Origin of the sequence: Brucella tritici (genome assembly GCF_008932285.1) — a bacterium.
Taxonomy (GTDB): domain Bacteria; phylum Pseudomonadota; class Alphaproteobacteria; order Rhizobiales; family Rhizobiaceae; genus Brucella; species Brucella tritici.
The window spans coordinates 796,361-853,300 of the sequence record NZ_WBVY01000004.1 but is presented as its reverse complement, the minus strand read 5'-3'; the positions used below and the strand labels follow the sequence as shown (position 1 = coordinate 853,300).

Below are 56,940 nucleotides of genomic sequence, written 5' to 3'. Positions count from 1 at the left end.
TACTTCGCGCAGCCATGCCTCCAATCTGACTTTCTGTTCAGCCGATATCTTCAACCTGATCGAGATATTGGCCGTATCCCTCTGCTTCCATCCGGTCTTTCGGAACGAAACGGAGCGATGCCGAATTGATGCAGTAACGAAGACCGCCGCGATCAACCGGTCCGTCCGGGAAGACATGCCCAAGATGGCTGTCGCCATGCGCCGAGCGCACCTCCGTCCGCATCATGCCATGCGAAACATCGTTCAGTTCCGCAACATTTGCGGGTTCGATCGGCTTGGTGAAGCTGGGCCATCCGCAGTGGGACTCATACTTGTCGGCAGAGGCAAACAACGGCTCGCCGGAAACGATATCGACGTAGATCCCCGGCTCCTTGTTATAGAGATATTCGCCGGTTCCGGGGCGCTCGGTGCCGCTTTCCTGCGTGACACGGTATTGCTCCGGCGTGAGCTTCGCAATCGCTTCCGGGTTCTTGCTGTAGGTCATGATGTGCGCTCCCTTGATATGTGCCCTGAATCTAGTGGTCTGATTCCGACATTTGTCTCCCTCTGATACAGGCGCCGAGCAAATGTCGGAATCACAAAGACCACTAGTAACTTTATGTATCTAGTGGATTTTTCAAATTTGACGTTTGAAACAGCGTCTCAGTCAGTCGGGATTCAAACGTCAAATTCAATCCACTAGGATGAAGGGAGCAACTATTCCAGTCCATCGCAAATGACGAACTGTTGAAGAATGGATTTGCGTGCGAAGAAGATGTCTTCGCACGCAAAGCGCTGAGATCAGTCGACGGCAATCATGACGTCGGATGCCTTAACCACTGCATAGGCGGTGCCGCCTGCCTTCAGGCCAAGTTCGTCAACAGCCTCGTTGGTGATGGACGAAGTGACGATCACACCATTGCCGATATCAACCCGAACGTGGGATGTGGTTGCACCTTTGGTGACTTCGACGATGGTTCCTTTCAGTCGATTGCGGGCGCTTATCCTCATCATGCTATCCTTTCGAGTTTTGGGTTCCGTTGGTGAAGATAGTGCGATTTCATCAAATTGCGACGGAGAAAAAGACGCCGAAGCGAGGCTTCTGTTTCAATATTTTCTCGAAAATCGGTGGTGGAGCACCAACTACTCACCGGCTGATCCGAACACGCGGGAAGATTTCCATTGTCAGATAGTGCTCATCGAAGCTTGAAATATGAACGAGGGCGGAGCGGTTCAGAAACTCGACCTCATTGTTGCGGAAAACCAGCAGGTCGTCTTCGCGAAGTTCGCGCAACATGCGGTTGATATGGATCGGCGTAAGCCCCAGCGCATCGGCAAGCTCGCTCTGGGTCAAGGGACAGATGAAGCTGTTCTCGTCACCCGTTCCGTTGATCCGCGCCCTGTGGCCCAGTTCGAGCAGCAGATGTGCGATGCGCACAAGCGCGCTGCGGCGACCGATGCTGATGAGATGCTCGATCAGAATGGCGCGCTGGCGAGCCATCAGTTCCATGAATGTCATGGCAAGGCGAGGAGATTTGAGCAGGCTTTCGGTGAGATGATCCAGAGAGATCTCGAGAACGGAAAGCTCCGTTACCGAAATCAGCGTATAATAATTGAAGCCGAGTCCGGTTCGAAAACCTAGAAAATCACCTTTCATGGGGAAGTCGAGAATCTGGCGATCACCGTCGGGCAGATCGCGATAGATGCAGCCCCACCCGCTCTTGATGATATGGACGGAGTTGGCCCAGTCTCCCTGGCTACTGACGATCGTGTGCGCGGCATAGTTTTTTGACGTCATGGGCAAGGCGCCGAGCACGCTGAGATCGCTTTCATCGAAAACCGCGCCAATGGGTGCGCTTTCCAGAAAATGGCGCAGCGTTCTTGCTTCGTCGGCATTTACCACCATAGAGCCTACCTGCCGTTTCGCCCAGCACAGGAGAAGAGAAGTTTTAAGTCTGGCGCTCCCCGCGATTCGTTTTCCCGCCTCTGCCCAAGAAGCCGGTCCTCAAATGAGTTTCAGCGAGGGCATTTGTTTTGGCAAGGTAGTAATTTCTACCACTAATTGGGTATATATCCGCGCTTCACCTAAACCATATTTTGCGAAACCCCTTAATCTAGGTTAATGACACCCAAAGAATTTTCGGGCAGTCTTTTCATCAAAATAAGAACAAAAACAAGAATTGCTTTCGGGGTTCTATCTAGATCTCAAGAAGAAAAACAAAACAGGCAACCAATGCGCTTCCGTGATTGTGATGTGCAAACAATGGGGTCGTGCGCATAAGTTGATTTAGAGGGCGAACAAATGAACATTTCTCCACAATTCAGTAGCAGGACGAGTGAATTAAAAAATAATGGCTTTGGGGCAGCAAAAGATAGTTCTTTTAAACCTGAACAGCCTAATGAAAGCATGTTGCCGCTACTGGTCATCATAGACAACCGTGCGTTGGATCGTGAATGCCTCGCACATGGACTGACAAACCACAGCATCGAAATGTCGATAGCCACATTCAGCTCATTCGAGCAGTGGCAGCATCAGCGGCGCGGCCGCACGGCGGGCGCGGTGCTTTTCAACATCGGCGGCCAGAAGGTTTCGGACCCGGCTGTCGGAAATTATCTCAACCGCATCGTTACTGATTGCGCTCCGGCGCCTGTCATTCTTCTGGCTGACAAGGAAGAAATCTCGCAGGTTCTCAAGGCGCTCGATCACGGTGTGAAGGGTTATATTCCAACATCGGTGAATGTGAATGTCTGCGTTGAGGCATTAAGGCTCGCCATGGCAGGTGGAACTTTCGTTCCGGCCAGCAGCGTGCTGGCTCTGCGTCACGCCACCGATCCGAATTCGCAGCGGCTGCAGCCTCTTGGCGGAATGTTCACCCAGCGTCAGGCCGAAGTGGTCAATGCGCTGCGCCGGGGCAAGGCGAACAAGATCATCGCCTATGAGCTGAAGCTGCGGGAAAGCACGGTGAAGGTTCATATCCGCAACATCATGAAGAAGCTGAAGGCGTCCAACCGTACCGAGGTGGCTTGCATCATCAACGAGCTGTTTCCGTCGGAGACTTCGTTTTCCGATCTGCAATAGGTCGGAAACTGGACCAGTGGGCGTTCGGCAGCCTGCGGATTGAATTATTCCGTGAAGGAGAATTTTGGTGATTATCTCCGACGTTTCATCAGGAAACGGGCGGCAGCCGGTGGCTGATCTGCTCGATATTATAAAACGTAGAAGAATGATGCTTGTCGTGCCGGTGCTTGCGGGCATCGGCGTCGGCTTTGCGGGCTATCTTACAGCACCGGTCAGTTATGTGTCGGAGTCGGTACTGGTGCTGGATATGCGGCGATTGCAGGCACTGCCCAGTGAAAGCGCAATCACGCCGCTACCGCAGGACAGTCCGGTTCTGCGGTCCGAACTCGACATCATCAATTCGCGCATGATGGCGCGGAAAGTCATCGACATCCTGCAAGCGGAGAACATTGTCGTGCCGACGGAGTTCCGTTCGCGCACGGTGCTGTCGTCTGCTTCGGATACGGGCTCGCAAGCGAAAGGTGCGCGTGATGTCGATCCGGTGATGCGCGAACGCCAGCAGATCGACCTTCTTCTCTCGCGGTTGCGGGTTACCAATGACGGTCGGTCCTACACGATTTTCATTTCCTATCGTGCGTCCGATCGGGTTTATGCGGCGCAGGTCGCCAATGCCTTTGCGACGGCCTATCTCAACCACCAGATCGATGTGCAGCAATCGGCCACGCGGCGTATCAGCGATTGGCTTGGCGATAAGCTGGGCAATTTGCGCAGCGATCTTGAAAATGCAGAACGCGCGGCGGAAGAGTTCCGCCAGAAATCCCGGCTTGCAGGCGAGCAGGGGCAGATCAGCTTTCAGGCCCAGCGCGTTGCGGCGCTGAACAGCGAGATTGTCGCGGCAACGGGGGCGGTCTCGCTTGCCGAGGCGCGGTTGCGCACGGCCCAGGAGTTGAAGAACAACAATGAAGCGCCTGCGCTCGCCGAAGTGCTGGCATCGCCAGCGATCCAGAGCCTGCGCAATGAGGAGGCGCGTGTCGAGCGTCAGCTTGGCGAGTTACAGTCGAATGGAGCGCTGAAAAGTGCCGAAATTCCGGTGTTGAAGGCCGAACAGGAAGCGCTGAAGCAGCAGATTTCGAACCAGGTCGGCGAAATCATCAAGAGTCTCGGCAATGAAATCCAGATCGCACGGCAGAGGCGCAGCGGATTGGAAGATGCGCTGACGAAAGCAGAAGCCGATCTTGCCGAAGCCAATCAGGCACAAGTCAAGGCCGGACAGCTCGACCGCGAAGCCAATGCCAGCCGCACGGTCTATGAAAGTTATCTCACACGCTACAAGCAGCTGATCGAGCAGGACGGCATTGCCGCGCCGGAAGCGCAGATGATCTCGCCTGCCGAACCGGCCATGGCCAAGGCCAGCCCGAACTTCGCCAATTGGCTGCTGCTGGGGCTGGGGCTGGGCGGGCTCGTCGCGCTTGTTGGCACCATGCTGAAGGAAACATTCGACAAGATCAGGCCTGCGCAAACGGCATCTCTGGTGCTGCCCGGCATTCCGGCAGCGACGCTGCTGCCGGTTTCGCCGCGGCTGACTGTGCCGCTTCTCGTCAATCGCGGTCTCGATCCGGCCAGCCCGTTCGGTCGCGCCATCAAGTCGGTCCATGACCGTCTTCGGGTCCTGACACGCGGTCGGGATTCGCTGGCGCTGTCCGTCGTTTCACTGTCTGACGGCGAGGGAAAGACGCTGCTGATAACCGCACTTGCACAACAGATAGCGGCGACGGGCCTGACGGTTGCGGTCATCGACGCGACGAACAAGCGAGCGGGCCTGTCGGAGGCCTTCGGGCTTCCGCACAGCGATTACGGTGGCGTGTCGACCGGACGTTTGCTCACTGGCGCAACACTTGTGCATGATCACGGTTCAGGGATCGATATTATCAAGCCGAACAGGCAGATGCGCGAGGGTGACTGGCTGGCCGATCTGATTGCCCAGTTGCGCGCCGATCACAAGATTATCCTCGTGGATTTACCGGCGGTTATGGAAGACAAGCGTTCGGTCCTCCTGTCGCGGGCGACGGATACGGCGCTTCTCGTCGTGCCGTCCGACCGCCAGGATCAACACGCAACCAATGCGCTCATCCAGACGATGGCGTCTTTCGGGCGTAAGCCTGCGCTTGCGGTCGTGAACCACAATTCCTCGTCCTATCGAAGCTGGATAACGGTACCTGTCGTGCTTTGCGGGCTGGGTCTGCAGAAGGCAAAGCGGAGCGTGAGCGCCATGTTCTCGCGACGGCGCAAGCCAGCCACAGATGGCGTTCAGGAACAGGCGTGAGGGGCAAACCATGTCACACAAGATCATCAAAAACCGCATCGGCATGCATCTCCAGGCCACTGTGCTTTCCGGGCTCCTGCTTTTGGGCGGCAGTTTCGGAGCGCTTGCCGATGGGCAGGCCTATCGCGTCGGCCCCGACGATGTGCTTCAGGTTACCGTCTACGGGCAGCCGTCGCTTACAGGGCTTTATCCTGTCGATGTGGACGGCAATATCGGCTATCCGGTGGTAGGCAATATTTCAGTCACCGGACTGACCACCAATGAGATCAGCGAGAAGATTGCGGGATCGCTTTCTCAGCACATTCCGGGGCTGACGGTCACTGCAACAATCAATCAATATGCGCCGGTATTCGTCGTCGGCGATGTCAAGGCGCCAGGAAAGTACCAGTTCCGGCCCGGCATGGCGGTGCTTGAGCTGATGGCATTGGGGGGAGGAGCCGGCAAAACTGAATCTCAGGCTTTGACCGCCGGTATGCAGCTCATTTCCGCACAGCAGGAATATGCCGATCTGCAGATGCAACTCAGCGCCATGGCGATCCGGAGGGCTCGCTTGCAAGCGGAACTGGACGGTACGGAATTCGCCTACACTTTGTCGGATCAGACGCTTGCAAACAAGGAGACGGCTTCCCTGCAGCAACAGATGCTGGAGGGCGAAAAGACATTGTTCAATGTCCGTCGCAACAACCTTGCCGCGGAGCGAAAGGCGCTCGAAGCGCAAGCGGCGAGCTATGGTGATGAAATCCAGACCTTGCAGCAGAGCATCAAGCTGCACGACACCGAAATCCAGCTATTGCAGGAGAATGTCGATTCCAGCAAATCGCTCGTGGATCGTGGTCTTGCAGCCAAGTCCAACCTTCGCGACATGGAGCGCGATCTGTCGGCTACACGGCGCGCTGCGCTGGAGCTGGAATCCTTTCTCGCGCGGGCAAGGCAGAACCAGCTCGCCATGGAACAGCGCATCGCCAATCTGGAAGAAACCCGCAGAAGCGAGGCGGCCACCAATTTGCAGGACATTGACCTCAATGTTGCCCGCATGGAGCGCCGCAGCAATTCACAACTCCAGGCCATGGCTGAGATTGCCAAGTCTTCCGGCAATATTTCTGCATCGACCCTGCGCCAGAAACTGGTCTTTTCGATCAGCCGTAACGTCAATGGCAGTTTCCAGGATATCGTTGCAAACGAGAACACTGAAATCAAACCAGGTGACATCCTGCGCGTCGAGCTGGACATGAGCAGGATCGGCGGCGGCTCGCCCTCATAGGGCGAGCTTTTTTCCTCAACCAAATTTGCAGACGACGCTGCGCGTCTCCCCAGCATGAGGGATGCTGGGGAGACCTGTCCAGGATTGATAATGTCGGAGAGAACGTCGCGGCTTGATCGGGAAAGCGGATTTTGCTTTCCCGGGGCTTCAAGCGGCGACAGGATCGGCGGTTTCCTCCAACCAATCACGATAGACTTCACGCAGGCCGTCCTCCAGACGAATTTGCGGCTTCCAGCCGAGCGTCCGCATCCGCGAGGTGTCGAGGAGTTTGCGCGGCGTCCCATCGGGCTTGCTGAGATCATGTTCAAAGCGGCCTTCATAACCGACGACGCGCGCGACGGTCATCGCCAGATCCTTGATTGAAATCTCTTCACCCGTACCGATGTTCATCGGCTCAGTGCCGTCGTAGAAACGCAGCATGTGCAGGCAGGCATCGGCAAGGTCATCCACATGCAGGAACTCCCGCAAGGGCTTGCCGGTGCCCCAGAGGGTGACATGGTCGATGCCTCGCAGCTTGGCCTCGTGAATCCGCCGGATGAGTGCCGGCAGGACATGCGAGGTGTTGGGATCAAAATTGTCGTTTGGACCGTAAAGATTGGTCGGCATCGCCGTCATGAAGTGATTGCCATATTGCCGTGCGCAGGCGCGGGCATATTCAAGCCCTGCGATCTTGGCGACGGCATAAGCTTCGTTGGTCGCTTCCAGCGGGCCTGTCATCAGGGCATCCTCGGTGAGAGGCTGCACCGCGTCGCGCGGATAGATGCAGCTTGAACCGAGCCACAACAGGCGCTCGACGCCGTTTTGCTGGGCGGCGCGGATAAGGTTCATCCCGATGGCGAGGTTATCGTAAAGAAAGTCTGCCGGATATTGCGAATTGGCAAGAATGCCGCCGACACGAGCGGCTGCGATGATGATGACATCCGGCTTGCGTCCGCTGACAAAATTTTCCGTCAGTCCCTGCCGGGTCAGATCGAGGGTGTTGTGCGTGGCGGTGATGATGTCACAGTCCATGCCTTGCAGGCGGCGCAGGATGGCCGAACCGACCATTCCTGTGTGCCCGGCAATGAATACCTTCTTGCCTTCGAGCGAATAGAGCGGGGCGGGGATTTCAGCCGTAGAAGTCATTGCGTCCAACCTCCCGCATGATATTGCGCAAATCCCAGTCGACCATCTCGGTGACGAGATGGTCAAAGCCGGTCGTATGTTGCCAGCCGAGGCGATTCTTCGCCTTGGAGGCATCGCCGAGCAGGAAGTCGACCTCGTTCGGGCGGAAATAGCGCGGATCGATCTCGATCAGGCAATTGCCAGACTTTCGGTCGCGGCCGATTTCTTCCACACCGTCGCCCTGCCATTCGATCTCCTTGTCGACGGCCTTGAAGGCATGTTCGACAAATTCGCGCACGGTGTGCGTTTCGCCGGTTGCCAGCACATAGTCGTCGGCAGTGTCTTCCTGCAGGATGCGCCACATGCCTTCGACATAGTCACGGGCATGGCCCCAGTCACGGCGGGCATCGAGATTGCCGAGCCGCAGCCTGTCCTGAAGGCCGCGTTCTATCGCCGCGACGGCTCTTGTGATCTTGCGGGTGACGAAGGTTTCGCCGCGAAGCGGGCTTTCGTGATTGAACAGAATGCCGTTGGAGGCATGGAAGCCATAGGCATCGCGATAATTCACCGTCGTCCAGTATGCATAGAGCTTTGCCGTCGCATAAGGACTGCGCGGGGCGAAAGGCGTCTGTTCGTTCTGTGCCTGGGGCGAACTGTTGCCGAAGAGTTCCGATGTGGATGCCTGGTAAAAGCGGCATGTCTTGCCGAGCCCCAGAATCCGCATGGATTCAAGCAGGCGCAGCGTGCCAAGCGCATCGGCATTCGCCGTATATTCCGGCGTTTCGAAACTGACCTGGACATGGCTTTGCGCGCCGAGATTGTAAATCTCGTCGGGCCGCACTTCCTGAATGACACGGCATAGATTGGTTGCGTCCGTCAGGTCGCCAAAATGCAGGCGGAAGCGAATGTCTTCCTCGTGCGGGTCCTGATAGAGATGATCGATACGCGCCGTGTTGAACGAGGAAGACCGCCGTTTCAGACCATGCACGCGATAGCCTTTATTGAGCAGAAGCTCGCTTAGATAGGCGCCGTCCTGTCCGGTCACACCGACGATGAGAGCTGTTTTCTCCTGCAAGGACTTCCCTCCGATCAGAAACTTGATGAAACCATGTTAGCGATTTCCTGCGCGGGCAGAACGGCTCCAAAACGGCAATCGCGGGCCGCGGCCTCCCTCTTCGGATGAGGCTGGAAGCGCGTCCGGTATGGTCGGTTTCACCCAAAGAGGTAGGCGGTTCGCCCGGTGTCGGTGCTGGCCATGCCTTTGTGTTCCTTGCGGTATCTGCCGCGCTGTTGCGATCCTTCTGCTTAACCGGATCGAGCAATAGGAAGCGAAATCATGCGTGTGGTGCTTGCCAATCGTTACTTCTACCCGGACCAGTCGGCGACCAGCCGCATGGTGACGAGTCTCGCCCATACGCTGGTGCGTGAAGGCATCGAGACGACGGTGCTTGCAAGCCGCAGCTATCACGACAAGCGGAAGGACGTTCTGCCCGCGCGCGAAACGATCAACGGCATAGAAGTGCATCGCATATGGACCTCGGGTTTCGGTCGGGGAAAGCTTGTCGGGCGAGCGGTCGATTATGCGACATTCCATCTGTCCGCCGCCACATGGTTTGCATCGAATACGCAGAAGGACGATGTTTGCGTCGTCTGCACCGATCCGCCGCTTCTTTCCGTTTCGGCTGCATTGCCGGTCCGTATGCGCCGGGCGAAACTCGTCAACTGGGTGATGGACCTTTTCCCCGAAACGGCGATGGAACTCGGCCTCATCAGGTCCGATACTGTTTCCGGCAAGCTCGCCCTGATCCTGCGCAATTGGTCGATGCGGCAGTCGGCACTGACCATCTGCCCGATAGAGCGCATGGCGCATTATCTTTCAACACGCGACATTCCGGCGGAAAGCCTCAGCGTGGTTCACCACTGGGCCGACCGCAATGAGATCGTGCCGGTGGAACCGGCGCAAAACCCCTTGCGCCGCGCATGGGGGCTCGGTCGGAAATTCGTCATCGGCTATTCGGGCAACTTCGGACGCGCGCACGAATTCAAGACAGTTCTCGATGCTGCCGAACGGCTTCGGCATATGAAGAGCATCGTCTTCCTGATGATAGGCGAGGGACAGCAGCGCGGTTTCGTTGAAAGCGAGGTCAAACGACGCGGCTTGACCAATGTGATGATGAAACCGTTCCAACCCGTTGATAAACTTTCCGAAAGTCTTGGCGCGGCCAATGTGCATCTGGTTTCCCTGAAGCCGGAGCTGGAACATTGCATCGTGCCCAGCAAGTTCTATGGCGTGCTTGCGGCCGCGCGCCCGACAATCTTCATCGGCGATACGGAAGGCGAGATCGGCACGATTGTCCGTGATTTTCAGTGCGGCATGGCGCTGCGGCCCGGCGATGTCGATGCGCTGGTCAAAGCGATCCTTCATTTGCGTCATTCGCCGGTCGGGCGCATGTCGATGGGCAACAATGCTCGCTATCTGATGGAAACGGCCTATTCGCGCGAGTATGGCGCTGCGGTCTGGCAGTCCGCCATCTCGCGGCTCGAGGAAAAGGTGGTGCCACAAGCCATGCCGGTTCTCGACCGGCAATTCCAGCCGAGGGAGCTATGATGGACGGGTCTGTTGTCGTCAGCCAGCTTGGCGCGCGCATGCATTATGCAGTCCCGCGCATTTTCGCAAGCCGGGAAAAGCTTGCGCATTTCTATACGGATATATGCGCGCTTCAGGGATGGCCACGATTGCTGAACAGCCTGCCGCCGTCAATGTTGCCCGCATCGGTGCGGCGACTGGTGGGGCGTACACCGCAAGGAATTCCGCAAGACCGAATGACTACATTTCCTGCCTTTGGCCTACACTCTGCCGTGCGCAGGCTTTCCAATCAGGCACGCCCGAAGTCAACTGCCAATGCCATATGGGCAGGGGAAACCTTCGGCAAGCTGGTTGCCGGAAGCGGCTTCCACGGTGCGAGTGGCGTTTACGCCTTCAGCGGAGAAGCGCTGGAATTGCTGACGGTCGCCAAACAGCAGGGCTTGTGGACGGCTGTGGAGCAAATGATCGCCCCACGAACCATCGTCGATCAGTTGTCGTATGAGGAAGAGGTACTTAATCCTGGCTGGCAGCTTCCTGTCGCAAACGACGTCCATGCCGATATTTTTGCCGCACGCGAACAAGCGGAATGGCAGATCGCCGATGCCGTCGTCTGTCCATCCGATTTTGTGGCGCGTCATGTGATCGAGGCAGGCTGCAATCCGGAAAAGGTCGTCGTGGTGCCTTACGGTGTGGACTCTCGCTTTCTGCTTGATCCCTGTCCGCGTCTGCCCGGACCGCTACGGGTTCTCACTGTCGGCGCGGTCGGGCTTCGCAAGGGCTCGCCCTATGTTGGCGCGGTGGCGCGGGAGCTTGGAGACATGGCGCAATTCCGCATGGTTGGACCAATTACCGTAGAGCCGGAAGCACGTGCAAAACTCGCCGCAACGGTCGAGCTGACAGGACCGATACCGCGCAGCGAAATGCGCGCCCAGTTCGAATGGGCAGACGTGTTTCTGTTGCCGTCGCTCTGCGAGGGATCGGCCACGGCGGTCTATGAGGCACTTGCTGCCGGTCTGCCGGTCATTTGTACGGACAATACTGGCAGCGTCGTACGACATGGTATCGATGGTTATATCGTCCCGATCCGTGATGTGAGCGAGACGGCAGGGATTTTGCGGCAGTTTGCTGGAACTCCCGCAACACTTGCCCGGATGAGCGACAGCGCACGAGAGAGGGCCAGTGATTTTACCGTTTCACGCTATGGCGAGCGGCTGGTGGCAGCACTGGCACAATATTCCAGGGTGTATGCTTCATGAGGATCGTTCACGTCATCGGTTCCTACGATCCCGCGAAGGGTGGTCCACAGGCTGTTGTGGTGCGGCTGGCAGCGGCGCAAGCCTCGCTCGGTCATGAGGTGACAATCGTAAGCTATTGCGATGATGAGGTGAGCAGTCGCGCAGCCAAGGCTGCCCTGACGATCCCCGGCTTTGACAAGGTGAGCACGTTACTGCTGGCGATGCCCGACCTGCGGGAAACCCTGTTTGGGGGAGCCGCCGCGAAAGCCATGGAGGCACTGGTACGCCTGGCAGATTTCGTGCATCTGCATGGCATATGGGAAACCAATCTGTTGCGGGCTTCAATTCTCTGCCGTCGTTTTGGTGTGCCTTACTGCGTTCGCTGCTGCGGTATGCTTGATATCTGGAGTATGCGGCAGAGTGCATGGAAAAAGAAAATCGCGTTGAAGCTCGGCTTTCGCGGTATGCTCGATGGAGCGGCTTTCATTCAGGCCCTGAATGCGGACGAAATAGAACTGATGCAGCCTCTCGGCCTGAAGCCGCCATTGATAATGATCCCGAACGGTATTTTCCTCAACGAGGTTGAGGGTGACAGGGATATCGTCGTGTCCGAATTGCCGGAGCGGCCTTATGTGCTGTTTCTGTCTCGGCTTCATTACAAGAAAGGCCTCGATATTCTTGCCGATGCCTTTCGTCGGGTCGCTCTCCTGTTCCCGGATGTGGATCTGGTGGTCGCCGGTCCTGATGGCGGGGCGGAAGACGAATTCCGCGATCTTATTCGTCAATATGGGCTGGAGGCTCGTGTTCATATGACTGGCGGGCTTTATGGCTCGGCCAAGATTGCCGCCCTGAAGCAATCGGCCTGCTTCTGCTTGCCGAGCCGTCAGGAAGGCTTCAGCGTTGCCATAACCGAAGCGCTTGCCTGCGGTGTGCCCGTGGCGATTACCGATGCGTGCCATTTTCCAGAGGTTGCCGAAGCCGGTGCAGGTGTGGTTTGCGCGCTTGATCCGATGGCGGTGGCCGCAGCGCTAGAGCGGATTCTGGAAGACCCCGACGGGGCAAAGCGGATGGGCGCAGCCGGTGCAAGGCTCGTGCGTGCCAATTACACCTGGCCGCGCATCGCGCTCCAGACGATTGCGGCCTATCAGAGCTTCCAGTCGCTAAAGAGCGATGCCGTTGCGGGACGCAGGCGTCTTCGATCCGTTCCCGCCGCCTGATAGTCAAGGCTTTCGCCTTGGCCGCACAGGCTTGGCCGGATTGCCAGCATAGACCATCCACGGGTCCATATCACGGAAGCAGACCCCTCGCGCACCCAGAACAGCGCCTTCACCGATGGTTACGCCCGGCCCGACGAAAGCTTCCGCCGCAACCCAGCCATAAGGCTCGATGCGAATGGGCGCTGCCGTGAGCGGAAAATCAGCCTGGTCAATATTGTGTCCCGCAGTGCAAAGATGTGCGCGCTGCGAGACGATGGCGAAGGGCGCAAGCGTGACATGCGCGACGTTATAGCAAAGTGCGCCCGGCCCGAGCGATGAATGAGCGCCCATGGTCAGATTGGCTGGCCACCAGATGCGCGCGCTGCCGCGTACGATGGCAGTCTTGTGAATCCTGGCACCGAAGGCACGCAGTACGGCGCCGCGCCAGCGCCACAGGAAGGACGGCGTCCATGCTGCCAGCACCAGCCAGCTTGCCTGCCAGATTAAACGTCGGACACGATGTCCGAGAGTGAAGGTTGCGCCGCCTTCCATGGGGCGTGACGAAGTCTTTCGACCGCTGATCGGGATGGGTGAATTTTGCTGCGATGCGACGGACATTGCGATCATCCTTTACGAAAATTGCGGCAGGCCTCCGCTTCGTTGCGGCGGTATGGGCAGGTAAACGGAGCTGTTACGGATGCGACAGAACGTCAGGACAGGGATCAGGAAAAGCGCCATATGCAGCCAGACTGTGATGACCCAGTCTGTCTGGTGGGAAATGGCGTGCATGGCGGGCACGATCGACAGCATATAGACGAGTTGCCCCAGCATCTCCCCCGCCATTGCCGTCTCCCAGAGCCGCCGCATGGCCCAGGCGAGTACAAAGAATTTCAGCGCTCCGAAATACCAGAACGACGAAAAGGCATCGACAAGGCCGGTCTCGGTTGTTCCGGTGACGGGATTGTAGTCGCGGCTTGGCTCGGGCGTATCCAGGCGCAGGGCTTCCTTGACATCGGCTCCTACCAGCTGCGCGGGTACGAAAGTGAACACGATGCGGTTCCAGTGGAATTTGCCGTAGTCGAATTCCAGCCGCCGGTCCACCTCATCGATAAGCTGCACGGCATTGCGCATTTCCAGTCCACCGCGTTCCAGCGTCTTGTTGAAATTGGCGGCGTAGTCGATTTCCATGATGTCGTCGAGAACGAAGCCGGAAGCCGCGCGTGTAATCTGACGATAGTCGCCCATGCTGGTCATCAGAAATGTGCCTGCAAAAATACCGACAAACATTATGATACGAGGCACGACCATGCGGCGATAGAACCAAACCGCCAGCAATATCATCAGGAAAAGCTGGATTGCTTCAGCGCGTTTTCCGGTCACCAGAATACGGTCCAGATAGAAAACCAGATCGAACAGGATGATCGCCAGCGCGAACCAGGACGGGCGTCGTACAAAGCATAAAAGCGCGATGCCCAACCCATAAGGCATAAGCTGCGCAAAAAAGAGGTAGACTACCGGCATGCCGGTCATCTGCACACCGATGGAGACTTCTCCGGGAAGGCGGCTCAGGAGAAAGTAGAAAACAGAGCCGAAAGCAGACAGGCCGGCTGCGGCCCACATCAATCGCCGCTCGCTGAAACTCATGCTGAGGAATTTGATGGGGCGCTTTGCCATGCGCCAGCCGAGGACCAGCATCGCAAGCGACAGAACGCCCATTATCATTGTCTTGGCGTAAGCCCCGGACGGCAGAAACTGGTCATACACAAGAGCGGGGAGCTGCGGCAGCAGGAAGCCGAAAGTCATCACTCCTGCAAGGAACGGAAACTGGTACATGCGTTCCGGACGCGAGAGGAGGCCTCCAGCCAGAAGACAGAGGACGAAACCGACGAAAATCCAGGTGAGCGAGAGGTTCATTGTGTCACTCCCACTCCACCGCATACGTCTGAAAGATCGGGCGCCGGTTCAACCGACGAAAGATCCTGCGGAAAGATGCGACCCGAAAGCAGGTACCAGCCAAGCTTCACATACTCCTTGATGACTAGTTCCATGTCCGCTGGGGTCGTCGGAAACCCGGCGCGACCGCCATCGCCGCCTATGGGGGACGAGATGAAGCGCATCTGGGGGCAAGCGGCGCGAAAGCTCGCTATGGCGCGGCGCGAATGATACCAGTTGGTCACGATCACGGCGCTTCTGGCCTGAATTTCACGCATGACGGGCGCGGAAAACCGCGCATTCTGCCATGTGCTGCCGGACTGGCATTCCACGACGATCGCAGACGGCTTGACGCCGTTGCGCACCATGATCCTCTTGTTTGACAGACAGTCACCGTCGCCTGTGACAAGGATCACCGGCGAACGGCCTTCCTTCCAGAGGCGGGCGGCCTCCACGGCGCGGGGCGGTCCATCTCCGCCGGGCACCACGATCACATCGGCTTTGCCGCCGTCATCCTGCAAGGTCAGAACCGGCTCGGAAAAGAACATCGCCGCAAGCCCCATCAAAACGGCGCAGGGCAGAATAACGAGAAGCATCATACCATACGCCGTTCTGGTGCTTCGGTTTTCAACGGGGGCATGACCGCTGGAGCGTCCGCGACGAGCGCCGACTGGCGCTGGCGCTGTTCTTCCATCTTGACAACGATCATGAACTCGTATGCTGACAGCAGGCGGCAATAGAGATAGCCGGGTTTGCCGTCGAGAAAACCGCCGCGCAGCACATACATGTAGAAGAAACGCAAGGTGGGCCGACAAGGCAGATTGTAGGACAAGGATTTTAGTGCCCGCCGTCGCCGTTCCGGATTACCTGACAGGAGGCCGCCCCAGTCGATGCGTCGCTCCAGAAGCCGTGCTGCCGACAGATCCGCCTCGACGGAGGAATAGAGATTGTGTTTATCGTACCAGGCGGCCAGTCCCTTGTTGAAGCTGTAATGAATGAAGTGCGCCTGCAATTGGCCGCTGGGACCTCCGGTGGCGCGCGCATGGATGGAGCGCTCGAAGCGCACGCGATCGCGGCGAACCAGCCGGGTTATCCATGTCGGATAGAGGCTGGCATGGCGTATCCAGCGCCCCATGAACATATTCTTGTAGCGGAGCCGGAAAAACACTTCGGGCCGGTCCGGATCGGCAGTGACCGCCAGTATTTCGTCGCGCAGGTCAGGCGGGGTGATTTCGTCCGCATCAGGCGTATAGATCCAAAGATGCTTGAATTCGATTTCCGTCAGCCCATACATGCGCTGGCGGTCCTCAGTGTCATAGGTGCGCTGGTAGACGCGCGCGCCTGCTGCCTTGGCGATTTCCACGGTACGGTCGGTGCTGAAGGAATCGAGCACCACGATGTCGTCGCACCAGTCGAGTGAGGCGAGGCAGGCTGGCAGATTGACTTCCTCGTTGAGCGTTCTGATGAGGACGGATACGGTCATGAAGTTGCCCCTGGATAAGTGATATTCGGTTTGGTGTTCGGATTGGCCTCGGCCATTGAGGCCGCAACGATCGGACGAGCGCCTCTGGTCATGCGCAGTACGAAGAGCGTGTGAGCTGCGGCCGGGATCGCCAGTGCCAGCAGCATTGGCCAGACGGGTATGTCGAGCCGCACGGCGATGTAGGCGATGGCGCCCGCGATCAGGTTGAGTGTCATAATCGCGACGGTTGTTTGCCCGCAGGAAAGCCCCGCATCCATCAGCAGATGATGCAGGTGCTGCCGGTCCGGCGAAAACGGGCTCCTGCGTGCGGACATGCGGCGCACGATCAGGCTCAACGTATCGATGACGGGTACGATGACGATCCAGATCAGGATAGGAAAGGCGACAGCGGCGGGTCCGCTCGCAAGAATGAGGATAAATCCGGCAAGGGCCGCACCAAGCAAGGTGCTGCCGCCATCGCCGAGGAAAAGGCTGGCCTTCGCGCGCCAGCGATGCCGTATGTTGAAAACGAGAAAACCGAGGCACGCGGCGGCAAGAGCGAGCGCCTGCAGCCCCAGGCGATGTTCGCCGATACCGAAGCCGATGACAGCCAGCCAGAAAAAGGCTGCGGCACTTGCCGATCCGGCAAGTCCGTCCACGCCGTCACTCATATTGACCGCATTGACGAGCCCCACAATGAAAGCGAGCGCAATAATGAGAAAAAGCGGTCCGGTCAGAATCTGGATCAGCATGTAGGGAGCTGGCGTGGCGGCGGTTTCGATGCCGTCGGAAGCAAGCCCGAGATAGGTCTGCCGTATCCCGGCGATGGCGATAATCAGGAAGGCTGCGAACAACTGGATTGCAAGGCGCGGGGCGACAGGCAGGTTGAAACGGTCATCAAGAACGCCGGTGACAAGGATCAGCACAAGTCCCGGCAGCAGGGCTACGGCATTTGCATGGCCCGAAACGCCGGATGCCAGAAATGCAGCTACGAAGAAGGAGAGAAAAATGGCGATGCCCCCGCAAAGCGGGACGTTTCCATCGTGTCTTTTGCGGGTGTCGGGAATGTCGATGAGATACCATTCACGTGCCAGTCCACGAAAACCGAGGCAGAAAGCAACGGAAAGAGCGAAGGCCAGAAGCGTGATCCAGGAAAGACTCGTCATGTCTCCTCCGAGGCGCGTGCAAAAATCAAACTCTGGAAATTTTTACGCACTGACGCCGTGGTTCACGACTTGGCTTTAGAGCGTGCTGCATACTCCTTTCAGGTCAGGTGTTAACACCAAGGGCGACATTTCGTGCTTGCGGCAAAGCGTTATCCTTGGGGAAGGCAAGAAAGGCCAGAAGGCCGTCTTTCCGAATGTTCCGGCAAAAAGTTCCGGGGGGGCAAAGCATCGTGAAATCGAATCTACAAAACGCATCCAGTCTCCCTTTGAGGAGCGAAACATGAACGGCAGTCGCAGGGGCATACTCATGGCGGCTCTGGAGCAGTATGCCGCGCTGATCTTCAATTTCCTGACGGTCGTCATCATCTCCCGTGTTCTCAACCCAGCCGAAACAGGTATGGGCGTCATCGGCATCAGCATTTCGGCGATAGTTTTTTCGCTGCGGGAGTTTGCGAGCGCTGAATTTCTCATCAAGCTTGACCGAGTCGAGGACAAGGATCTTCAGACCTCACTGACCTATCTGATGAGTGTCACACTGGTGCTTGCAGCCACGCTCTATGCGCTGCGCGGTTTCTTCGCCGCTTCCTATCAGGATCCGATGCTCGGTTTCTTTCTCGACATTACAATCGCTGCCGCCCTTGTCGAAACCCTGTCCATGCCAATCATTGCGCTGCTACGGCGAGAGATGGCTTTCGGCGTGCTCGCCCGTATCAGGACCGTCGGTTCGGGCCTTGGTGCACTGGCTACAATCGTTTCCGCCTATATGGGGTTCGGCTATCTTTGTTTCGCGATCGGCTTGCTTGCATCGGCCGTGGCAACGACTTCACTTGCCATTACAATCCATCCGTTGCGTCGGCTTTTGCGACCGACATTCGCCAGCATTGATGCAGCATGGCGCTTCGGTATCTATCTTGGCGCAAATTCCAGCCTTGGCAAAATCTGCGAGACGTTTCCTTCGCTCATCCTGGGCCGGTTCATGCCCATTTCGCAGGTCGGTATCTATAACCGCGCAGGCACCGTCAGCGGATTGCCTGACCGGGTCATCCTCTCTGCGATTTTCGCGGTCGCGTTTCCCATGTTGTCGGCGCAGGTACGCGAAGGTGTGGATATCCGCCAGTCCTATATCCGCGCGCTGTCCTATATCAGTGTGGTCTATTGGCCGGCGCAGGTTGTGCTGGCATTTCTGGCCTATCCTGCGGTGCGGATCATTCTGGGTAGTGGCTGGCACGAAGCCGTCCCTATTGTCGCCATATCGTGTACCGCGAACATGTTCTGGTGCCCGGTTCTGCTGACCTATCCACTGCTGATGGCGCTTGGCCACAACCGGGATGCCTTCGTGTTCAGCCTGATTTCACGTTCTGTCGTGGCACCCGTATTGTGCGTGGCGGCCTTCTTTGGTCTGTTTGCGGTGGCGCTTAGCCAATTCATCACGTCGCCTTTCCAGATGGTCGTTTCGATCCTCTATGTGAAAAAATATGTTTCCTTTTCGCAGCGCGAGCTTTTCGGAGCGTTCGCGCATAGCGCTCTGGTGACCGCACTCACCCTCATTTTGCCATTTGCCGCGTTGGTGGCTAACGGATTCTCGTTCGACTTTTCGCCGCTTTTGGGTGTTGGCATCGGACTTGTTGCTGCCGTGAGCTGGATAGTCGCGGTCTTGGTCACCCGGCATCCATTTGGTGAGGAACTGAATCATGTCTTCATTACATTTGCCAATATGAGCGCCTTCAATCGCCGTATCTTCCGGCGTTGGCGGCATGGGCTCATATCTTCGACTCCGGCTGAATAGACGATTATTGTGAGGGAATGCGAATGCACAGCGTCGATATTGCCATCCCGAACTATAATTACGGGAGTTTTCTGCGCGAATGCGTCGAAAGCGTATTGTCACAGCACGGCGTTGATGTTCGTGTGCTGATTATTGACAATGCATCGACCGACGACAGTGCTGCAATCGCGCGCGAACTTGCGACGGAAGACAGCCGGGTGGAACTGCGCCTGCGGGAGCGAAATCTCGGGCCCCATGCTTCGTTCAACGAGGGGGTGGACTGGGCAAGCGCTGAGTATTTTCTGATCCTATGCTCCGACGATCTGCTCGCGCCGGGCGTGCTGGCAAATGCCGCCGCATTTCTCGATGAGCACCGCGATGTGAATCTCGTTTATGGGCGTATGTCGATGATCGCAGCCGGTACCCGTCGGTCAGAGATAGAATTACCGGAGCCGGGTAAGGCTGGCGGGTGGAAGGTTCGATCGGGACCGGATTATATAGCAACCTGTTGTCGCAATGCGATCAGCCTTGTCGACGGCCCATTGGCGATTGTGCGTACCGCAGTGCAGAAAAAGGTAGGTCATTATCGCACAAGTCTGGCTCATACGGACGATATGGAGATGTGGCTACGCTTTGCCACGCATGGCGCCGTTGCAGAAACCGAAAGCATTCAGGCTTTTATTCGCACGCATCCGCAGAGCCGTTCCTCCAATATTGCAGGAATATTGCAATGGAACCGGGAGGTTGAAGAAGCTTTCGTTTCCTTTTTCGATCATGAAGGGCGTGACCTGCCCAATGCCCGGCAGCTTATGGCGGAGGTGAGGGACTGCCTTTCGAAACGGGCCTACTGGTCTGCCGTATCCAATGTGTTGCGTCGCGAGAAGGGGGCGGCGGCGCTTCTCGCCGCTGCATTGAAACGAAAGCCTTTGATGGCGCTTGTTCCGCCCTTCGATTACCTTCTGCATCGAAGCGAGCGGCGTAAGCATCTGAAAGCTATGAGTTAGTGCGCTCTGTTGCGTCGTGTGTCTAAGCCGTTCTTGTGTTTCAGAAGTTTCTGGTGAAGGTTCTGCTCCTGCCATTCGAGGCGCAGCCGGTACTGATCAGTGCCCGCCCGCACGGCTTGTTCCAGTTCAGGACGACGAAGTAGCATATCGTCTATCTGCCGGATCAGAGTTGGCGGGTCGAAGCTTTCCACATGGTGGCAGAATTCGCTCAGGCCATTATCTGCGAGAAGCACATCGTTCTTTCGCGCATAACTCAGCGAGATTGTGGGCCGTCCCATATGGAGCGCGCAGATCACATTGTGATAGCGGCTCGCCAGGACGATATCCGTCTGTGCAATCTGCTTCATCAGATCATGCAGCGAGGTGACCGGCTCATAAATGAGTTGCTGGTTGTGGTCGGTCGGAGGCAGAAGCGCCATCAGGTCGTCGATAGCTGCACGGTCGATATTGTCGCCGGTCAGAAGACGCACGGTACGGCCCTGCTGAAGCTGCGACTGGATCACGATGGACATTTTTTTGAGGTAGTTGCTGTAGATGGAGTTGCCATTTCCGTCGCGTCGCTTCCAGCCGCGATAAGCCATCATGCCGATGCCTATTCGTTCGATACGCTGCCGGCGATCATTGTGTGGAAGGATCGTTTCGGCAGCCTTTGGCAACAAGAAGGCGAGGTCGGCACTAACACTGTCGCTGTCCTGTTGAACTCCCAACGTCTTCATGAATTCATGCGAGATCGCATCACGGTATGATCTGAATGTGGCCATAAGAGCAGATTGCCTCATGAACCAGCGGCTGAGCGGATGATTGATCGGGCCAGCACCAATCGAGACCATGAGAAGTTCTGCACCGCTCAATCTGGCGGCGAGCGACCAGCGCAGTATTGCGAAAGGCCAGCCGAAGGCATCGGCACTGAAGTCATCGAGAAAGCCGGTGCCCGGCACGATGAGAAAATCGAGCTCGCGGCTCAGAGCCATGGAATTGGCAAAATTCCAGATGCGGTGCGGAATCTGCATCAAAAACCGGTCGGCAGTGCGCAGGATGCGATTGGCGGGCGTGTAGCCTCCGATAGGAACTGTCTCTATTCCGTATGCGTGTTTGATAACCTCTGGTCCGGAACATATGCATACGACCTCGATCTGCGGGTCGGTTCGCTGCAGCTGGCGCAGCATTGCCTCCAGCGAACCGTCATTGCCGGTATTACCAGAACCAAACTGCCCGAAAAGTCCTATTCTCATGCGCGTGTCTCCCGCTGCATCTAGAAGCTAATGCGGGACGCGTCGTGGGGAAAACTGGCAGAAGGGTGAACACCCTCCTCTATTGTAGGAGGGGGTGTACCCCTCATAGCCGAAATGCGCAGCAAAGCAATTTCGATACACTAACGAGCGGTATATCCATTGCCCCCCGATATACCGGAGTAAGGCTTCGAGGGAATTGTTCCCTCGAAGTCTTCTCTCCCTTGAAATGTCACTCCCGAAATATCGCCGGGGCAACAAGGTTCTGACCATGAAATGTGCTTACTTTGTCCGTCCTCACATAGGCGGAACCTATTCGGTTTTCACACGCCTGCGCTCGTCGCTCGGTCAGTCGGGCATAGAACTTCGCTGGCTTGCCGCGGGCGCTGCGGGGGATACGGTCAACGTGCCGACAGGGCAGGGGCTGGAGGACGCACTTCGCAAGGGCGATGCTATCGACCGGATGGGTGTGCTGGATGAAGAAACCCGCGCCAGGCACATGATCGGTTTTCTGCGCGATAACCATTTCGACGCTGTTTTCGTCAATGTTCTCTCGAACCGTTTTGAAACCAATCTGGTACGCTATCTGCCAGCCGATATTCTGCGCATCATGATCGTCCACAACATCACGCCTGGCACATACGCTGCGGCAAAGACGATACGCGATCATGTTCACGCTACGGTCGGCGTTTCAAAACGCTGCCGCGACGATCTCGTGCGCCAGCATGGTTTCAATGCTGCGCGCACGCTGGTCATCCCGCATGGGTTGAACCGGGACATACATCTCTCGCGTCATGTTCCGGAGAAGGACGAGCGCAGCCCGCTACGGCTGCTCTATCTGGGGCGCATAGAAGATAATTCGAAGGGCGTGTTCTGGTTGCCTAATATCCTGCGCGAGCTCCACTATCCGTATCATCTGACTGTTGCCGGCGATGGTCCCGATCTGGCGGAGTTGCGGCATCGTCTTGCGCCCTTTGGCGACAAGGTCAGTTTCAGCGGTTGGGTTGCGCCATCCGATGTGCCCTGGCTGGTGAGCCAGCATGACGTCATGGTCATGCCGTCGCGCTTTGAAGGTTTCGGCCTGACGCTTATCGAGGCGATGAGCCAGGGTTGCCCGGCAGTGGTGTCGAAAATTGCCGGTGTAACCGATACGATCGTTACCGATGGCGAGGACGGGCTTTTGTTTCCAGTCGGTGACTTCCGCCAGGCGGCGCGACATATAGACAGGCTTGCGCGCGATCGCGAATTGCTTGCGGGCATGGCAGGTGCTGCCCAGCAGAAGGTGGAAACGGTCTTCGATAACGATACAGCCGGGCGTGCCTATGCAGGACTCCTCGAACATCTGGCGGAGGATCGCCCCGCTGTTGCGCCGCCGCTGGCGCTTTCTCAATGGTCGATGCCGAATGCACTTCATTCCAGTTTGCGCAGCCGCCTGCCGAAGCCGGTGAAGAACTGGCTCCGCCAGATGCGCGAACGTCTGCATACGAGATGGTCGGCAGCATGATCTGTGAATAAGAAAGGAGAAGGGGCATGAACCTTTTCACATCGCAGTTCCGCAATTCCCAATTGCTTGCCAGCAAGGCGCACACGCTTATTCCGGGCGGCTGTCACACCTATGCCAAGGGCGACGACCAGTATCCGGTTCTGGCGCCGGGCTTCATCCTGCGCGGTTCCGGCTCGCATGTCTTCGATGTCGACGGCCACGAATATATCGAATACGGCATGGGCAATCGTGCCGTCGGGCTCGGCCATGCCTATCCGCCTGTCGTTCGCGCCGTGCGCGATGCCTTGCAGGATGGATGCAATTTTACGCGCCCAAGCGCCATCGAAATCGAATGCGCGGAAAGCTTTCTGGAGCTGATAGACAGCGCCGAAATGGTGAAGTTCTGCAAGGACGGTTCGGACGCTACCTCCGGCGCGGTGCGACTGGCGCGGGCCTATACGGGACGTGACATGATTGCCTGTTGCGCCGATCATCCATTCTTTTCGACCGACGACTGGTTTATCGGAACGACGAAAATGAATGCGGGCATTCCGGCATCGGTTTCAGCTTTGACGGCCACGTTCCGTTACAACGACATTGCAAGCGTAGAAGCGCTGTTTGAGGATTATCCGGGGCGTATAGCGGCTATTATTCTCGAACCCGCAAAGGCTGAGGAGCCGCAAAACAACTTCCTGCACGAAGCAAAGCGTATCGCCCATGAAAACGGGGCCTTGTTCATTCTGGACGAGATGATTACCGGCTTTCGCTGGCATCTGCGCGGCGCGCAGAAGCTCTATGATGTCGAGCCGGACCTGTCCTGTTTCGGTAAGGCGCTGGGCAACGGTTTCGCAATTTCGGCGCTGGCAGGCAAAGCTGAATATATGCAGCTTGGCGGTCTGACCCAGACTGAGCATCCTCGCGTTTTTCTGCTTTCAACCACGCACGGCGCTGAAACCCATGCCATGGCTGCGGCGATTGCCACGATGACGATCTATCGTGACGAGCCGGTGATCGAAAGGCTTTATGAGCAGGGGTCCAAACTGGCAGAGGGTGTGAATGCTGCGATTGCCAGTCATGGCTTGCAGAACCATGTTCGCCTGTTCGGGCGTCCGTGCTGCCTGGCCTATGGAACGCTTGACGAGAAAGGTCAGTCCTCGCAGGCTTTTCGCACGCTGTTTCTTCAGGAGACGATCCGGCGTGGCGTGCTGACGCCGTCGCTGGTCGTGAGCTATACCCACAGCGACACAGACATTGCCCGCACGGTGGATGCTATCGACGGTGCGCTTGGCATCTATGTCAGGGCGTTAAATGACGGGGTGAGTTCTTATCTGACCGGGCGTCCTTCGCAAGTGGTCTATCGCCGCTTCAACGAAGCACCGACCTATTCGCCGACAATGCGATGAAGAACTTCACAGCTATCGTCCTTGCCGTATCTCTGCTGTCGATGACGGCAGGATCATCACACGCAACTGATCCGTTTCCGATCAAGGTTGGTCAGGACCGGCGTATATTCGAGGATGCAACAGGCAAGCCGTTTCTGTTGCATGGCGATACCGCCTGGTCGCTGATTGCGGAGTTGAAGCGCGAGGATGTCGAGGACTACCTGCAGGATCGCAGGAAGCGCGGCTTCAATGCCATTCTGGTCAATCTGGTCGAACACCAGTTCTCCCGCCATCCGCCCGCCAACGCTTATGGCGAGAAGCCCTTCAACGGCGAAGCTTTCGTCGATCTCAACCCGAAATATTTCGACCATGCCGCATGGGTGATCGAACGGGCGCAACAACTGGGCTTGGTGGTTCTTCTCGCGCCAGCCTATCTTGGGGTGAGCGGCGGTAATCAGGGCTGGTTCCGGGATATAAAGGCCGCGGGGCCGGAAAAAATGCATCTCTACGGCCAAAAAGTGGCCGAGCGTTTCCGGCAATATCCCAATATTGTCTGGATCATGGGAGGGGATTTTAACACACCGGACGAAAGACTGGTTTCCAGTATGGCTGAGGCGATCATGAAGATCAGTCCGACGTCACTGAAGACGGTTCATCCGAGTCCTGAAACCGATACGGCTGAACGTTGGAGCAAGAATGACTGGTTCACTTTCGATGCTTTCTACAGCTACAAGGATGTTCATGCGGGGATGTTGAAGCGCACGGCGGAAGCCGCAATGCCGGTCGTTTTGCTGGAAACATTCTATGAGAGTGAACGGGTGACCACGGCGCAAACCATCCGGCGAAACGCCTATGGTGCACTGCTTGCCGGAGCCGCCGGGCAGCTCTTTGGAAATAATCCTATCTGGCATTTCAGCAGTTCCGGCCTGGCTGCCTATCACGGCACATGGCGCGACGCTCTGAATAGTCCCGGCGCACAGTCAATGACGGCGTTGAAGACACTCTTTGACAAACTGCCATGGTCGCAATTGCAGCCAGATCGCGAAAGACGCATTGCTGTGAACCCGGAAAGCTATGCCTCATTTCTTTCTGATGGCACCTTGTCGGTGATTTATGGTGATGCCAACGGATTTGCGGTTCAGAAGGATGCCGTGAAGAACGGTCAAAAGGTGCTCTGGTATGATCCTTTTTCCGGCACGTTTGCCGGTGCAGGCGGGCCGAAGATTGAGGGTGCGATTGCGACCTACATGCCGAAGCAGGCTAAAAATGCTGGTGACGGAACCGACTGGCTTCTGCTGATCGGCAGCGACGAGCGTCTGCGCCCCATCCAAAAGAGGTAGGCGATACGCCCTTTCACGCTTTTCATAAACGCTTGTCCTAACCGGACATGCCTTCGGTCAAGTCGTCGCTCCTGTCCTCTCTGGCTAACATGCATTTATCAAAGCTTGAGGAGTCGGACATGAAAGTACTGGTTACGGGCAATCAGGGCTATATCGGGTCGGTCATGGTGCCGGTCCTCACAAATGCGGGGCATGAAGTGTCCGGCTATGACATTGGCCTCTACGAACATTGTCTTTTTGAAGAGGGCGGCGCGGTTATGAATGTGCCGACCATCCGAAAGGACGTGCGCGATGTATCCCCGCGCGACCTGGAAGGGTTTGATGCAGTCATTCATCTTGCCGCGCTCTCCAATGATCCGTTGGGCAATCTGAATGAGGAGTTGACCTATGACATTAATCACCGGGCGAGCGTTGCGATGGCGAGGGCCGCCAAGCTCGCCGGAGTCGGGCGTTTTCTGTTTGCTTCGTCCTGCAGCAATTACGGTATCAGCGATGCCGATCTGATCGATGAAACCGGCGAATTGAAGCCGGTAACGGCCTATGGCCGGTCCAAGGTGCGGGCCGAACAGGAAATTCGGGAACTGGCGGATGCAAGCTTCTGCCCTGTCTATCTGCGGCCTGCCACGGCTTACGGCGTTTCGCCGTTCCTGCGTTTCGATATCGTTCTCAATAATCTCGTGGCATGGGCGGTGACGAAAGGGCTGATCTATCTCAAGTCCGATGGCACGCCATGGAGACCCATCGTGCATATTCGCGATATTTCCTGCGCCTTCATGGCGGCTATGGAAGCACCGCGCGAAAAAGTCTGGAACGAAGCCTTCAATGTTGGTTCGACGGAACACAACTACCGCATCCGCGATATCGCGGGCATCGTTGCCGAGAATGTTCCCGATTGCCGTATCGAATATGCGGACGATGCCGGGCCGGATACGCGTTCCTATCGCGTCAGTTTTGAAAAGCTGGCACGGGTGTTGCCGGAAGCGAAGCCGGAATGGGACGCCGTTGCCGGTACGCGCGAACTGCTTGCCGCCTATAGCCGCTCAACGCTGACACTTGAGGAGTTTGAAGGCCCGCGCTTTCAGCGTATTGCCCATATCCGCAAGCTGATTGCGGAAGGGGTCTTGGATGCCGATCTGCGGCGCGCTGACGAGGAACCGCAACCGCTTCGGGCAATGGCGTGATGGATACGGGGGCCGGGCACAGAGGCGTTGAAATTGTCATTCCGTCATTGTCGAACGGGATGGCCATCTACGATCTTGCTGCTCGGCTTTATCCAGTTTGCCGCAGTCTCGCCGGTGATGGCGTGCGCGAAACGCTTGCCATCATCGGGGAACATTTACCGCTGGCGGTCCATCAGGTTCCGACCGGTACGCCGCTCTACGACTGGAAAGCGCCGCAGGAGTGGATCATTCGTGAGGCCTATATCGCAGACATGAACGGCGATCGTGTCGTCGATTTTACCCGGCACAATCTGCATGTGGTGAATTTCAGCGTGCCTGTTCGGGCGCGAATGCCGCTCAGCGCGCTGAAAGAGCATATTCATACGCTGCCCGATCAGCCGGACCTCATTCCCTATCGCACCTGCTACCATGCGGAAGCGTGGGGCTTCTGCATGACACATAACGAGTTTCTGTCGATGCAGGACGGCGATTATGACGTCGTGATCGATGCGGAGCGCCGCGACGGTTTTCTGACCTTTGGTGAGTTCATTCACCGGGGAGAAACCGACGAGACGTTCATCCTGTCTGCCCATCTCTGCCATCCGTCGCTGGCCAATGACAATTGTTCCGGACTGGCGCTGCTGGCGCGTCTTGGCGAAGTGCTGCAATCACGACGCACGCGCCTGACCTATCGGCTGCTTTTCGGCCCGGCGACTTTCGGCGCTCTCGCCTGGTTACAGCAGAACGAGGTGAATCTGGGGCTGGTCCGGCACGGGCTGGTCCTGTCCTGCGTTGGCGATGCTGGCGGGCCGAACTACAAGCGCAGCCGTCGCGGTGGCGCGGAGATTGATCGGATCATGGGCCTTGTACTCGGTGAGCGCACCGATGCGACGACGCATGATTTCTGGCCCTACGGCTATGACGAGCGCCAGTTCTGTTCGCCGGGATTCAATCTGCCGGTCGGTATGTTCCAGCGCAGTCTCTATGGCACCTTTCCAGAATATCATACATCGGCCGATAATCTCGATTTCATCAAGCCGGACTATCTGGAGCAATCGTTCAACATGGTCTTGCAGGCTATTGAAATTGCGGAACGAAACTGGAGTCCGCTGAACACGTCGCCAAAGGGAGAACCGCAGCTCGGGCGGCGCGGTCTTTATGGAAATATGGGCGGCGCCAACCGCTCGGCACAAAACGCAATGGCATTGTTATGGGTGCTTAATCTGGCAGATGGCGAGCATTCCATCCTCGATATGGTTGAACGGGCGAAACTGCCCTTCGCAACCCTTGCCGATGCCGCTGACCGGCTTCGCGAGGCAGGGTTACTGGTCGCAAGCTAGAGCAGCGGCCAGGCCAGATCCTTGTCGGAAATGACGCTCGGCCTGTTTGGCCAGGGTATGCCGAGCGACGGATCATCATAGCGTAAACCCGTTGCATATTCAGGCGCATAGGGCTTCGAGATCATGTAGCGCACGAGGACGTCAGGCGTCAGGGTCTGGAAGCCGTGTGCGCAGCCTTCGGGGATGTAGAGCTGGACGCCGTTTTCGGCGGATAGTTCCACGCCAGTCCAGCGTCGATAGGTCGGCGAATGCGGGCGCAGATCGACCAGAACATCCCAGATGACGCCCTGCAGGCAGGTGACGAGTTTGGTCTCCGAATGTGGCTCGTTCTGGTAGTGAAGGCCGCGCAATGTTCCTTCTTCGCGTGAGAAAGACAGGCTGTGCTGCGGAAAATGCGTTTCCATCTGTCGCTCCGCGAAGGCTGCTTCGCAATAGACCCGCGCGAACCAGCCGCGTTCGTCTTCAAGCCTTTCAGGCTCGATAGACCAGGCGCCGTCGATATTGAGCGAAGTGAAACGCATGTTTTGCCCCGTTTGCCATACATGCGCATTCTGACAGCGGGAATATCGGGCGATAGAACCTTCTTCGAAGCATCTGAATAGCCTTCCGGATGATGCCAACCCGTCCGAATGAGGTAGGCACCTACACCCTCGCCGCCATTGGGTGAAGATTGGGTACCTACTCCTCATAGGTCATCCGGTGAATGTTGCGCCCGATCGTATGTACGGCTCGCTCCCGATGACAGTCTCGGCAATTTTTAGGCCGCTTAGTAGTTTTGGTTATCCGACGCGGATCGGAGTTCAACTCTATCAACCCATAACGGACCTGCCCAAAAGGTTCGATGAGGCGAGGAATGACGTATGACCATCCAGACGGCGGATATTTCGCGGAGCACGAGCATGGCGCAAGAGCAGACCGGCTGTCGCCTGTGCGGTAAACTACTCAAACATACTTTCGTTGATCTTGGGATGTCGCCGCCTTGCGAGAGCTTTATCACGGCGGATCGCCTCGACCGGATGGAGCCCTATTATCCGCTCTATGCGCTCGTTTGCGACCATTGTTATCTGGTGCAGTTGAAGGAGTACTTCTCACCGGCTGAGATTTTCACCGAATATGCCTATTTCTCGTCCTTCGCTACGAGCTGGGTCAGCCATGCGAAGACCTATTGCGACGAGATAGCCGAGCGGCTGGGGTTGAATGAAAACAGTTTCGTGGTCGAGATCGCCAGCAATGACGGCTACCTGTTGCAGCATTTCCTGCCGAAGGGCATCCCGATCCTCGGCATCGAACCGGCAGCCAATGTGGCCGAGACTGCAATTGCCAAGGGCGTGCCGACGCGGGTGGATTTCTTCGGCTCAACGCTTGCCGCCGAACTGGTCGGCGCAGGACGCAAGGCCGACCTCCTGATCGGCAACAACGTTCTGGCGCAAGTTCCTGATCTCAATGACTTTGTGCGCGGCCTGCAATTGCTGTTGAAGCCGGAGGGCGTCATCACGCTGGAGTTTCCGCATCTCGCCAATCTGATCGAGCAGAACCAGTTCGACACGATCTATCACGAGCATTTCTCGTATTTCTCGTTGCTGACGATCCGGTATATGGCGCATCGCCATCACCTCAAGGTCATCGACGTGGAGGAACTGCCAACCCATGGCGGGTCGCTCCGGGTGTATCTTGCGCATAACAGCAGCAAGCGGAAGGCGGGGCCGCGTGTGGCAGCGCTTCTGAAGCGCGAAGAGAGTTTCGGCCTCAACGAGATTTCAACCTATGAGCAGTTCGCCGAAAAGACGCGGCGCACCAAGCGCGATCTTCTGTCCTTCCTGATTGCGGCCAAGAATGCGGGAAAACGCATTTGCGGTTACGGCGCGCCGGGCAAGGGCAATACGCTTTTGAACTATTGCGGCATCGGCACGGATTTTCTGGATTTCACGGTCGATCGCAATCCTTACAAGCACGGGCGTTTCACGCCGGGCATGCACATTCCGATCTACGATGTGTCGGCAATCGACAAATACCGGCCCGACTACATCCTCATTCTGCCGTGGAACTTCAAGGACGAGATCATCCGGCAGATGCAGCACGTGGTCGAATGGGGTGCAAAGTTCATCATTCCGATCCCACACGTCACGTTGATTGACCCGGCACTACTCACAGAGGAGCGGTAAGTCATGAAAGTCGTTCTGTTCTGCGGCGGTCTTGGAACCAGAATCCGCGAATATTCGGAGAACATCCCGAAGCCGATGATTCCGCTCGGCCATCAGCCGATCCTGCATCACGTTATGGAATATTACAGCGACTACGGGCACAATGAGTTCGTTCTGTGCCTGGGCTACAAGGCCAATGTCGTGAAGGATTTCTTCCTGACGATCCGCCCGCAGACCTTCGCGGACTGTGTGGTTTCGGATGGCGGACGCAATGTGCAATTGCTTGAGGAAGTGGATCGTGACTGGAGCGTGACGCTGCTCGATACGGGGATCTGGCGCAATATCGGCGAGAGGCTCTGGAGTGCGCGGTCGCATGTAGCGAATGAGGATATGTTCCTTGCCAATTACAGTGATGGTCTCAGCGATGTCGACCTCGACGACATGACGGAACGTTTCCGTGCCAGCGGCAAGATTGCCTGTTTCCTCGCCGTCCGCCCGCCGCTGACCTATCACCTCGCAGATATTGCCGAAGGCGGCGACGTGCGGGCTTTCCGGACCTCGAACACCTCCGATATCTGGATCAATGGCGGCTACTTCCTCTTCCGCAAGGAAATCTTCGACTATATGCGCGAAGGCGAGGAACTGGTGCTTGAGCCCTTTGGGCGATTGATCGCCGAAAACCAGCTCATGGCCTATAAATATGAGGGCTTCTGGCGCTCCATGGATACGCTGCGCGACTGGCAGACGCTTGAGGATATGGTGGAGAAGGGCGACATGCCCTGGAAGAAGCACAAGGCGGAAGAGGCCGAACGACGCGCTACCAATGTCGCGATAGCGCTATGATCGATCTGCGCTCGCTGGCAAATCAGACCCGCCCGCTGCAACTGCTTTGTCTGGGCGCGCATTCCGACGATATCGAAATCGGTTGCGGTGGCACGCTTCTCAGCCTGATCGAGAGCGGCACGCCGCTGCATGTCGAATGGTGTGTTCTGTCAGGAAACGAGACAAGGCGCGCGGAGGCAGAGGCTTCCGCACGCGATTTTCTGCGCGGGATAGACAGTTTCAACATCCATCTTGCCTCTTTCGAGGATAGCTATTTCCCGGCGCAAAGCCGCGAGATCAAGCAATGGCTGATCGAACAGCGCGGACGCGGGCAGCCGGATATGGTCTTCACCCATCGCCACGGTGATGCCCATCAGGATCACCGCACCGTCAACGAACTGACATGGAACCTGTTTCGCGATCAGGTGATCCTTGAATATGAAATTCCGAAATGGGATGGCGATCTGGGCCAGCCCAACGCCTATTCGGCGCTACCGGCTACGATTATGGATCGCAAGATCGAACTGTTGATGAAGCACTTCGGCACGCAGCGCTCGAAGGACTGGTTTGATCCGGAAACCTTTCGCGGGCTCGCCCGGCTACGCGGCATGGAATGCCGCGCGCCTGAAACCTACGCCGAAGCTTTTCACGCCCGTAAGCTGCGACTGTTCTAGTTTGCAACGGGCTCTGCATTGGTGTCGACACGGACGACGACTGACATGCCGGGCGCCAGATGTGCCGCATCCGGCTGATCTTCATCGATGGCGATGCGAACGGAAAGGCGTTGCGTGATCTTGGTGAAGTTGCCGGTCGCGTTGTCGGATTTGATGACGCTGAATTCAGAACCGGCAGCAGGCGCGAAGGCTTCGATGTGCCCCTTCAGCTTGGCATGACGCAGCGCATCGACGGTGAAGGTGACCGGCTGGCCGACCTTCATGCCGTAAAGCTGTGTTTCCTTGAAATTCGCCATTACCCATTTGGTCTTTGGCACGACGGAGACGAGCTGCGTTCCCGCTGTTACATATTGACCGAGACGCACGCCCACTTCGCCGAGTGTGCCGTCACGCGGGGCGATGATATGAGTGTTCTGCAAGTCGATCCGCGCCAGTTCAACGGTTGCTTCCGCATTGGCGATATCGGCATTGAGACTGTCGCGATTGACGATGATGGATTGCAGGTCCTGTTGTGCGACGGCAAGTGCGGCTTGCGCTTCCTCGACGGAGGCCTGTGCCTGAAGCAGCGTGCCATGTGCGGTATCGGCAGAACTTTGCGTGGTCACGCCACGCGGCAGCAATGCCTCGACGCGCTTCGCACTGGCTTCGGCAACATCAAGTGCTGCCTTGGCGCCGGAAATCTGCGCCTGCCGTGACTGGATCGTCGCTTCAGCCGAACGCTGGCTCTGTTCTGAATTGGCCAGAGCTGCCTTCTTGCTGTTGAGGGCGGCCAGCGCCTGATCCAGCTTTTGTTGATAGCTGCGGCTGTCGATCTCAAACAGGAGGTCGCCCTGCTTTACTGTTTGAAAGTCGTTGGCATTGACCTTCGTGACATAGCCGGCGACCTGCGGGCTGATAACTGTCACCTGTCCACGAACATAGGCGTTGTCTGTGGTCTCGACGCTATGTTTGAAAGGCGGCAACTGCCACGCCCATAACACCATCAGAACGCCTGCAAGGCCGATGATGAGGGCGAGACCACCGCGAATATACTGTTTTCCAACTGACATTTTCAAATACTCGTCGATTTAACCAGCCATCGTCGCACTATGGCGGCGGGCGTGCATGTTTTCATAGAGGCGATAGGCGATCAGGCAGGCAAGCGAGAGGACCGCAATGACGGAGATAGCGAGAAAAGCATCGTTATAGGACAGCACTGTCGCTTCCTTGGTGACCTGTTGTCCAAGAAGCGCCAGCCCTTCTGCCTTTGTTAGTCCCTGGTCAGCCAGAACCTTTGCGTAGGTGCCGGATAGCGCCTGAACGCGCTGGGCGACCACAGGATTGGACATGACCAGTTGTTCCACCAGATAGGCTGAATGGTATTTTTCCCGGATCGCGATGAATGTGCTGAACACGGCCGAGCCGATAAGACCGCCAATGTTCTGTGTGAACAGGAAGATGACGATGAAACTCGTCATGTAGGTCGGCCCTTGTTTCAGCGCCTTGGTGATGCCTGCAAGCATGGCAGGGGGCAGGAACAGAGCGCCGCCAAAGGCAATCAGGCCCTGACTGAGATAGGCGTTGTGCGGACGGGTCAGGTTTGTCGCATGACTGTCGAGAAAGGCCCCTACGGCTATGAAGATCAGTGCCAGCCCGAAGATGAACGATACACGTTCAAGCTTCATCCACATGCCGCAGGCAATGCCGCCTGCCAGCGAAGCGGCAAGGATGACGAGATAAAGGCCTCGGCTCTGGCCATCCTGCAGGCCGAATGCCTGAAAGAGGCCGACCGCACCGGTCGTCTGCTCGGCAAGCACGATGCGGAAGATGAAAAGGATCAGCGTGAAACGCAGGATTTCCGGAGAGAACAGCCAGTGCAGGTTCATCAGCGGCTGTTCGCGATTGAGTTCGATGGCGGCGGCGCAGGCGAGGACCGCGATTGAGATCGCAAGGCATACGCCGATCCAGGGGGCTTCGAACCACCAGTAGTTCTTTCCCTGAACCAGAACCACCGCGAGAAGCCCAAAGCCGATGGCAATCAGGCCGTAAGCGACGAAATCCAGCCAGTGCAGCACTTTTGCGCGCGGTGCCTGCGTCATTGGCAAAATATAGACCACGGCGAAGGCGGCGAGCGACAGGCCGATCTCGACCATATAGAGCTGCTGCCATTGGCCGATATCGAACAGCAACGGCGAGATGACGCGGGCGAGCGGCCCGGCGGCAGCCGAACAGGTCAGCGCAAGGCTGAGACCCCACGTCATTTTCTTGGCAGGCGGAAAGGCTTCGAGCATGTAAAGGAAGCCGATGGTGGAGACCGGTGCGGCAGCAGCGCCAGCAATAAAGCGGATCGGGATCGCCGACCAGATGTCGTAGACAAGCAGATGCAGCAGAGAAGAAATCAGGAACACGGCGATTGCGATTTCCGCAAAACGGCGCAGGCCGAACTGCGTGCGGATTTTGACGAGAAGGATCGTCAGGCTGGCATAGGGGGCCATATAGGCCGCGATCAGCCATGAAGTTTCCGTCAGCGTTGCGCCAAGTGACCCCTGTATCTGCTGCGTATTGGCCGAGATGAAATACATGCTGAGGCCACGCGTCGACCACATGAGGACAGATGCGGCGATATAGATGGCCGACATGTAAACCGGCATATGCTGCGCCGCTGGCGTTGCCGCCTGCGCCGGCGCCTGCTGCTGGCCTGCCTGGGAAGTCTCCTGTCCCTGCCGATCTTTATCTTCTTCCGACATGGTTCTAGCGGTCTTTCCCCGCGAGCGTCGTTTCTACCGTCTGGCTGATTTCCTGAAGAACAGTTAGGGCAGTTTCGAGCGACTTCTGATCAAATTTCTGCAAAAGCTCTGCACGGATGTCGCGGGTGATTTCCTGCAACTCACGCACCTGTGCCTGTGCTTCATCCGTCAGTTCGATACGTTTTGCGCGGCGGTCGGTTTCAACCGCAGCACGATAGATCAAGCCTTGCTTTTCAAGGCCATCCAGAAGGCGAACCACGGAAGGGTGCTCGATTTCCAGAGCATCTGCCAGCTCGCGCTGGTTCCAGTCGCGCGGCTGGGCGAGAAGCAGGAGCACACGGGCACGCGCCAGCGTTAGTCCGCGTTCCCGGACGCGGGAATCGAACAGGTTGCGCATTTTGCGTGCGGCTGTGGAAAGCTCCATTGTGAAAGCCGCTTCGAGATCATGTTTTGACTGAGACATTGTATAGCTATCTATTATGTGTGTAGCTATACATATATTATTTTCTTTCTGCTAATCAATGGGATTTGAGCACCTCAAAGGCAGAAACGGTAAAATATTTCCGGCTTCGGGAATAAATCGCGGTCGCCGATTGTCTTACCTCCATATCGCATGTCGCGATTGGAACTCCCGTGAGGCAGATCATGAAAACGTTTGGTTTTATGTCCGTACTGACAGTTGCAGCCGTGGCGGCGTCAGCCGCGCTGGCCGCACCATCCATCAAGACGATGGAAAGCTCGAAGGGGCAGGTTCTGGCAGGCGCCAAGGATATGACGCTCTATACTTTCGACAAGGATAGCAAAGGCGAATCCAGCTGCTATGATACTTGCGCCAAGAACTGGCCGCCCTTCATGGCGATGAAGGGAGCAAAGGCTTCCGGCGCATATACGCTGGTCAAGCGCAAGGATGGCAGCGAGCAATGGGCAAAAGACGGAATGCCGCTCTATTACTGGGTGAAGGACAAGAAGCCTGGCGACGTCACCGGAGACGGCGTTAATGGGGTCTGGCACGCCGCAAAGCCATGAGGCCGATGTGAGCCATCCCGCTCCCGAAAGTTTCGAGGGCCAGCTTCTGGCCCTCCTGCCGGTGATGCGGCGCTATTCTCGCAGCCTTGCGAAGTCCGATGCCGAAGGCGAGGACCTTTTGCAGGACTGCGTGGCGAAGGCGCTGTCGCGGCGCGGCCAGTGGCGTGGCCTCAATCTGCGTGGGTGGATACTCACGATGATGACCAATCTCTATCGCAATGGCTATAAAAGCCGCGCCCGGACCCGACATGAAACGCTGGATGCTGCGGAAAATGTCAGTGTCGCGGCGACGGAAACCGATCCGTTCCAGTTGCAGCAGCTTGAAGAGGCGATCAATTCCCTGCCGGAAGATAACCGCGCGGTGCTGATGCTTATCGTTGTTGAAGGCTACAGCTATGGCGAAGCGGCTGAAATGCTGGGCATACCTGTCGGAACCGTCATGTCGCGGCTTTCACGGGCAAGACATCGCCTTGCCGAACATATGAGCGGTTCGAATATCGTAACGCTTCGGAGAAACCGATGACAGAACGCAATTCTCCCATAACCGAAGCGGAACTGCTTGGCTTTGTCGACGGGCAATTGTCCGATGCGGAACATGCGCGCATTGCCGGGCTTCTTGAGAACAACCCCGAGCAGGCGGCGCTGGTTGCCGAGTGGCGCAGTCAGAACGAAGGCATCAGGCAGCTCTTTTCCGGTTATGCCAAGGCGAAGAATGACGATCCCGTATTGATCCGCTCAGCGGGGATACGCCAGTCGCGAACCTATCGCGGGGTCGTTGCAGCAGCGGTTCTGGCGGCTTTGCTGATCGGTGGTGCAGGCGGCTTTGCAGGTTCGCGCCTGCTTGCCGAAGCCGAGCCGCAAATAGCGAGTGCGCAAACCTTGCCGCAGCAAGCCCAGGCAGCGTATCTCATCTATGCCAGCGAAGTGCGGCATCCGGTCGAGGTGTTTTCCAATGAAGAGGCACATCTGGCGACATGGCTCGGCAAGCGGCTTGATATACCCGATCTCCGCGTTCCCGATCTCCGCTCGCTTGGTTTCCAGCTTGTCGGTGGGCGTTTGTTGCCGGTTGACGGCAAGGCGGGCGCCTTCTTCATGTATGAGGACGAGGCTGGAAAACGGCTTTCGGTGATCGTCGGCCGCAATCCGGATAACCGCGACACGAGCTTCCGGTTCGCCTCAAGTGACGGTGTCGAAACCTTCTACTGGATCGACAACGATCTTGGTTATGCGGTGAGCGGCGAGATATCGCGCGAGCGGCTGCGGCAGGTGGCGGAAGAATGCTACCGCCAGTTTCCGGGCTGACCCGCTTATCGGTCGTCGCTGAAAGCGTGGATCATTGCATCCTTGGAACTGCCGCTGGCGATCAATGCGGCAAGCAGGATGCGAGCCTGACCGGGGCGAAGCGTTTGTGCGTGAATGGCTCCGGCTTCGCCAAGATCATATCCGCCGCCACCTCCGCCGTAGCCGGGTGCCAACAGGCCTTCCGGCACGCGGCTTGAAACTGCAACGGGAATATTGCGGCGCGAGCATTCGCGGACAGCTTCGACAACGCAGGGTGTGGTATTGCCCGAACCGAGCGCTGCAAGAACGATGCCGCTGGCACCGGCTGCAATGCTCGCTTCTATGTGGAGGGCATCGCAGCCGGGATAAATGGCAATCGTGTCGATCCGGCGGTCACCGACGGGCGCTGGAAGCACCGGGCTCTGGCTCTGGATCATACGTGCAGAGCGGAAGGCGTCGGCACTGTCGCTGCTGAACTTGTATGCGCCCCAGGCCGGAACAATCCGCCCGCCGAAGACAATGAGGACACCTTTGTCGGCATTGGCCGGATCGCAGGCAAGACGAATGGCGGTAGCTAGGTTTTCTGGCCCATCGGCCTGCGGATGATCGGCGGTAAACTGCGCGCCGGTGAAGATCACCGGCTTGCCGATGTGGCGCTGCAGATGCACCAGCAGCGCCGTTTCTTCCATGGCATCCGTGCCGTGCAGGACGACGATGCCATCGATTTCGTCATCCTTGAGACCGGAGGCGACGGCGTCGCTGATGCGCTGCATGTCGGAAAGGGTGAGGCTTGCGGAATCCTTCGCCATCAGGTCGACAGGACGAAGCTCCGCTTCAAGGCCCGGCACGAAGCCGAGCAAATCCTCACCGGACAGGACCGGTGTGCTTGCTCCGTCTTCCCCGCGCTTGCTGGCGATGGTGCCGCCAGTGGCGATCACCGCTATGGAAGGCTTTGCAAGCGTCATATTTCCGAATCCTCTCACTTACCGGGAATGCTGGCGTCTACAGCACGTTCGGCAGCAAGTCGATGGATGCGTTCACGCATCATATACCAGCCAAGGATGAGGGCAGGGCCGATGATCGCCAGCGAAGCAATCGTCCAGGTGCCGACTGGATAGTCGAGCGCCATCAGGACCAGTACGCCGAGCAGGAATGCGAGTGTGAGGATGCCGGTGTAAGGCGCACCGAACATACGGAAGTCCGGACGCACGATTTCGCCGCGACGTGCGAGATGCCACAGTTTCAACTGGCAGAGGACAATGACGCCCCAAGCCGTGATGATGCCAAGCGCGGAGAGATTGAGCGCGATTTCAAAGGCTGCCGCAGGCACGACCGCATTGAGAACGACACCGATGACAGTGACGACGGCGGTAACTGCGATACCCATATAAGGAACGCCGTTCTTGTTCATCTTGGCCAGCGAGGCAGGTGCAGAACCGGATACAGCCATCGAATGCAGGATGCGTCCGGTGGAATAAAGCCCGGCATTCAATGACGACAGAACTGCCGTCAGGACGACGAGGTTCATGATGACATCCGCGCCCTCGACGCCGATCTTGCCGAAGAAGGTCACAAACGGGCTCTCGCCAGCCGAATAGGCGGTGTAGGGGAGAAGCAGCGAGAGCAGCAGAACCGAACCCACATAAAAGACGAGCAGGCGGAAGACCACGGTGCGGATTGCACGGGGCATGACCTTGCGCGGGTCTTCGGTTTCTCCCGCTGTGGTGCCCAGCAATTCGATGGATGCATAGGCGAAAACCACGCCCTGTATGATGATGAAGGCCGGCAATATGCCGTTCGGGAACAGGCCTCCGCTATCCGTGATGATACTGAAGCCAGCAGGATGACCGTCAATAGGCGTGCCGGAGACGACGAAGTAAATACCGACCACCAGAAAGGTTACGAGCGCGATCACCTTGACGAGGCTGAACCAGAATTCCAGCTCACCGAAAACTTTCACCGACATGAGGTTCATCGCCAGCACGATAACAAGCGCCGTCAGGGCAAATACCCATTGGTCGATACCCTGCAGCCACGGCACATAATGCTTGAAGAAATTCATGTAGAGCGCAACAGCCGTTACGTCTGCCACGGATGTCATCGCCCAGTTGAGCCAGTACATCCAGCCTGCCACGAAAGCCAGCTTTTCGCCGTAGAACTCGCGGGCATAGGAGACGAAGGAACCGGAGCTGGGACGATGCATGATGAGCTCGCCCAGTGCACGCAGTACCAGAAACGCAAAGAAGCCGCACAAGGCATAGACGAAGACCAGAGCTGGACCTGCCAGTGCCAGACGTCCGCCTGCGCCGAGAAAGAGCCCGGTTCCAATTGCACCGCCAATCGCGATCATCTGAATCTGGCGCGGTTTCAGGGCTTTGTGATAACCGCGGTCCTCTTCAACGAACACTTCGCGTTCGGCCGGGGTGGCTTTCATGGTTTCGATCGGCATTGCTCCTCCCTGAGAGCGCGGTTTCTACAGGCGACCGTTCGGCGTGAAAGGCCAATTAGGGCACACCGCCGGTCATTCAATGAGGGTATGGAATTCATCCCTATTTGATGGGTATTCTGTAAAGCTGCATGACAGATTTTAGAGGCGGTTTTAACGCATATCGCAGAACGCACGTCAAGTATTCGGCTTCAAATGAGAAGCTCGGCGCTCAATTTCAGAAAAAACTGGTAGGGAAAAAATCAGCAGGAAGAAAGTGTTACGGACTTGTGCTTATTCGGCAGGAAAATGCTGCGCCAAGGCGGATTGGCACGAATAATCTGCGCGAATCCTGTGCAAAGCCACCGCCTTGTGGTGTCAGACCTCGTCCTTGCCGATGATCGTCGTCACGGCTGTCTTGACCTTGCTCAGATGGGCTTCCATCGCCGCGCGGGCTTCGGCTTCCGATCCTGCCTCAATGGCTTCGACAATACGGCGATGCTCGACATTTGACGCTTCACGGCGACCAGACATCAGATTAACGAGTTCAGATTGCTGGATCAGTGCTTCGCGGGCATCGGCGACGATTTTGGAGAAGACTGTGTTTCCGGAAGCCTCAGCAATAGCGCAATGAAATTCGGAATCGAGCAATTCCCATTTCTGCGGGTCCGTCTGGCGGTCCATCTTTTCGCAAAGCTCAAGCAGGTGGGCGAGTTGCCCGGCGCTGCGGCGCAGTGCTGCCCAGCCCGCCGCCGGTACTTCGATGAACGGGCGCGCCTCGATCAGATCACGCGCCGAATAACCGCCATAACTCAGTTCGCTTACGGGGGAAGTATTCAGGACATAAGTGCCACTACCTGTCCGGGTCTGGGTTAGCCCCAGCGTCTGTAGCGACCGCAGCGCCTCGCGCACGATTGGGCGGCTGACACCGAACCGGCCAGCAAGCTGGGCTTCTGAGGGCAGGCGGGTTCCAACTGCAAGGCGACCGGACGTGATGGCCGAGCGAATATCGTCGAACACAACTTCTGCCGCATTCTTTCGTGTGATCGGATGGGTGTCCGATAGCCAGTCGGCCAATTCGCTCATGTCCGAACCTCCGTCAATTGCCTCGCTCCTGTCAAGCAGCTAGGCAATTTTTGGAAGGATATCAATCCCAAAGCGGTTCAAAAAGGTTCGACCAACAGATACAAAAAGCCCTGCGCTCTAACTGGAGTGCAGGGCTTTCCGAATGGCAATTATCAGGCCGCTGTGGCGGACGTATTCAACTTGTTGGCCGACAGGATGCTGATGAACGCTGCACCATAAGCCGTGAGCGGCGCCATCTTGGCAAGCGCGCTCGCAATGGCGTCATGGTGGCTCAATTCTTCCTCGGAATCGTGGCGGAAGGATACGCAAACAGTTTCGCCATCTTCACCGATGAATTCTACCTGATAGGAATTTTCCTTGTCGCATCTTTTGACCAGAGCATCGACCACTTGCATGCAATCATTCTCCTTCCGAGCCGCATGAACGCGCTGGAATGGATATGGTTCCATAAAATTTTATCTTTTTTCCAATGTCAGTTCCGGTTTGACAGGCGGGCTGCACCCACTGCCGCCGCGAACGCAATGGCAAGCATGACAAAGGTGAATTCGGCAACCGCAGACCATCCATCCGCAACCCAGAAATAGCCGCCTGCTGCACCGGCGACACTGGAACCGAGATAGTAGGCGAGCAGATAGAGTGACGATGCATGTCCCTTTGTGTGGAGTGCCAGTCGTCCGACCAGAGCGCTGGCGACCGAATGGCTGATGAAGAAGCCAACAGTCACGAGGATGATGCCTGCGATGATGACAGGCAGCGGCGCAAACAGGGTCAGAAGACAACCTGCGGCCTGTATCGCAAGGCCGATGGGAAGAACGGTGAAATAGCCGAGCCTGTCGCCCATCCTGCCAGCAAGCCATGAAGCGGCGATACCGAACAGATAGACCGTGAAAATGGCGCCGAGCGCTGTCTGGCTGAGGCTGTAAGGCGCTGCGACAAGACGGAAACCGATATAGTTATAGATGGTGACGAAGGAACCCATCACGAGAAAGCCAATGGCAAAGAGCAGCGGGAGGGCCGGGTTGCGGATGTGGCCGATCCATGCGCCGAGGTGAAACCGTGCATTGAAGCCCGGACGCGGAATGAAGTTCTGCGAGGCGGGCAGCAGAAAGAGGAAGCCAATGGATGCGGCAAGTCCAAGCAGCCCCATGCCTGCCAGACCGACGCGCCAGGAGAAATACTCTGCGAGCGTTCCGGCAATGACACGGCCCGCCATGCCGCCGAATGCATTGCCAGCAATATAAAGCCCCATTGAAGCGCCAAGGCCGCGCGGGTCGATTTCTTCCGCCAGGTAGGTCATGGCGACTGCAGGCACGCCGCCGAGCAGCAGGCCCTGCAGGGCGCGAATGATGAGCAGCATATGCCAGTCCGGCACCAATGCACTGGCTATCGTGCAAAGTGCTGAGCCGAGGAGCGAGACGAACATCAGTGTCCTGCGTCCGAAGCGCTCAGATACAACGGCAGCACCGAAAATTGCAAAGGCGAGAAAGCCTGTCGAAACGGAAAGCGATAAGGAACTGGCCGCGGGCGTGATGTCAAAATCATGCGCGAAAAGCGGCATCAGGGGCTGGACACAGTAAAGCAGGGAGAAAGTTGCGAAGCCGGACAGGAACAGTGCAATGCTCGCATTGCGAAATGCCGGCGTGCCCTTGACGAGATAATGCTTTTGTTCGGTTGCCGTGGGAGCTGAAACGAGCTTGAGCTGGCTTTCCGGTGTTCTTACGCTGTCGAGGCTGCGTTCTGCGAGGCGTGACATGACTTTGCCTTTTCAAATCCTCCCGCTTTTTGATCTAGTCAAAGACGCTTCATTTGTCCAATATATGGAAGTGACGATTGCAATAGCTTTTGGATATAGCGATGGAACTACGTCATCTGCGTTATTTTCTGGCCGTGGCCGAAGAAGGCAATTTTACCCGCGCGGCTGCGAAGCTCGGTATCGGCCAGCCGCCGCTCAGCCAGCAGATACGCGACCTCGAGAACGAGATCGGGGTGGCGCTGTTTCATCGCGTGCCGCATGGAGCCGAACTGACGGCAGCAGGCACGGCTTTTCTCGGTGAAGCGAAGGCCTCCCTTGCCGCCGCCGAGAAGGCGAAGCTTGCAGCGCAGGGCGCGGCGCGTGGAGAAACCGGCAGGCTCGCGCTGGGTTTCACTGCATCGTCCGCTTTCAACCCAACCGTCAGCGGTACGATCCGCAAGTTTCGGGCCAGATGGCCCGATGTCCGGCTGACCCTGACGGAGATGAACAGTCATTTGCTGATGGAACAACTGGTCAGGGGAGAAGTGGACGCTGCCTTCATCCGGCCCGGATTGGAAAACCCCAAGGATGTACGCATGAAGCGGCTGGCTGATGAGCCGATGCTGATCGCTCTGCCGAGCCATCATCCGCTTGCCGTTCATCCCAAGCTGCCGATTTCAGCTCTGGCAAAAGAGGCATTCGTGCTTTTCCCGCGCATTGTGGGGCTTAGCCTTTACGACGATGTGGTTGAGGCTTGCCGGAATGCGGGCTTTGAAATGATCGTCGCGCAGGAAGCGCCGCAGATGCCATCCGTCGTCAATCTGGTCGCCGCCGATCTGGGCGTCTCGATTGTTCCAACTGCCATTGCGCAGATCAAGCTGGCCGGGGTGACTTATCGTCCAATCGAAGGCGAGCCCCTTCTGGCGCGGTTGGGGCTGGTTTCGATGAAGAACAACCGGTCGCCGCTTATCGATAATCTGATAAGCCTGTTGCCGGATCAGTAAGGACGATCCCGGAATATCCATTGTGTCCTCACAGCGGAGCCTGCGAGCTCATATGCAAGAGCCTTGCATGAACAGGGCTTCTCCGGTTTGATGATGGGATAGAATGCATATTTTGCTTTACGTACCTCAAAACGAAAGCTAAGCTTTTTATTGTGACGCTTTGGGAGGAGTTCACGTGCAGCCAGAACTATCGGCAAAGAGCATATTAAAGACGCACCAAATGCAGCAGTCCGCCATGGGCGGTTGCCTATGAGTGCGCCGGAAAAAGATGGCAGGCCTGCACTGCTGGAGGCTGTGTCGCTTTCCAAATCATTCGGTCCTGTCCAGGTTCTGAAGAATATCGATCTGTGCATTTTCGGCGGCGAAGTTCATGCGATCATTGGCGAGAACGGCGCCGGAAAATCGACGCTGATGAAGCTGCTCGCAGGCAATGAGCGTCCTACGAGCGGAGAAATCCGCATCGACGGCAAGCCGGTTACTTTCTCGGGGCCGGTGGAGGCCGAAGCGCAGGGCATCGTGCTGGTGCATCAGGAAATTCTCCTCGCACCCGATCTGACCGTCGCGCAGAACATCTATCTTGGTCGCGAGCTTAACCGTGGACTGGTTGTCGATGATAAATCGATGCGCGAAGGTGCGCGTAAGGCCATTCGTGATCTGGGCGCCGATATCGATCCGGATGCAGTTGTCGGCTCCCTGTCGATTGCGCAGCGCCAGCTGGTGCAGATCGCCCGCGTGCTGCTGGTGCCGCATCGTGTGGTGATTTTCGACGAACCGACCGCCTCGCTGACGCCGTTCGAGACCGAGGCGCTGCTGAAAGTGATCCGGGATATTCGCGCTAAGGGTGTCGCCGTTCTCTACATCTCGCACCGCCTGCCGGAAGTGAAGGAAATATCCGATCGCGTGACTGTGCTTCGCGATGGCAAGCTTGTTTCAGCGCATCTGTCTTCTGAATTGCAGCCATCAGACATGGCCCGCCTGATGGTTGGTCGTGACGTTTCAAAGCTTTATCCTGACCGCGCAAGCCAGCATGACAACGCTGCCATTCTTGAAATCGAGAACTTCAGCGTGCCGGGCTATGTGAAGAATGCGAGCTTTCATCTGAACCGGGGCGAGATACTTGGCTTTGCGGGCCTGGTCGGTGCGGGACGCACGGAACTGATGGAAGGTATTGTCGGGCTGCGACCCGGCAAGGGGGAGGCGCGCCACAATGGCAAGCCGGTCCATTTCCGCAACGCGCATGAAAGCCAGAAGGCGGGGATCGTTTATCTCAGCGAGGACCGGAAGGGCAAAGGGCTGCTTCTGTCCAAGGACCTGGGTGTAAATCTGACACTCGCCTCGCTGACGAAATTCGTGAGCGGTTTGCAGATCGACCGCAACCGGGAACGCACTGCACTCGATGATGCGATCCGCGAGTTCGATATTCGCACAGGCCGCAAGGACATTCTGGCAGGTCAGCTTTCGGGGGGGAACCAGCAGAAGCTTTTGCTTGCCAAGATGATGATGCTCGATCCGTCCATCGTGATCATTGATGAACCGACACGCGGTATCGACGTCGGCACGAAGGAGCAGATCTACCAGTTCATTGCCAATCTGGCAGATGAGGGGAAATCGATCATCGTGGTTTCGTCGGAAATGCCGGAGCTGATCGGTATCTGCGACCGCATCGTCGTGATGCGGGAAGGGCGGGTTGCCGGTGAGGTGACAGGCGACCGTATGACGGAACATGACATCGTCGTGCTTGCAACCGGCGTTGAAGCCGAAAATGCCGCATAAAAACAATAAAGTGGGAAATAGATGACACAGGTTGCGACCGATAAAAGCTCAGTGGCGAGGACATCCAAGGATTGGGATTTAAGGGCGATTGCCCCGTTCATTGCGCTCGCTTTGCTGCTTGTACTTGGTGCGATTGCCAACCCAAATTTCATCAGTATCGACAACCTTCTCAATGTCGCAACGCGCAGCGCTTTCATCGCCATTATCGCTCTCGGCGCCACCTATGTGATTTCATCGGGCGGGCTCGACCTTTCCGTGGGCGCAATGGTGGCTTTCGTCGCCAGTATCATGATCCTGTTCATGAATAGCGGGGTGATTGCCGATCCGGTGATGATGCTGATTGCAGCCGTGATGCTGGCGCTGATTGTTGGGGCAGCCTGCGGCCTGTTGAACGGGCTGATAACGACAGTTGGCGGCATCGAGCCTTTTATCGCCACGCTCGGCACTATGGGCATCTATCGTGGCCTCACCACATGGCTGTCGCAAGGCGGTGCGATCACCATGCGCAACCCGGACATTCAGGCGCTTTATCGCCCGGCTTATTTTGGTTCCATTCTTGGCGTGCCGGTGCCGGTTATCGTGATTTTCGTGACGGCAGCGCTTGCCGCATTCGTCCTTTATCGGACCCGCTATGGCCGCCATGTCATTGCCGTGGGATCGAATGAGGATGTGGCACGCTATTCCGGCATTTCAGTCAAGAAAGTGCGCACTATCGCGTTCGTCATTCAGGGCCTTTGCGTCGCTGTGGCTGTGCTTCTCTATGTGCCGCGTCTGGGTTCTACGTCGGCCACGACCGGCCTGATGTGGGAACTGCAGGCGATCACCGCCGTCGTTGTTGGTGGCACAGCTTTGCGCGGCGGCGTGGGCCGTATCTGGGGCACGATCTGCGGCGCGTTCATTCTGGAGATCATCGGAAACATCATGATCCTGTCAAACTTCGTCAGCGAGTATCTGCTCGGGGCAATTCAGGGCGCGATCATCATTATCGCCATGCTGGTGCAGCGTTCGCTGTCGCGAAGATAGGTCTAATGCCATGTCTCCCAAAAGCGGGAAGCGGTTTTGGGAGACATGCATGAAAACAAAAGCTTAAAGCGTGTCGTACGAGTATGATGAAATGCGGCACGCTTTAAGGATTGGCGGAATTGTTGGGGCGATTCCAGCCTGAGAGGAATGAGAGCCCCGTGTTTACTGGGAGGAAGACTATGCGAGGGAATTTGATGAAGCTTGCTTTCGCCGCTTTGACGGCGGGTGCGCTTGCCTTTGGCAGCGCAGCAAGTGCACAGGACAAGAAGGTGACGATCGGCGTGTCGATCCCGGCTGCCGATCACGGCTGGACGGCAGGTGTCGTCTATCACGCCGAACGCGTGGCGAAGCTTCTGATGGCTGAGCATCCGGGCCTCAACGTCATCGTCAAGACGTCGCCTGATGCGGCATCGCAGGCCAATGCGTTGCAGGATCTGGCCGTACAGGGCCTCGACGGGCTCGTTGTTCTGCCAACCGATCCAGATCCGCTTGTCAACGCCATCAAGGAAATCAAGGACAAGGGAACCTTTGTCGCTCTGGTCGACCGTGCGCCGAGCAGCAACGACAATTCCATCCGCGATCTTTACGTGGCGGGTAACAACCCGGCACTCGGACAGGTCGCCGGCGAATATATCAAGAAGACCACGCCCGATGCGCAAGTCGTCGTCATTCGCGGTCTGCCGATCCCGATCGATCAGCAGCGTCAGGACGGTTTCGACAAGGGCATTGAAGGCTCCAACGTGAAGGTTCTGGACCGCCAGTATGGCAACTGGAACCGCGACGATGCATTCCGCGTCATGCAGGACTTCCTGACCAAATACCCGAAGATCGATGTGGTCTGGGCACAGGATGACGACATGCTTGTCGGCGTTCTCGAAGCCATCAAGCAGGCCAACCGCAGCGACATTCAGTATGTCGTGGGCGGTGCAGGCTCCAAGGACATGATCAAGAAGGTGATGGATGGCGACAAGCTTGTGCCTGTTGATGTTCTCTATCCGCCGGCAATGGTTTCGACTGCCATGGAACTCGCCGCCGGTCATTTCTATGACCAGATTCCGGTGAGCGGCAGCTACATCCTTGATGCTACGCTCGTTACCAAGGACAATGCGAAGGATTTCTATTTCCCGGATTCGCCGTTCTAAGGTGCTTGAATACCGTGCGCCTGTCTGAGCAGGCGCACGGCTTTTCTTTTCATTCCCGATATGCAGCGCGAAGCGCGCTCTCAAGTTGCTCGATGCCGGTTGATGGCGGGGTCCGAGCATATTCAGGAGAAATTTGATGAAGACGATCAAGGGGCCCGGGATTTTTCTTGGGCAGTTCGCAGGCGATGAAGCGCCGTTCAACACATGGGATGGCATCACCAAATGGGCTGCCGAAAAAGGCTATGCCGGGGTGCAGGTTCCCACATGGGCCAGCCAGTTGATCGATCTGAAAAGGGCTTCTGAATCGAAGGATTATTGCGACGAATTCGCCGGGGTGGCTCGCCAGAACGGTGTCGAAGTCACGGAGCTCTCGACCCACTTGCAGGGCCAGCTCGTTGCGGTGCATCCCGCCTATGACGAAGCTTTCGATGGTTTCGCAGTGCCGGAAGTGCGCGGCAATCCCAAGGCGCGTCAGGCCTGGGCGGTCGAGCAGGTAAAGATGGCAATCCGCGCCTCACGCAATCTCGGCATTGGCGCGCATGCGACCTTTTCCGGCGCACTGGCCTGGCCGTTTGTCTATCCATGGCCGCAGCGTCCTACAGGTCTGGTCGAAACCGCATTTGAGGAACTCGCCCGACGCTGGAAGCCGATCCTCGATCACGCTGATGAGCATGGCGTCGATATATGCTATGAAATCCATCCCGGCGAAGACCTGCACGACGGCGTGACCTTCGAGATGTTTCTGGAGCAGGTCAAAAATCACCCGCGGGCCAACATGCTTTACGACCCGTCGCATTATGTCCTGCAGTGCCTCGATTATCTCGACAATATCGACATCTACAAGGATCGCATCAAGATGTTCCACGTCAAGGATGCGGAGTTCAATCCGACTGGGCGGCAAGGTGTCTATGGCGGCTATCAGGGCTGGGTCAACCGTGCAGGCCGCTTCCGCTCGCTCGGTGACGGGCAGGTGGATTTCGGCGCGGTGTTCTCCAAGATGGCCGCGAACGACTTTGACGGCTGGGCTGTGGTCGAATGGGAATGCGCGCTGAAGCATCCCGAAGATGGAGCGCGTGAAGGCGCGGAGTTCGTCAAGGCGCACATTATCCGCGTCACCGACAAGGCATTTGACGATTTCGCCGCCGGCGGCACCGATGATGCTGCCAATCGCCGTATGCTTGGATTATGAGGACGCGATGACCATCGAAGCTAAAACTACGGAAACTGCTGCTCCCCGTATTCGCCTCGGCATGGTGGGCGGCGGGGCTGGCGCGTTTATCGGCGGCGTGCACCGCATGGCGGCGCGTCTCGACAACCGGTTTGAACTGGTGGCAGGCGCTTTGTCGTCATCAGCGGAAAAGGCGCAGGCCTCGGGGCGTGAACTGGGGCTGGCCGAAGATCGCATCTATTCCAGCTACAAGGACATGGCCATTCGTGAGGCGCGGCTGAAAAACGGCATTGAAGCCGTTTCCATCGTAACGCCGAACCACGTTCATTATGAAGCTGCCAAGGAGTTTCTGCGGCGCGGCATTCACGTCATCTGCGACAAGCCGCTGACCTCGACGCTTGCCGATGCGAAGAAGTTGAAAAAGGTCGCCGATGAAAGCGACGCCTTGTTCGTTCTGACGCACAATTACACCGGCTATCCGATGGTGCGGCAGGCGCGCGAGATGATCGCCAATGGCGATCTTGGCGATCTTCGTGTCGTACAGGTGGAATACGCGCAGGACTGGCTGACCGAAGCGGTTGAGGCGACCGGTGCTAAGGGCGCTGTCTGGCGCACCGATCCGGCACAATCGGGGCTAGGCGGCGCGACCGGCGATATCGGCACGCACGCGTTCAATCTCGCCTCCTTCGTAACCGGCTTGACGCTCGACAGCCTTGCCGCCGATCTCGACAGTTTTGTCGAGGGGCGTCGCCTGGATGATAATGCGCATGTGATGCTGCGTTTTGCGGGCGGTGCAAAGGGCATGCTCTGGTGCAGCCAGGTTGCGCCCGGCAATGAAAACGCGCTGCGCCTGCGCGTCTATGGCACAAAGGGCGGCATTGAATGGGCGCAGGAGGACCCGAACTATCTCTGGTTCACGCCTTTTGGCGAGCAGAAGCGGCTCATCACGCGGGGCGGTGCCGGTGTCGGCTCTGCGAGCGCCCGCGTGACCCGCGTACCGGCTGGGCATCCTGAAGGTTATCTGGAAGCTTTTGCCACGATTTATTCGGAAGCGGCCAATGCTATCGAAGCCCACCGCAACGGCAAAAAGCCGGATAGTGCCGTGATTTATCCGACCGTTGATGACGGCTTGAAGGGCGTTGCTTTCATCGACGCCTGCGTGCGCTCGTCACAGAAAAACGGCGGTTGGGTCAAGCTTTAGAAGTCGATATGTTATAGAAAAAAGGGCGCCGGTGGCGCCCTTTTTTATCCGTCGATTTAATACCAAAACTCGATGAGTTTGTCTCATCGAGTTTTGGTTAAGCCCGTGCGGCGACTGAGCATTTTCAGGGCGTGATGCGTTAGCATCTCAGCGCCCTGGTACAATGGCTTCAAACGTAACGATTGACGACGTTTTCGAGATATTCCTGACGGCCGGATTTCGGCTGCGGATTGATGTCCTTTGCTTCAACTTCAGCCGTGATCTGGTCCAGCGAGAGACCTGTCAAAAGCCTCTTGCCGAAATCGCCATCCCAGCCTGCATAACGTTCATCGAGCGGCTTGGACAATGCGCCGTCTTCAAGCATTCCGGCGGCTGCTTTCAACCCGCGCGCACAGCAATCCATGCCACCGATATGACCGATCAGCAGGTCTTGCGGGTCGAGCGACTGACGGCGCAGCTTTGCGTCGAAATTCGTACCACCGGTCGTGAAACCGCCCGCAAGCAGGACCTGATAATAGGCAAGCGCCATTTCCGGCACATTGTTCGGGAACTGGTCCGTGTCCCAACCCGACTGATAGTCATTACGGTTCATGTCGATTGAACCGAAAATGCCAAGCGCACGGGCAAGCGCCAGTTCATGCTCGAAGGAGTGACCGGCCAGAATGGCGTGGCCCTGCTCGATATTAACCTTCACCTCGTTTTCGAGGCCGTATCGCTTCAGGAAACCATAGACGGTCGCGACGTCATAATCATACTGATGCTTGGTCGGTTCCTGCGGCTTCGGTTCGATCAGGATCGTGCCCTTGAAGCCGATCTTGTGCTTGTATTCGACCACCAGATTAAGGAACCGTCCCATCTGGTCGAGTTCGCGTCCAAGGTCGGTGTTGAGCAGCGTTTCATAGCCTTCGCGACCGCCCCAGAGCACGTAATTCTCGCCACCGAGCCGTTTCGTCGCGTCGATGCAGCTTTTCACGGTTGCCGCCGCAAAGGCGAACACATCCGGATCGGGATTGGTTGCGGCACCGCCCATATAGCGGCGATTGGAGAACAGGTTGGCTGTGCCCCAAAGCAGCTTTACGCCGGTTTCGGCCTGCTTCTTCTCGAAAATATCGACGATCTCGTTGAGATATCGCGTGTTTTCCGCAAAGTTGCGTCCTTCGGGCCGCACATCGGCATCGTGGAAGCAATAATAGGGCGCGCCAAGCAGAGAGAAGAACTCGAAGGCCACGTCAGCCTTGAGCTTTGCCGCATCCAGTTCGTTGGAATACCAGGGACGGTCGAAGGTGCGTCCGCCGAACGGGTCGCCACCCTCCCAGGCAAAACTGTGCCAGTAGGCGACCGCAAAGCGCAGATGGTCTTCCATGCGCTTGCCTAGCACGATTTCATCCGGATTATAGTGACGGAATGCCAGCGGGTTGTCGCTGTCCGGTCCCTCATATTTAACCTTCTGAATGTCGCCGAAAAATCCGGTGCTCATTGTGTCCTCCCGTTCGAATGTCGTCATGTCTGATTGTTTGCGGCAGCGTCACTAACCGGCGAGGGCGTGAAGTGCCGGATAAAGGGCGTGATAACGCTGATAGGCTTCCTCATAGGCCGGGAGCAGGGCGGCTTCCGGCTCTATCGTGCGTTCCGTGCGCGGCGGCGTGCAGACGGCAAATGGATCAGCGCTGGTGGCCGCGATGAGACCCAGTCGCGCGGCGCCAAAAGCACCACCGAAGTCGCCTTCTTCCGGCAAGGCAATCGGTACATTCAACGCGGTCGCGATTGCCTTCAGCCAATAAGTGGAACGCGAGCCGCCGCCGACGGCGGTCAACGACTTGATATCTGTGCCAGCCGATTGCAGCGCGGCGAGATTGTCGCGGATTGCAAAGGCAACGCCTTCCAGAACGGCTTGCGTCAATGCGCGCTGATCGGATTCATGCTCCAGACCTGAAAATACGCCGCGTATCTTCGCATCGTTATACGGGGTGCGTTCGCCGGAAAGATAAGGCAGGAATGTCGCGCTGCCCGGCGCATTCAGCGTGTCGCCGAGTTCCTTATCAAGCTCATGTGCCGTTTTGCCGACAAGCCGCGCATACCAGTCGAGCGCGCTTGCCGCGGACAGGATGACACCCATCTGGTGCCAGGTGTTGGGCAGGGCGTGGCAGAAGGCATGAACTGCACTTTCAGGCTTTGGCTGATAGGCACCATTTGCTGCAAAGAGCACGCCCGATGTGCCGAGCGAAACGAAGGCATGGCCGGGCTTGACCGTGCCCATGCCGCAGGCAGAAGCGGCGTTGTCGCCAGCGCCCCCCGCCACGACCGGCTGACCGGCAAGGCCCCATTCTGCGGCAAGCTCAGTTCGCAGGCATCCGGTTGCGTCCGTGCCTTCGGCAAGACGCGGCATCTGGTTTTCATCGAGACCGGTCTTGTCCAGCAGTTCTTGAGACCAGCGGCGTGCACCGGTATCGAGCCAGCTTGTACCTGCTGAATCCGACATGTCGGAGACATATTCACCGGTCAGCCAGAGGCGAAGGTAGTCCTTCGGCAACAGCACCTTGCGGATGCGCGCGAAAATCTCCGGTTCATTATTGGCAACCCAAACCAGCTTCGGCGCTGTAAAACCGGGAAAGACAATATTGCCGGTGATGGCGCGAAAAGCCGGGTCAGCATCGAGCTTTGCTGCTTCGCGATAGCTGCGCGTGTCGTTCCAGAGGATGCAGGGACGCAAAACCTGATCCTGTTCGTCCAGCAAGGTAGCGCCATGCATCTGGCCAGAGAGGCCAATACCGGCAATCGCCGAAAACTCCTTTGGGTGGGCAGTGCGCAGACCATCAATTGCAGTGCGACAAGCCTTGATCCAATGTGCCGGGTCCTGTTCACTCCAGCCCGGATGGGGACGGGAAACATCCAGTTCGCCATGGGCCGAACCGATCACTGTCTGCGCGTCGTCGATCAACAGCGCCTTGACACCGGATGTTCCTAGATCGAGCCCGAGATACATATTTGCTCCTGTTGGAAAGGCATTGTTGCCCGCGCATCAATCGAAATGCGGCAGGTTGTCTTTAAGGAAAATTTCGATGCGGATGTGTTCCTGTCCCGGAACAATGGCAAGACGATCCGCAGATGCTTTGAGAACCCGGATGGCGCTGCGGATTTCATGGCCTGCATCCTGCGCCAGCACCGCATGGATGATGCCGTCTGTCAGTGCTTTCGAAGTCACGTTATCGCGTTCATGGGCGATGACGAGCGGTCGATAGGAACTGTGTTTGGCGAGTGCCTTCACCAGACCGCTATTGCCTGCGCCAAGACTGTAAATTCCGGCGATGTCACTACGCTCGTCAAGCAGCTTGTCGACAAGGTTTTCCACACGCGGACCTTCATCGAAACCTTCCAGAACGGGCAATATCTCGCGGCCCGGAAAGTCTGCTTTCATGGCCGCCGTAAAACCGTCGAAACGTTCCCGATGATCGCGAACCTTCAACGAACCGGCGACGACCGCAAGCGCGCCCTCCGTTCCATTGGCGAAAAGCCCCAGAAGCCGCGCTGCGGTGCGCCCGGCTGCACCGTTGTCGACACCGACATAATGCGTTCGCGTTGATTGTCCGAGGTCGGATACGAGCGTGACGGCGTGAATGCCTTGTTCATCCAATCGGGCGCAGGCTTCGCGTACAGGATCGGTGTCGACCGCCACAAATGCAACGCCGTCAGGCTTGCGTGTGGCGCAATCGTCCAGCGCTGCGACAAGTGCTGCCTCATCGAAGGCGGGAACAAGCACGACATTGACCAGCACGCGCTCGGCCAAAGCCCGTTCAGTCGCGGATTGCAGTTCCGCGCGCAGGCTCAGCATGAAGGTATTTTCATTGTCCGGCAAAATGAAATCGAACTGATAAAGCTTGCCGCGCGCGAGGTTGGCAGCACCCACATCGCGCACATAGCCAAGCGTGTTCATCGCGGCCATAACCCGGTCGCGCGTCTTCGCTCTCACACCCGGACGTTCGTTCAGTACACGGTCAACCGTGGCAAGACTGACGCCCGCTGTTCTGGCTATATCATGGACTGTAGGTTTCATCCTCGCTCCTCGACGCGGACCATAAGATCAAAAATGAGGTACGTAAATCAAAAAATGCTTGCTATTCATTTTTCTTCACGTATCAATGGTCTCCGAGGATGGGGCGGTGTGCCTTTCTGCATGCTGTCCCGATGGAGTGATCTTGGCGCAAAACGCCTTTGGGAGGATCAGCCATTCGAGGAATAAGCAGCTCAAAAGTGGGCTGTTTTGTCGTGCCGAACTCCGGGGGCGGAATACGTTCGGGGGCGCGGATTAGTATCAGCCGGTAGCAAGCCGGTGTTGTTTGGAGGAGATTTGCATGAAACGTCGTAATTTTCTGACTGGCGCGCTGGTTGCCGCAGCTTTGGGCATTGGCGCCATGGCGTCCACGCCGGTCTATGCTTCGCCGGAAAATCCGGTCATCGGCTTTTCCATCGACGATCTTCGCGTCGAGCGCTGGGCGCGTGACCGCGATTATTTCATTGAGGCCGCAGAAAAGCTGGGCGCCAAGGTCAATGTGCAGTCGGCTGACGGTAACGAGGAAAAGCAGGTCAAGCAGGTTGAAAACCTGATTGCGCAGGGCGTTGACGCCATCGTCATCGTGCCGATGAACTCCAAGGTTTTCGACGCGGTTGTGGCTGATGCCAAGGCATCCGGCATCAAGGTTCTGTCCTATGATCGTCTGATCCTCAATGCGGATATCGATGCCTATATCTCGTTCGACAATGAGCGCGTTGGTTTCATGCAGGCGGAAGCCGTCCTGAAGGCCAAGCCGGAAGGTAATTATTATCTCCTCGGCGGCTCGCCGACGGATAACAATGCCAAGCTTCTCCGCGCCGGTCAGGAAAAGGCGCTCAAGGAAGCTGTCGATTCCGGTAAGGTGAAGGTCATTGGCTCGCAATGGGTGAAGGAATGGAGCCCGACTGAAGCGCTCTCCATCATGGAAAACGCTCTGACGGCTGCGCAGAACAAGATCGATGCGGTTGTCGCTTCGAACGATGGCACCGCCGGTGGCGCTATTCAGGCACTTGCCGCACAGGGGCTGGCTGGAAAGACTGCCGTCTCTGGGCAGGACAGCGACCTTGCCGCCGTCAAGCGTTTGATCGACGGTACGCAGACCGTGACGGTCTACAAGCCGCTGAAACTCATTGCTTCGGAAGCTGCCAAGCTGACCGTCCAGATGGTCAAGGGCGAAAAGCCTGAATTCAATTCCAAGCTCGACAACGGTGGCAAGCAGGTCGACACGCTTCTGCTGACGCCGACTGCCGTGACCAAGGACAATATCGACATCTACGTTCAGGACGGCTTCTACACCAAGGAGCAGATCTACGGGAAGTAAGCCTTTCCAACGGGTATCGCCGGAGTTGGTTTCGGCGATTTAAGCCTGCGTGAACAGTGGGGCCGGAAGTCTGGAAACCATGATCCAGCTTCTGGCCTCACCGACTTGTCGATGCTGTCTTTGACAGCGTTGTCCGGAACATTTCCGCCAGAAAAATGGTGTGGTTTGAAACCGGACGGCTCATTCTGCTGTGTTACTGCAAGGTCATATGCGATGTCCGAATATCTTCTAGAGATGCGCAATATCGGTAAGGACTTCAACGGCGTGAAAGCGCTTGACGGTATTTACCTGAAAGTGTGCGCGGGCGAGTGTGTCGGCCTTTGCGGTGAGAATGGCGCGGGCAAATCCACGTTGATGAAAGTGCTTTCCGGCGTTTATCCCCATGGCACCTGGACCGGGGAAATTTTCTGGGAAGGTCAGGAACTGAAGGCGACGGGCATCCGTGATACGGAAGCCGCGGGTATCGTCATCATCCATCAGGAACTTATGATGGTGCCGCATCTTTCGGTTGCTGAAAACATTTTTCTGGGATCGGAGCCGACAAGCGGCGGCTTCATCGATTATGACCAGATGAATGCGCGTGCGACGGAACTTCTGGCGCGCCTCAATATCCATGACATCAATGTCGCGCTTCCGGTCTATCATTATCCGGGCGGCAAGCAGCAGCTGATCGAGATCGCAAAGGCGATCAACAAGAATGCGAAGCTGCTCATTCTGGATGAACCGACATCGGCGCTGACGGCATCCGAAACGCGCGTCCTTCTCGATCTCATCAAGGACTTCAAGGCGCAAGGCATGGCCTGCGTCTATATCTCCCACAAGCTGGATGAGGTGGCCGAAATTTCCGACACGGTGACGGTCATTCGCGACGGAACGCATATCGCGACCAAGCCGATGGCGGAACTCACCACGCCAGCCATCATCACCATGATGGTGGGGCGCGAGATGAAGAACCTGTTTCCGCGCGAGCCGCACGATATTGGCGAGGTCATTTTCGAGGCGCGCAACATCAATTGCTGGGATGTGACCAATCCTGATCGCAAGGTGGTCGACAATGTCTCGTTTGCGCTTCGGCGCGGGGAAATCCTCGGCATTGCCGGGCTTGTGGGCGCGGGGCGGACGGAACTGGTATCCAGCCTGTTCGGTGTCTGGCCCGGAGCGCATAAGGGGCAGGTCTTTCTGGAAGGCCGGGAACTGAAAATCCGCACACCGCGCGATGCGGTTCGACAAGGCATCTGCATGGTGCCGGAGGACCGCAAGAAGGATGGTATCTTGCCGATCATGCCGGTGGGCTACAATATGACGGTCTCGGTGCTGGATCGGTTTTCCCTGCGCGGATTGCTCGACAAGGAAGCGGAACTGGCCACGATCCAGCGCGAAATTCTGCGCCTCAAGGTGAAGACTGCCGATCCAATGCTGGAAATCGCATCCCTGTCCGGTGGAAACCAGCAGAAGGCGGTGCTGTCGAAGATGATGCTGCCGGACCCCAAGGTACTCATTCTGGATGAGCCGACGCGGGGCGTCGATGTCGGTGCTAAATATGAAATCTACAAACTGATCTTCGCGCTCGCGAAACAGGGTGTCGCAGTGCTGATGGTCTCTTCCGAAATGCCGGAAGTTCTCGGCATCAGCGACCGTGTTCTCGTGATCGGCGAGGGCAGGCTGCGTGGCGATTTTCCCAATGAAAATCTTACCCAGGAGAAGGTGCTTGCCGCCGCAATCGGCAAACCGATCACCAATGCGGCCTGATCCTCGAGTAACTCTTTGTTTTCACGCATTTTCCTTATGCAAAACCGTTTCACATCTTTGCTGGAAATGCTCAAATTTGACCGGTGCATGATATGACATTGACGGGCAAAAGCCTTCGGAAGTTTCTGGCGGATTATAAGATTGTCGCGCTGCTGATAGTGGTTGCGCTCATCTGGGCATTGTTTGCGATCCTCACCTATGATCCCGAGATGGGGCGTTCGCAGTTCCTGACTGCACGCAACTTCTCCAATCTCCTGCGCCAGATGGCCATTACCGGAATGCTTGCATCCGCGATGGTTTTCGTTATCGTTGCTGGCGAAATCGATCTTTCGGTCGGCGCGCTGTTAGGGCTTTTGGGCGGCGTCGCCGCTGTCCTCGACGTGATCTACGGATGGCCATTATGGGCGACGATCAGCACGGTTCTGGTTCTCGGTGTGGCGCTTGGCGCCTTTAACGGCTGGCTGACTGCCTATCTCGGCATACCGTCCTTCATCGTCACGCTTGGCGGCCAGCTTGTGTTTCGCGGCATCGTGCTTGGCATCATGGGTGGCGTCACCATTGCGCCGATCTCGCCGGAGTTCAAATATATCGGGCAGGGTTATCTGCCGGGCTGGCTTGGCAATCTCTGCGC

Annotated in this window: 51 protein-coding genes (1 of these 51 running past the window's edge); 28 read left to right on the top strand and 23 right to left on the bottom strand. The window is 57.2% G+C overall.

Going from position 1 to position 56,940, the window contains the following annotated elements:
• Positions 1-37: 37 nt before the first annotated feature.
• From msrB to F9K94_RS18500, 3 genes are all read right to left on the bottom strand, one after another.
• A complete protein-coding gene (gene msrB / locus F9K94_RS18510; protein ID WP_151647542.1) occupies positions 38-484 on the bottom strand; it encodes a peptide-methionine (R)-S-oxide reductase MsrB in 447 nt (148 codons plus the stop codon).
• 296 nt (positions 485-780) lie between these two features.
• Positions 781-990, bottom strand: a complete 210-nt coding sequence (locus F9K94_RS18505; protein WP_061347911.1) for a TOBE domain-containing protein — start codon at positions 988-990, stop codon at positions 781-783.
• Between the two features lie 136 nt (positions 991-1,126).
• Positions 1,127-1,885: a Crp/Fnr family transcriptional regulator gene (locus F9K94_RS18500; RefSeq protein ID WP_151647540.1), complete on the bottom strand. Its 759-nt coding sequence runs from the start codon at positions 1,883-1,885 to the stop codon at positions 1,127-1,129.
• Between the two features lie 501 nt (positions 1,886-2,386).
• On the opposite strand from F9K94_RS18500, the gene F9K94_RS18495 reads away from it, so the two are divergent.
• The 3 genes from F9K94_RS18495 to F9K94_RS18485 all read left to right on the top strand — a co-directional run bounded on the left by F9K94_RS18495 (position 2,387) and on the right by F9K94_RS18485 (position 6,582).
• The gene (locus F9K94_RS18495) at positions 2,387-3,058 is read left to right on the top strand and encodes a response regulator transcription factor (protein WP_235813546.1); all 672 of its coding nucleotides are present in this window, start codon (positions 2,387-2,389) and stop codon (positions 3,056-3,058) included.
• Between the two features lie 67 nt (positions 3,059-3,125).
• On the top strand, positions 3,126-5,321 hold the full coding sequence (locus F9K94_RS18490; RefSeq protein ID WP_151647538.1) for a GumC family protein: 2,196 nt from the start codon (positions 3,126-3,128) through the stop codon (positions 5,319-5,321).
• A 10-nt stretch (positions 5,322-5,331) separates the two neighbouring features.
• Positions 5,332-6,582: a polysaccharide biosynthesis/export family protein gene (locus tag F9K94_RS18485; protein WP_151647536.1), complete on the top strand. Its 1,251-nt coding sequence runs from the start codon at positions 5,332-5,334 to the stop codon at positions 6,580-6,582.
• A 147-nt stretch (positions 6,583-6,729) separates the two neighbouring features.
• Here F9K94_RS18485 and F9K94_RS18480 read toward each other — a convergent pair whose 3' ends face one another.
• Positions 6,730-7,707 (bottom strand): GDP-L-fucose synthase family protein, encoded by a 978-nt coding sequence (locus F9K94_RS18480; RefSeq protein ID WP_151647534.1) that lies wholly within the window; start codon positions 7,705-7,707, stop codon positions 6,730-6,732.
• Positions 7,691-8,761, bottom strand: coding sequence for a GDP-mannose 4,6-dehydratase (gene gmd, locus F9K94_RS18475; protein WP_061347792.1), 1,071 nt, complete (start codon positions 8,759-8,761; stop codon positions 7,691-7,693). Before gmd ends, F9K94_RS18480 begins: the two co-directional genes overlap by 17 nt.
• A 261-nt stretch (positions 8,762-9,022) precedes the next feature.
• On the opposite strand from gmd, the gene F9K94_RS18465 reads away from it, so the two are divergent.
• Genes F9K94_RS18465 through F9K94_RS18455 form a run of 3 tightly spaced genes read left to right on the top strand, consistent with a single transcriptional unit; the run spans position 9,023 to position 12,725 of the window.
• Positions 9,023-10,294, top strand: coding sequence for a glycosyltransferase family 4 protein (locus F9K94_RS18465; protein ID WP_151647532.1), 1,272 nt, complete (start codon positions 9,023-9,025; stop codon positions 10,292-10,294).
• Positions 10,294-11,529 (top strand): glycosyltransferase family 4 protein, encoded by a 1,236-nt coding sequence (locus tag F9K94_RS18460; RefSeq protein WP_151647740.1) that lies wholly within the window; start codon positions 10,294-10,296, stop codon positions 11,527-11,529. The genes F9K94_RS18465 and F9K94_RS18460 overlap by 1 nt, the downstream gene beginning before the upstream one ends.
• Positions 11,526-12,725: a glycosyltransferase gene (locus F9K94_RS18455; protein WP_151647530.1), complete on the top strand. Its 1,200-nt coding sequence runs from the start codon at positions 11,526-11,528 to the stop codon at positions 12,723-12,725. The genes F9K94_RS18460 and F9K94_RS18455 overlap by 4 nt, the downstream gene beginning before the upstream one ends.
• A 3-nt stretch (positions 12,726-12,728) precedes the next feature.
• Here the strand turns inward: F9K94_RS18455 and F9K94_RS18450 are convergent, their stop codons facing one another.
• From F9K94_RS18450 to F9K94_RS18430, 5 genes are read right to left on the bottom strand one after another with little or no spacing between them, the layout of a single operon-like run.
• Positions 12,729-13,322, bottom strand: coding sequence for an LbetaH domain-containing protein (locus F9K94_RS18450; RefSeq protein WP_151647528.1), 594 nt, complete (start codon positions 13,320-13,322; stop codon positions 12,729-12,731).
• Between the two features lie 12 nt (positions 13,323-13,334).
• Positions 13,335-14,618 (bottom strand): hypothetical protein, encoded by a 1,284-nt coding sequence (locus F9K94_RS18445; RefSeq protein ID WP_151647526.1) that lies wholly within the window; start codon positions 14,616-14,618, stop codon positions 13,335-13,337.
• On the bottom strand, positions 14,615-15,232 hold the full coding sequence (locus tag F9K94_RS18440; RefSeq protein ID WP_407922055.1) for a YdcF family protein: 618 nt from the start codon (positions 15,230-15,232) through the stop codon (positions 14,615-14,617). The genes F9K94_RS18445 and F9K94_RS18440 overlap by 4 nt, the downstream gene beginning before the upstream one ends.
• Positions 15,232-16,119 carry a glycosyltransferase family 2 protein gene (locus F9K94_RS18435; protein WP_151647522.1) on the bottom strand — a complete coding sequence of 296 codons (888 nt, stop codon included), beginning with the start codon at positions 16,117-16,119 and terminating at the stop codon, positions 15,232-15,234. Before F9K94_RS18435 ends, F9K94_RS18440 begins: the two co-directional genes overlap by 1 nt.
• Complete coding sequence (locus F9K94_RS18430; RefSeq protein ID WP_151647520.1) at positions 16,116-17,264, bottom strand: MraY family glycosyltransferase; 1,149 nt, start codon at positions 17,262-17,264, stop codon at positions 16,116-16,118. Before F9K94_RS18430 ends, F9K94_RS18435 begins: the two co-directional genes overlap by 4 nt.
• 280 nt (positions 17,265-17,544) lie before the next feature.
• On the opposite strand from F9K94_RS18430, the gene F9K94_RS18425 reads away from it, so the two are divergent.
• Together F9K94_RS18425 and F9K94_RS18420 are read left to right on the top strand one after the other, a co-directional pair.
• Complete coding sequence (locus tag F9K94_RS18425; RefSeq protein ID WP_151647518.1) at positions 17,545-19,050, top strand: oligosaccharide flippase family protein; 1,506 nt, start codon at positions 17,545-17,547, stop codon at positions 19,048-19,050.
• 23 nt (positions 19,051-19,073) lie between these two features.
• On the top strand, positions 19,074-20,033 hold the full coding sequence (locus F9K94_RS18420; RefSeq protein WP_235920647.1) for a glycosyltransferase: 960 nt from the start codon (positions 19,074-19,076) through the stop codon (positions 20,031-20,033).
• Here the strand turns inward: F9K94_RS18420 and F9K94_RS18415 are convergent.
• The gene (locus F9K94_RS18415) at positions 20,030-21,265 is read right to left on the bottom strand and encodes a polysaccharide pyruvyl transferase family protein (RefSeq protein ID WP_151647514.1); all 1,236 of its coding nucleotides are present in this window, start codon (positions 21,263-21,265) and stop codon (positions 20,030-20,032) included. The two genes, F9K94_RS18420 and F9K94_RS18415, sit on opposite strands and share 4 nt — an antisense overlap.
• A 268-nt stretch (positions 21,266-21,533) precedes the next feature.
• On the opposite strand from F9K94_RS18415, the gene F9K94_RS18410 reads away from it, so the two are divergent.
• The 5 genes from F9K94_RS18410 to F9K94_RS18390 all read left to right on the top strand — a co-directional run bounded on the left by F9K94_RS18410 (position 21,534) and on the right by F9K94_RS18390 (position 27,967).
• Entirely contained in the window at positions 21,534-22,766 is a 1,233-nt protein-coding gene (locus tag F9K94_RS18410; protein WP_151647512.1) for a glycosyltransferase family 4 protein, read from the top strand.
• 26 nt (positions 22,767-22,792) lie between these two features.
• A complete protein-coding gene (locus F9K94_RS18405; protein WP_151647510.1) occupies positions 22,793-24,148 on the top strand; it encodes a glutamate-1-semialdehyde 2,1-aminomutase in 1,356 nt (451 codons plus the stop codon).
• Entirely contained in the window at positions 24,145-25,467 is a 1,323-nt protein-coding gene (locus tag F9K94_RS18400) for an apiosidase-like domain-containing protein (protein ID WP_151647508.1), read from the top strand. The genes F9K94_RS18405 and F9K94_RS18400 overlap by 4 nt, the downstream gene beginning before the upstream one ends.
• Before the next feature lie 119 nt (positions 25,468-25,586).
• Positions 25,587-26,648, top strand: a complete 1,062-nt coding sequence (locus F9K94_RS18395; protein WP_151647506.1) for an NAD-dependent epimerase/dehydratase family protein — start codon at positions 25,587-25,589, stop codon at positions 26,646-26,648.
• A complete protein-coding gene (locus F9K94_RS18390) occupies positions 26,648-27,967 on the top strand; it encodes a DUF4910 domain-containing protein (protein WP_151647504.1) in 1,320 nt (439 codons plus the stop codon). The genes F9K94_RS18395 and F9K94_RS18390 overlap by 1 nt, the downstream gene beginning before the upstream one ends.
• Here the strand turns inward: F9K94_RS18390 and rfbC are convergent.
• On the bottom strand, positions 27,964-28,488 hold the full coding sequence (gene rfbC / locus F9K94_RS18385; protein ID WP_151647502.1) for a dTDP-4-dehydrorhamnose 3,5-epimerase: 525 nt from the start codon (positions 28,486-28,488) through the stop codon (positions 27,964-27,966). The genes F9K94_RS18390 and rfbC overlap by 4 nt on opposite strands.
• A 339-nt stretch (positions 28,489-28,827) precedes the next feature.
• Between rfbC and F9K94_RS18380 the strand changes: the two genes are divergently transcribed.
• Genes F9K94_RS18380 through F9K94_RS18370 form a run of 3 tightly spaced genes read left to right on the top strand, consistent with a single transcriptional unit; the run spans position 28,828 to position 31,604 of the window.
• Entirely contained in the window at positions 28,828-30,129 is a 1,302-nt protein-coding gene (locus F9K94_RS18380) for a class I SAM-dependent methyltransferase (protein WP_151647500.1), read from the top strand.
• Between the two features lie 3 nt (positions 30,130-30,132).
• A complete protein-coding gene (locus tag F9K94_RS18375; protein WP_151647497.1) occupies positions 30,133-30,951 on the top strand; it encodes a sugar phosphate nucleotidyltransferase in 819 nt (272 codons plus the stop codon).
• Positions 30,948-31,604 carry a PIG-L deacetylase family protein gene (locus F9K94_RS18370; protein WP_151647495.1) on the top strand — a complete coding sequence of 219 codons (657 nt, stop codon included), beginning with the start codon at positions 30,948-30,950 and terminating at the stop codon, positions 31,602-31,604. Before F9K94_RS18375 ends, F9K94_RS18370 begins: the two co-directional genes overlap by 4 nt.
• Here F9K94_RS18370 and F9K94_RS18365 read toward each other — a convergent pair.
• The 3 genes from F9K94_RS18365 to F9K94_RS18355 are packed head-to-tail and all read right to left on the bottom strand — an operon-like array spanning position 31,601 to position 34,793.
• The gene (locus F9K94_RS18365; RefSeq protein ID WP_151647493.1) at positions 31,601-32,653 is read right to left on the bottom strand and encodes an HlyD family secretion protein; all 1,053 of its coding nucleotides are present in this window, start codon (positions 32,651-32,653) and stop codon (positions 31,601-31,603) included. The two genes, F9K94_RS18370 and F9K94_RS18365, sit on opposite strands and share 4 nt — an antisense overlap.
• Positions 32,654-32,671: 18 nt before the next feature.
• On the bottom strand, positions 32,672-34,330 hold the full coding sequence (locus F9K94_RS18360; RefSeq protein ID WP_151647491.1) for an MFS transporter: 1,659 nt from the start codon (positions 34,328-34,330) through the stop codon (positions 32,672-32,674).
• A 4-nt stretch (positions 34,331-34,334) separates the two neighbouring features.
• Positions 34,335-34,793, bottom strand: a complete 459-nt coding sequence (locus F9K94_RS18355; protein WP_061347814.1) for a MarR family winged helix-turn-helix transcriptional regulator — start codon at positions 34,791-34,793, stop codon at positions 34,335-34,337.
• A gap of 182 nt (positions 34,794-34,975) precedes the next feature.
• Here F9K94_RS18355 and F9K94_RS18350 point away from each other — a divergent pair, with 182 nt between their 5' ends.
• The 3 genes from F9K94_RS18350 to F9K94_RS18340 are packed head-to-tail and all read left to right on the top strand — an operon-like array spanning position 34,976 to position 36,658.
• The gene (locus F9K94_RS18350) at positions 34,976-35,356 is read left to right on the top strand and encodes a COG4315 family predicted lipoprotein (RefSeq protein WP_151647489.1); all 381 of its coding nucleotides are present in this window, start codon (positions 34,976-34,978) and stop codon (positions 35,354-35,356) included.
• Entirely contained in the window at positions 35,328-35,879 is a 552-nt protein-coding gene (locus tag F9K94_RS18345; RefSeq protein ID WP_061347816.1) for an RNA polymerase sigma factor, read from the top strand. The genes F9K94_RS18350 and F9K94_RS18345 overlap by 29 nt, the downstream gene beginning before the upstream one ends.
• A complete protein-coding gene (locus F9K94_RS18340; protein WP_151647487.1) occupies positions 35,876-36,658 on the top strand; it encodes an anti-sigma factor family protein in 783 nt (260 codons plus the stop codon). Before F9K94_RS18345 ends, F9K94_RS18340 begins: the two co-directional genes overlap by 4 nt.
• 5 nt (positions 36,659-36,663) lie before the next feature.
• Here F9K94_RS18340 and F9K94_RS18335 read toward each other — a convergent pair whose 3' ends face one another.
• The 5 genes from F9K94_RS18335 to F9K94_RS18315 form a co-directional block, all read right to left on the bottom strand.
• Positions 36,664-37,602 (bottom strand): asparaginase, encoded by a 939-nt coding sequence (locus F9K94_RS18335; protein ID WP_151647485.1) that lies wholly within the window; start codon positions 37,600-37,602, stop codon positions 36,664-36,666.
• Positions 37,603-37,616: 14 nt separating this feature from the next.
• Positions 37,617-39,086 (bottom strand): amino acid permease, encoded by a 1,470-nt coding sequence (locus tag F9K94_RS18330; RefSeq protein ID WP_151647483.1) that lies wholly within the window; start codon positions 39,084-39,086, stop codon positions 37,617-37,619.
• Between the two features lie 354 nt (positions 39,087-39,440).
• A complete protein-coding gene (locus F9K94_RS18325) occupies positions 39,441-40,148 on the bottom strand; it encodes a FadR/GntR family transcriptional regulator (RefSeq protein ID WP_061347819.1) in 708 nt (235 codons plus the stop codon).
• A gap of 152 nt (positions 40,149-40,300) precedes the next feature.
• On the bottom strand, positions 40,301-40,543 hold the full coding sequence (locus F9K94_RS18320; RefSeq protein WP_235920646.1) for a hypothetical protein: 243 nt from the start codon (positions 40,541-40,543) through the stop codon (positions 40,301-40,303).
• A gap of 77 nt (positions 40,544-40,620) precedes the next feature.
• Positions 40,621-41,901 (bottom strand): MFS transporter, encoded by a 1,281-nt coding sequence (locus F9K94_RS18315; RefSeq protein WP_151647479.1) that lies wholly within the window; start codon positions 41,899-41,901, stop codon positions 40,621-40,623.
• A gap of 101 nt (positions 41,902-42,002) precedes the next feature.
• Here F9K94_RS18315 and F9K94_RS18310 point away from each other — a divergent pair, with 101 nt between their 5' ends.
• From F9K94_RS18310 to F9K94_RS18285, 6 genes are all read left to right on the top strand, one after another.
• Positions 42,003-42,884 (top strand): LysR family transcriptional regulator, encoded by an 882-nt coding sequence (locus F9K94_RS18310; protein ID WP_061347822.1) that lies wholly within the window; start codon positions 42,003-42,005, stop codon positions 42,882-42,884.
• Positions 42,885-43,133: 249 nt separating this feature from the next.
• Positions 43,134-44,657 carry a sugar ABC transporter ATP-binding protein gene (locus tag F9K94_RS18305; RefSeq protein WP_151647477.1) on the top strand — a complete coding sequence of 508 codons (1,524 nt, stop codon included), beginning with the start codon at positions 43,134-43,136 and terminating at the stop codon, positions 44,655-44,657.
• 21 nt (positions 44,658-44,678) lie between these two features.
• Positions 44,679-45,680 carry an ABC transporter permease gene (locus F9K94_RS18300; protein WP_151647475.1) on the top strand — a complete coding sequence of 334 codons (1,002 nt, stop codon included), beginning with the start codon at positions 44,679-44,681 and terminating at the stop codon, positions 45,678-45,680.
• Positions 45,681-45,859: 179 nt separating this feature from the next.
• Positions 45,860-46,822 (top strand): substrate-binding domain-containing protein, encoded by a 963-nt coding sequence (locus F9K94_RS18295; RefSeq protein WP_012092835.1) that lies wholly within the window; start codon positions 45,860-45,862, stop codon positions 46,820-46,822.
• Positions 46,823-46,958: 136 nt separating this feature from the next.
• Positions 46,959-48,011, top strand: a complete 1,053-nt coding sequence (locus F9K94_RS18290; protein WP_151647473.1) for a sugar phosphate isomerase/epimerase family protein — start codon at positions 46,959-46,961, stop codon at positions 48,009-48,011.
• Positions 48,012-48,018: 7 nt separating this feature from the next.
• Positions 48,019-49,191, top strand: coding sequence for a Gfo/Idh/MocA family protein (locus tag F9K94_RS18285; protein WP_151647471.1), 1,173 nt, complete (start codon positions 48,019-48,021; stop codon positions 49,189-49,191).
• Between the two features lie 169 nt (positions 49,192-49,360).
• On the opposite strand, the gene xylA is transcribed toward F9K94_RS18285, so the two are convergent.
• From xylA to F9K94_RS18270, 3 genes are read right to left on the bottom strand one after another with little or no spacing between them, the layout of a single operon-like run.
• On the bottom strand, positions 49,361-50,668 hold the full coding sequence (gene xylA, locus F9K94_RS18280; protein WP_151647469.1) for a xylose isomerase: 1,308 nt from the start codon (positions 50,666-50,668) through the stop codon (positions 49,361-49,363).
• Positions 50,669-50,719: 51 nt separating this feature from the next.
• Positions 50,720-52,174: a xylulokinase gene (xylB, locus tag F9K94_RS18275; protein WP_151647467.1), complete on the bottom strand. Its 1,455-nt coding sequence runs from the start codon at positions 52,172-52,174 to the stop codon at positions 50,720-50,722.
• A 36-nt stretch (positions 52,175-52,210) separates the two neighbouring features.
• On the bottom strand, positions 52,211-53,242 hold the full coding sequence (locus F9K94_RS18270; RefSeq protein WP_061347829.1) for a LacI family DNA-binding transcriptional regulator: 1,032 nt from the start codon (positions 53,240-53,242) through the stop codon (positions 52,211-52,213).
• 298 nt (positions 53,243-53,540) lie between these two features.
• Here F9K94_RS18270 and xylF point away from each other — a divergent pair, with 298 nt between their 5' ends.
• The 3 genes from xylF to F9K94_RS18255 all read left to right on the top strand — a co-directional run.
• Positions 53,541-54,560 (top strand): D-xylose ABC transporter substrate-binding protein, encoded by a 1,020-nt coding sequence (gene xylF, locus F9K94_RS18265; protein ID WP_061347830.1) that lies wholly within the window; start codon positions 53,541-53,543, stop codon positions 54,558-54,560.
• Between the two features lie 213 nt (positions 54,561-54,773).
• Positions 54,774-56,309 (top strand): xylose ABC transporter ATP-binding protein, encoded by a 1,536-nt coding sequence (locus F9K94_RS18260; protein ID WP_151647465.1) that lies wholly within the window; start codon positions 54,774-54,776, stop codon positions 56,307-56,309.
• Between the two features lie 92 nt (positions 56,310-56,401).
• A protein-coding gene (locus F9K94_RS18255) for a sugar ABC transporter permease (protein ID WP_061347832.1) crosses the window boundary here: on the top strand, positions 56,402-56,940 show its 5' end (the start). It continues 631 nt past the right edge of the window; 539 of the gene's 1,170 nt are visible here — the first part of the coding sequence; the start codon lies at positions 56,402-56,404; the stop codon falls past the right edge of the window.

Excerpts from the sequence above, each read along its gene's own strand:
- xylF (WP_061347830.1), top strand. The coding sequence starts at position 53,541 with ATGAAACGTCGTAATTTTCTGACTGGCGCGCTGGTTGCCGCAGCTTTG.
- rfbC (WP_151647502.1), bottom strand. The coding sequence starts at position 28,488 with ATGCGTTTCACTTCGCTCAATATCGACGGCGCCTGGTCTATCGAGCCT.
- F9K94_RS18330 (WP_151647483.1), bottom strand. The coding sequence starts at position 39,086 with ATGCCGATCGAAACCATGAAAGCCACCCCGGCCGAACGCGAAGTGTTC.
- F9K94_RS18495 (WP_235813546.1), top strand. The coding sequence starts at position 2,387 with ATGTTGCCGCTACTGGTCATCATAGACAACCGTGCGTTGGATCGTGAA.
- F9K94_RS18355 (WP_061347814.1), bottom strand. The coding sequence starts at position 34,793 with ATGTCTCAGTCAAAACATGATCTCGAAGCGGCTTTCACAATGGAGCTT.
- F9K94_RS18340 (WP_151647487.1), top strand. The coding sequence starts at position 35,876 with ATGACAGAACGCAATTCTCCCATAACCGAAGCGGAACTGCTTGGCTTT.
- F9K94_RS18420 (WP_235920647.1), top strand. The coding sequence starts at position 19,074 with ATGCACAGCGTCGATATTGCCATCCCGAACTATAATTACGGGAGTTTT.
- F9K94_RS18460 (WP_151647740.1), top strand. The coding sequence starts at position 10,294 with ATGGACGGGTCTGTTGTCGTCAGCCAGCTTGGCGCGCGCATGCATTAT.
- F9K94_RS18415 (WP_151647514.1), bottom strand. The coding sequence starts at position 21,265 with ATGAGAATAGGACTTTTCGGGCAGTTTGGTTCTGGTAATACCGGCAAT.
- F9K94_RS18395 (WP_151647506.1), top strand. The coding sequence starts at position 25,587 with ATGAAAGTACTGGTTACGGGCAATCAGGGCTATATCGGGTCGGTCATG.
- F9K94_RS18425 (WP_151647518.1), top strand. The coding sequence starts at position 17,545 with ATGAACGGCAGTCGCAGGGGCATACTCATGGCGGCTCTGGAGCAGTAT.
- F9K94_RS18410 (WP_151647512.1), top strand. The coding sequence starts at position 21,534 with ATGAAATGTGCTTACTTTGTCCGTCCTCACATAGGCGGAACCTATTCG.
- F9K94_RS18305 (WP_151647477.1), top strand. The coding sequence starts at position 43,134 with ATGAGTGCGCCGGAAAAAGATGGCAGGCCTGCACTGCTGGAGGCTGTG.
- F9K94_RS18480 (WP_151647534.1), bottom strand. The coding sequence starts at position 7,707 with ATGACTTCTACGGCTGAAATCCCCGCCCCGCTCTATTCGCTCGAAGGC.
- xylA (WP_151647469.1), bottom strand. The coding sequence starts at position 50,668 with ATGAGCACCGGATTTTTCGGCGACATTCAGAAGGTTAAATATGAGGGA.
- F9K94_RS18345 (WP_061347816.1), top strand. The coding sequence starts at position 35,328 with ATGGGGTCTGGCACGCCGCAAAGCCATGAGGCCGATGTGAGCCATCCC.
- msrB (WP_151647542.1), bottom strand. The coding sequence starts at position 484 with ATGACCTACAGCAAGAACCCGGAAGCGATTGCGAAGCTCACGCCGGAG.
- F9K94_RS18350 (WP_151647489.1), top strand. The coding sequence starts at position 34,976 with ATGAAAACGTTTGGTTTTATGTCCGTACTGACAGTTGCAGCCGTGGCG.
- F9K94_RS18380 (WP_151647500.1), top strand. The coding sequence starts at position 28,828 with ATGACCATCCAGACGGCGGATATTTCGCGGAGCACGAGCATGGCGCAA.
- F9K94_RS18430 (WP_151647520.1), bottom strand. The coding sequence starts at position 17,264 with ATGACGAGTCTTTCCTGGATCACGCTTCTGGCCTTCGCTCTTTCCGTT.
- F9K94_RS18320 (WP_235920646.1), bottom strand. The coding sequence starts at position 40,543 with ATGCAAGTGGTCGATGCTCTGGTCAAAAGATGCGACAAGGAAAATTCC.
- F9K94_RS18445 (WP_151647526.1), bottom strand. The coding sequence starts at position 14,618 with ATGAACCTCTCGCTCACCTGGATTTTCGTCGGTTTCGTCCTCTGTCTT.
- F9K94_RS18500 (WP_151647540.1), bottom strand. The coding sequence starts at position 1,885 with ATGGTGGTAAATGCCGACGAAGCAAGAACGCTGCGCCATTTTCTGGAA.
- F9K94_RS18315 (WP_151647479.1), bottom strand. The coding sequence starts at position 41,901 with ATGTCACGCCTCGCAGAACGCAGCCTCGACAGCGTAAGAACACCGGAA.
- F9K94_RS18375 (WP_151647497.1), top strand. The coding sequence starts at position 30,133 with ATGAAAGTCGTTCTGTTCTGCGGCGGTCTTGGAACCAGAATCCGCGAA.
- F9K94_RS18485 (WP_151647536.1), top strand. The coding sequence starts at position 5,332 with ATGTCACACAAGATCATCAAAAACCGCATCGGCATGCATCTCCAGGCC.
- F9K94_RS18290 (WP_151647473.1), top strand. The coding sequence starts at position 46,959 with ATGAAGACGATCAAGGGGCCCGGGATTTTTCTTGGGCAGTTCGCAGGC.
- F9K94_RS18450 (WP_151647528.1), bottom strand. The coding sequence starts at position 13,322 with ATGTCCGTCGCATCGCAGCAAAATTCACCCATCCCGATCAGCGGTCGA.
- F9K94_RS18285 (WP_151647471.1), top strand. The coding sequence starts at position 48,019 with ATGACCATCGAAGCTAAAACTACGGAAACTGCTGCTCCCCGTATTCGC.
- F9K94_RS18270 (WP_061347829.1), bottom strand. The coding sequence starts at position 53,242 with ATGAAACCTACAGTCCATGATATAGCCAGAACAGCGGGCGTCAGTCTT.
- F9K94_RS18360 (WP_151647491.1), bottom strand. The coding sequence starts at position 34,330 with ATGTCGGAAGAAGATAAAGATCGGCAGGGACAGGAGACTTCCCAGGCA.
- F9K94_RS18295 (WP_012092835.1), top strand. The coding sequence starts at position 45,860 with ATGCGAGGGAATTTGATGAAGCTTGCTTTCGCCGCTTTGACGGCGGGT.
- F9K94_RS18310 (WP_061347822.1), top strand. The coding sequence starts at position 42,003 with ATGGAACTACGTCATCTGCGTTATTTTCTGGCCGTGGCCGAAGAAGGC.
- F9K94_RS18390 (WP_151647504.1), top strand. The coding sequence starts at position 26,648 with ATGGATACGGGGGCCGGGCACAGAGGCGTTGAAATTGTCATTCCGTCA.
- F9K94_RS18505 (WP_061347911.1), bottom strand. The coding sequence starts at position 990 with ATGAGGATAAGCGCCCGCAATCGACTGAAAGGAACCATCGTCGAAGTC.
- xylB (WP_151647467.1), bottom strand. The coding sequence starts at position 52,174 with ATGTATCTCGGGCTCGATCTAGGAACATCCGGTGTCAAGGCGCTGTTG.
- F9K94_RS18370 (WP_151647495.1), top strand. The coding sequence starts at position 30,948 with ATGATCGATCTGCGCTCGCTGGCAAATCAGACCCGCCCGCTGCAACTG.
- F9K94_RS18440 (WP_407922055.1), bottom strand. The coding sequence starts at position 15,232 with ATGCTTCTCGTTATTCTGCCCTGCGCCGTTTTGATGGGGCTTGCGGCG.
- F9K94_RS18435 (WP_151647522.1), bottom strand. The coding sequence starts at position 16,119 with ATGACCGTATCCGTCCTCATCAGAACGCTCAACGAGGAAGTCAATCTG.
- F9K94_RS18455 (WP_151647530.1), top strand. The coding sequence starts at position 11,526 with ATGAGGATCGTTCACGTCATCGGTTCCTACGATCCCGCGAAGGGTGGT.
- F9K94_RS18405 (WP_151647510.1), top strand. The coding sequence starts at position 22,793 with ATGAACCTTTTCACATCGCAGTTCCGCAATTCCCAATTGCTTGCCAGC.
- F9K94_RS18365 (WP_151647493.1), bottom strand. The coding sequence starts at position 32,653 with ATGTCAGTTGGAAAACAGTATATTCGCGGTGGTCTCGCCCTCATCATC.
- F9K94_RS18260 (WP_151647465.1), top strand. The coding sequence starts at position 54,774 with ATGTCCGAATATCTTCTAGAGATGCGCAATATCGGTAAGGACTTCAAC.
- F9K94_RS18335 (WP_151647485.1), bottom strand. The coding sequence starts at position 37,602 with ATGACGCTTGCAAAGCCTTCCATAGCGGTGATCGCCACTGGCGGCACC.
- F9K94_RS18465 (WP_151647532.1), top strand. The coding sequence starts at position 9,023 with ATGCGTGTGGTGCTTGCCAATCGTTACTTCTACCCGGACCAGTCGGCG.
- F9K94_RS18400 (WP_151647508.1), top strand. The coding sequence starts at position 24,145 with ATGAAGAACTTCACAGCTATCGTCCTTGCCGTATCTCTGCTGTCGATG.
- F9K94_RS18325 (WP_061347819.1), bottom strand. The coding sequence starts at position 40,148 with ATGAGCGAATTGGCCGACTGGCTATCGGACACCCATCCGATCACACGA.
- F9K94_RS18300 (WP_151647475.1), top strand. The coding sequence starts at position 44,679 with ATGACACAGGTTGCGACCGATAAAAGCTCAGTGGCGAGGACATCCAAG.